Origin of the sequence: Aquirhabdus sp. (assembly GCF_046462495.1) — a bacterium.
Classification (GTDB): Bacteria; Pseudomonadota; Gammaproteobacteria; order Pseudomonadales; family Moraxellaceae; genus Aquirhabdus.
This window is the reverse complement of sequence record NZ_JBKGVE010000012.1, coordinates 1-57671: the sequence shown is the minus strand read 5'-3', so window position 1 is coordinate 57671 and position 57671 is coordinate 1. Positions and strand designations below refer to the sequence as shown.

Sequence of the window (57671 nt, the reverse complement as noted above, 5' to 3'; positions counted from 1 at the left end):
TTGTCATGGATTTTGTGAAAGGGAAGTTGCCAGGAATTGTTCCTGGTAGTTTTTCGATTGTTGACGCCCGGGATGTTGCTGCATTTCAGATTGCAGCCATTCAACATGGCCGAAGCGGTGAACGTTATCTTGCCGCGGGTCAGCACATGACCATGGCAACTCTTTTTCCTCTTGTTGCCGAAGCGAGTGGGGTGAAGGCACCTACCAAGCAAATCCCATTATTTCTACTCAAAATTATTGCGTTTTTTAATGAGCTTTACGCAAGTTTAACAGGCAAACCTGTTTTGTTGAGCCAAGCGACAGTTAAGCTTATTGTTCAGGAAGAAAATCGCACAAACTTTGATCATAAAAAAAGCTTTCAAGAGTTGGGTGTAAAGTTCCGCCCCATCATCGACACATTGTCGACCGTCGTTCAGTGGTATGAGACTCATGGTTTCTTGCCCGCAAGAAAGCAATAGGTTAGTAATTCTCATCAGAAGAATCGCGAAAACTTAGGTTAGTGCTGTTTCTTAATTCGATGCTTTTTTCGATATTCATGAAATGTTCGGGGGATCAGGAAATGTCACAAGACTGTCCAGATATGGGGTTTTTACACCGTTTTTTACACTTTTCAACACGATATCCTGATGCTGTTGCTATTCAGGATGTCGATTTTCAAGCCAGTTATACCTATGGGGAACTTCGGCAATACGCCGAATTCCTGAATACGCGATTGGGTCAGTTAGGGCTCAATCAAAAAGATCGTATTTTATTACTTTTGCCGAACTGCAGCACTTGGGCTGCGTTATATCTTGCTAGTGTTGGGCAGGGGGCTATCCCAGTATTAATCAATGATAAATTGACTGTTCATGAGTGTGCTGCCTTGATCAGAAAGTCAGCACCTACAATGATTATCAGTAAAGCAAAACTCATTGAGAAGCATAAAGCGATACTGGCTGAACTGTCAGAAACCACCAAAATTGTGAGTACCGATGGTTTGCCGACTACGGCATTGGGTTTTGACGTTGAGAGACTTGAGCATACTGATACGAGTGCAACACCTCTACATCTCCCTGAGGGAAATCCTGTTGTCGCGATCCAATTTACCTATAAAGGATTAGGGCGACCATTGATGGTTGCTCATCGTTATCTTTCTTTTGATATTAGCACCGTTGGAATAAATCGCTTAATTGGACGTCATACCGTGGGTTCTGTTTTTTTGGTCAGCCTCCCACTTTACGCAATCTTTGGTCTTACTGTTTTATTCTTATTACCTCTATCCGTAGGGGCAACTTTAATTCTTTATCCCTCTGTTGTTCGCCAAGACATCATCAATGCTTTGGCCGAACATCGTATCTCGTTTGTTTGTTTTGTTCCAGACATTTTGCGGATTTTACTGAAGCAGCTTAATGATCGTGACAGTTCTCTACCCACTTTAAACCCCGGCCTAAGGATTTACTCAGGAGGGAGTTACTTGTCTTCTGATCTTGTCGATCAGATTGCGGCACATATTGGTGTCCGTGTCCTGCAGGGCTACGGCCTGACAGAAACATTACCGATAGCCGCTCAAGACTCGTTCAAGCCTGAAATAGTTGGTTCGATTGGTGAGGTCATCCCAAACGTTGAGGCGCGTATTATCGGTGAGTCGGGGCAGGAGATCGCAGTTGGACAAACTGGTGAGCTGGTGGTTCGTGGGGTCAATGTTATTCCTGAATATGTAGATGATGTGCAAGCGAGTCAGCATTTTATAAAGTCGGGTTGGTTTTTTACTGGAGATCTGGTCAAAAAAGATATTGAGAACAATATCTTTTTCGTGGGCCGCCGACTACGCATCACCAAAGTTACTGCCCAGATGGTTGATTTAGGAGAAATTGAAGACTGTATCAGGCAATGCGCTGGCGTTTGTAGCGCGCGTGTTTATGTCAAACATGATGCCTATGGGCGCAATATTTTACATCTCAGCGTCAGAACCTCTTCAGAGGTTACTCAAGACATTCTATTGGCGCATCTGTCTTCGCATCTTTCACCTTTTAAAATTCCTCGAGAAATCGACGTACAAACAATTTCGGCAGAAGCATTATGAGTATGAATGATTTAAGCACTTCTAAAAATACAACTGTAGCCGTGTTTGATTTTGACGGGACGATTTCTGATCGCCACACATTTTGGCGTTATTTAAGATTTATTGCAAAACCCCATGTGTTCTGGCCGTCATTATTGCCCCTCGGTCTAACTATCACCAATGTGGTGCGTAAAAAAACAACCTTAATGGATGGACGAGTCGCATTCATTGAACGCTTTCTGGGGGGAATGCCAATTGAAACTGAGAAAAAATATGCTGCAGATTTCATTGCGGGCCCGTTGAAAGACTGGATACGACCTGAAGCTGTTCGACGTCTTAAGTGGCATCAAGCGAAGGGTCATAAGACGATTTTAGTGAGTAATGCACCAGAAAACTATCTTGTTCCATGGGGTCAATCCATGGGTTTTGATCATATTTGTGGTAGTCGCTTAGAAGTTGTCGATCAAAGGCTTACAGGACGTATCGATGGGAAAAACTGTGTAGACGATGAAAAAGTTCGTCGGTTACGTGAACATCTTGGTGATCTCAACGATTTTTTTATTTACGCCTATGGTGATAGTACGGGCGACCATGCCTTATTAGAGGTTGCTGATCGTCCATTTTATAAGAACTGGTATAAGTGAGGATCTGACATGAACCAAATGACGTTTTCGACTCCAAAACAACGCGTTCTTATAGTGGGTGCTGGCCCTGTTGGATTGACTCTGGCGATTCAATTGCATCGATATGGTATTCCTTATCGATTGATTGAAAAAAATGAGGGTCCATCGACTTATACCAAAGCGATGGCCGTTCACTCGCGCACTTTAGAAATCTTTGATGAGATCGGTATTGCCGATCAAGCCATCAATGCTGGTCATCAGCTCAATCGATTTCGAATCCAGTCTTATGGAAAAACGGTGCTCACCTATAACTTTTCATTATTGGATGCAAAATATCCTTTTTTACTTTGTTTGCCGCAGTCAAAGACTGAAGAAATTTTATTGAAGAAACTACAAAGTCTCGGCGGCAACGTTGAGTGGCAAACTGAACTTGCAAGCGTGGAGCAATCCGCTGAAGAGATTCAGGTGACGTTAAAGCATCCAGATGGTGAGAGCATCGTAAAAACGAACTGGCTAATGGCATGTGACGGTGGTCGAAGTGCCGTAAGACGACAATTAGGATTATCTTTTGAAGGGGCGCTCTATCATAGTCACTTTATGCTGGCTGATGTAGATATTGCTTGGGAAGGCGCAACTGATGAAGGGGTGTTTTTTCTAGGAGATCAGGCTGGGTATGTCGCAGTTGCCCCTCTGAATGAGCAAAATCGCTATCGCTTGTTTATCGAGATGCCTTATGACCTTCCTCCAGAAAGTGAGAGATTGCCATTAGACCTTGAGACCTTTCAACGCTTATGCGATGGGCGTGGTCAAACGATGAAGTTGAGCAATATCAGTTCAGAAACGACCGCCGCTTTTCAACAACGACGTGTGCCTCAGTTACAGATCGAGAATGTTTTCTTATTGGGCGATGCTGCACATATCGGTAGCCCTATCGGTGGGCAGTATATGAATATGGGCATTGCAGAGGCACATAACCTTGCTTGGAAACTTGCTTTTGTGGAGCAAGGTAGAGCGCACCCCTATTTATTGAATAGCTATGATGCTGAGCGACGTCCTGTTGCTATCGAGGTTGAACGAACAGCCAAGTCTCTTACCAAAATATTAACCATCAAACACAAACAGCTTGTGAAGTTGAGAGACAGCATTTTTCCAAAACTATCTGAGTTGACTCCAATACAGCGGAAATTACCTTGGATGATTTCAGGTCATCGCTACAATTATCACCAAAGTCCTATCGTGCAGGATCTACGCTTAGCAAAACCAAAGCGTATTAAATTTAGCGATGGAAAGTTCAATATCGAGGGATTATCTGATCCGAAAGCGGGGGATTTGGCGCCAGATATTGAGCTTTGGAGGCCGCGCGACAAACAGCCTTTACGTCTCATTGATTTATACAAGCAAAAGTTTGTCTTGTTGTTACTGACAGGCGGGGATGAGTTTTCCCCAGAATTAGAGGATTGGGCTAAAAAATCTCAAGTGATATCAAAATATTATTCTGTGATTCAGGGTTATCTCGTTCTTGACGCATTATCCCCCCCTGAAAATTTATCAACTGCTGGGGTAACTACTTTACTTGATCCAGATTGGCGGTTACATCGCCGCTATGGTTTGAGGAGTGGTGGTTTTGTATTGATCCGTCCCGATGGTTATATCGGTTTCTTAGGAGAGAGCGTAGAAGGATTGGAGCATTATCTCCAGCAATATTCTATGCTGTTTTCAGACATTGATATAGAAGAGTCGACCTCTTCTGATGTCGTCCCACCTACGTATGCTCATATATAGGTCAGTGGACATGATTAATATCGGGTCATATGGTATCGCTGTCTATGGTGCTTCTTCTAAAGAAGAGCTTCTGCATAAACTTACACAATCGACTTTGCCTCCTAGGGCAGCAACTGAACGTTTTTGGTTGGCGATCGTATTTACGCATACAGAAAAAATAGACCGATATCAGGGTGATCTTGCAGGCAAACGGGATATCGCATATCAACTGCTGTCAAGCCAGTCAGGGGATAGCTTGCAACGTATTCAGGATATTGATAACGGGATTTACTTTGAGCCCGAGCCTTACGGCATTGGAAGTTTAGCATTCGTTTTTCCGGGTCAAGGTTCGCAATATGTGGGCATGTTAAAAGGCTACTCGCAGTTGTCTGTTTTCAATGACGCTATTGCTACGCTGGATCGCCAAGGGATTGATATTTTTGAACGGTCTTTAAGCGATTGGGCATTTCCTGCCCAAGAGGACTCTGGCACGGAAATCAAGGGAACTTATGCTGCTCAAAGTTTGATTGGATTCGTCTCTGCAGCCATGGCGAAGTTGATAGACAGCTTTGGTGTGAAGGCCTCTATAGTTGCGGGTCATAGCTATGGTGAAATTCCTGCACTGTGGTATGCCGGTGCTTTGACGGACCGCACTTTTTTAAAGCTTACAGCATACCGTGGTCGGACCATGGAACAAGCCTCGACAAATATTGAGGGCGGTATGTCAGCAATCGCAGCAGGTCCAGACTTTGTACAAACATTGCTGCAAGACTTTCCCAAAATTGAAATTGCAAATCTGAATACACCCAAACAGACCGTGGTTGGTGGCCCTCGCCAAGATCTACTTGCATTGCAGCTTCAGTGTGAACAGCTCGGCGTTCGAGTTGCACCACTGAAAACGGCCTGTGCATTTCATACCTCCTATATGCATCAAGCGTTACAAAGTTGGACTGATCACTTATTCCGCATGGAGAGGTCGGGAGAGCTGCAGGAGTTACGCAAGATACCGGTCATCGCAAATGTGACAGCAAGAGCCTATCCGTCCGGCGGTGGACAGGCCATTCGAACGCTGTTGACTGAGCAAATGACAGAGCAGGTACGCTGGGTCGAGACATGTGAACAGCTTTATCGAGATGGAATTCGGATTTTTTTAGAAGTGGGTCCAGGCAGCACTTTAACGCGAATGTTTAAGCAGAATTTGGCAACACAACCACATTTAGCGCTGCACTGTGATCCTTTACAACAAGAGCCAAATGCTCACCTAGCACGCGTCATTGCACAGTTAGCAGCACACGGCTTAATCCATTCATCTATCGATGTAAAACATCAGGGGCTTATCATGGGAAATGAATTAACAGTTGATCATGCCGTCCAATCTTTTTTTAGCGAAAACAGTAAAATTATTGGGCGCTATTTTAATCTTGTTGAGAAAATGCTTGAGGATATTGATCCTCAATCTTCTGAGGCAATGCCCACATTGGTGCATTTCTTGAATCAAAGCACCCAGATCACGACGGACTATCTCGTTGCACATGAGCGTGGACTGGGTTTGATTTCAGATTTACCCACAAAAACACCAATTCACACAGCCTCAGCATTGAATACTCAAGATGCAAATCAATACGACAGAAATACCACTCAACCGATTGCGAGTGCTGAACATATTTCGTTGAATCGAGATCGTGGTGCCCATTTTAAAACTGCGCCGGAAGACTTATCCAATGTTTCGAATCTAGACAAACAATTCCTGAAGGAGTTGGAACCACGCCAAGCCCATGGTGATTTGGCGCAAAATTTAGAGATCTGGTTACGCCAACAGATATCCCAGATCACGGGGTTTCCAGCAGATGTGTTGGATATGGACAGTGAGTTTGGTGATTTGGGTATTGATTCTTTGGCATTTACAGGCTTATTTGAGCGGATGTCTCAGCAATATACGATCACCAATGAACAGGCCAAATTATTATTCTCTGCAACATCAATTCGTTCTGTACTGAAGGTTTTGCAGCCAAAAATGGCTTCATCTGTTGCTGTTCACTCTTCAAGCTCTGTTGAAGAGTGGCTGAAAACACAACTGGTACTCATCACAGGTTTCAGTCGTGATCATGTGGATATGAGTCTGACGTTTGATAACTTGGGTATTGATTCTTTGGCTCGCAGCCAGCTATTGGTTAACTTAGTAAAAGAGTTTCCAGAGTGTCAAGATAATGCGACTGAGACATTCACTGCAGTTACTCCCAATGACATTCTCAGTATTCTGGCCCCAAATTTGATCGCTCAGCAACCCGTTTCAGAAATTAAAGGTATTCAATCTGCTCAGTCGACACCCTTTAACGAGAATTCCTCTGATGCCTCCTCCAAATTAGATCTTAGACAAATACCCTGGTCGCCAAATTTAATTGCCATACGAGATCATATCTGTCAGTTGCTTACTGCGCTGGGATATAGAGTAGAAACCCATCAAGAGGTTAATTTTGATCAATTGGGTCTAAGTGGTTTTGATCGTGCTGCTCTTTGGGAGAAGACCGTTTTTCATGATTCTCAGTATGCTCTGGCGGGTGAGTCTTTAATGGCGTGCGCGACTTTATCTGAAGCATTATCTTTACTCAGTGGCTTTGAGGCTAAAGCTGTAGTCGTAGAATCAGTGGTCAAAACGGATCAACTTGGACGTTACACACTGAACAAAACCAAACGGTCTTTTCCTACTTCGGTGGGACTGCCTAAAGATTTATTGTTGATAGGATCTCCAAATGAAAACTATGACCGTTTTCAGCAAGAACTAACGCACGCCGGTGTAAATGTCAAAATACTACTCATTCATCAGGAGGTCTGGAGTATAGAAGGCTGTGATCCTTTTGCTATTGAAGATTATCAATTGCTTAAGAAGGTGCTTGAAGATTTTGATGATCAAGACTCACAACTACCGATCATTTTTCTGACACCAGATCAGCCGAGTCAAATGGCAGATGTAGAATCTTGGGTTAGCCGTTTGGATCAAAATGCGATTGCCTTATTTTCACTGGCCAAGGCTCTGGGGTTGTCCAAGGAAACGCTTGCTCATCATGGCCACCTAGGGGTCATTCTATCCTCAGGTAATGACCCCGCAGATGTTGTAGTACGAGGCATCGCCCGTTCTTTATCTCATGAATGGCGGCAATATGATATCAAGGTCAGTACGGTCAGTTTAAGTGAAGCGAATACGGTAGATGCAGTGATGGTTGTTCAAAGTTTACTCAATTCTAGCGATAGCCATGATCTTGAAATTCATGAGAAAGACCTTTACGAAACAATTTTTTCGCCTTGCGAAGAACTTTCAGATACCCATGCACTACCGTTGACTACGGACTCGGTTGTCTTATTGTTTGGAGGTGGTGTTGGGATTGCTGCTGAAGTTGGTATTGATCTGGCACAGCGCTACGGTTGTAAAGTCATTGCGCTTGGACGGACGGATTGGCATGGCGAAGACCCTTTTCCTCATGCCCGTGAATCCGAGTTATCTGGTTTGGTATATAAGCAGTTGCAGTCACAACAACCCACTAAAAAAATTGATTTACCAACGCTACAAACGGCTTTGCAACAGGCCAAACGACAAAGGGATCTTGCCGCGACTGCTCGCCGCGTACAGCAAGTTGGAGGGCGGTTTGAATATGTTTGTGCGGATGTCACCAATCCGCATGATGTTAACTATGCGATCAGCCATATACAAAAAACGTGGGGCGATATTGATGTCGTGATCCATGCGGCTGGGGTAGTGGAGGATAGTCTCATCATGGAAAAGTCAGCCGATTCATTCCGTCGTGTACTGCATACCAAAGCCCGTTCTGCCTTATATCTATATCGCGCTTTACAGGCCCATCCCCCTCGTTTGATTGCTTTTTTCAGTTCATTGGTCGCTCATACAGGCAATGCTGGGCAAACCGACTATTGTGCAGCGAACGAAGTATTAAGTGCTCTGGCTAAGGTATGGTCTGATCAAAGTGCTTCGGTTCGCGTCGTGACATATTTATGGTCAGTATGGACTGAAACTGGATTAGCAAGCCAAGCCGTGCAACGGTTATTAGAGAAGCATGAGTTGGCGGGAATAACGACATCTGCAGGAATACGATATTTTCATGCTGAGTTAGCTGATCCTTTAGGAGCCGATCAAGTATTAATTACTTCTCCTCGTACGCTCAATATTTTATCCGAAGGTCTGTGGGGCTGATCTGATATTTAGCATTAATCAGAATCTATCAATGCGTCAGGGGGATGTGATGAAAAAAAATCAATCAGAACTTTGCTTTAGTGCGATGGCGGGCGTTTTCCCAGGGGCGGACTCTGTTGAGGTGTTATGGCAGCGTATATTACATGCAGATATCGCACCGTTGACACCTTTGCCTGCACGCTGGCATATCTCTCGTGATGCAATCTATTCACCAATCCCAAAACAGCTGAATAAAATTTATCTGGATCAGGGGTATTGTCTGCCTATGGATAATGATCAGGTAATTGCTGCTGCTTGGGGACGACAGACACAAATCACTCAAAAAGTGATTAAGGATCTTATGCGAGATGCTTGCTCTCAAAGCAGTGCTGGCGAAATCTTTGATGGTGAAGCTACTGCTTTGGTGATGGGAACGTCCTGGAGTGATGAGAGTTATTTCATGGCTGGAGGAAAGAATCATCAATCTCAAGCCTGGTTTGATTTAACGGATTATCAAGTATTGGCGGAATCGCTCGGTATAAGAGGGCCTGTCATTGCGATCGACACCGCTTGTAGTTCATTTGCTTATGCGATTGACACGGCTCAAAAGCTGATTAAAACCGGACAAGCGCAAAGAGCGATTGTTGCAGGCATTAATGCTTTCTTACCCCCAGCTTTATTTTTAGGATTTTCACAATTAGGGGCTCTGTCGGTTTCTGGCAGGATTCGGTCGTTTGGACATGATGCCGATGGCATTGTGCCAGGAGAATGTGTTGCCGCTTTTCTTTTGGAACCCTTACAGGATGCACTTCAAGCCAATCGTAAACCTTTAGCTGTTTTAAAAGGGCTTGGGATTTCTTCGGATGGGGCTGAGGGATCTATTTTTTCTCCAGGAAAACTAGCACAAATAAAGGCTTATAAACGAGCTTATCAAGATGTTGATCCTGTTCAAATCGATTATATTGAAGCTCACGGCACGGGGACGCTGGTTGGCGATACGACTGAGCTTGAGTCGCTTGAGGCCTTTTTTAAGCCGCATCGGCATTCTGTAGAGACGCGCCTTCCGATTGGCTCTTTGAAAAGTATTATTGGTCATACTTTAGCGGCTTCTGGGGCAGCATCTTTAGCCAAAGTTTTATTGATGCTGCGTCATCGTATGATTCCACCTCATGTCTCAGTCCAGCCTCATAAATTGCTGGAAGATTCATGTCTGCAGCTACCCACACAGGGCAAGGCTTTTTCTCAACGCGATACCCCTCTGCGTATCGGTATTTCTAGTTTCGGTTTTGGGGGAGCGAATGCGCATTTAATCGTAGAGGAAGTACCTAAACATCAGGTAAAAAAATCAAAGTCTACGGTTAAGACTTCGCGACCTGCTGTTCAAATATTAGATTTAGCCATCACACATTTAGATGCTACTTTTGCCGTAGCTCCTAGCAATACTGCATGGCAGCAGGGGATCCTGACGGCTAAATTTGCTACCGAGCAATCATTTCCTGTGAGTCGCTTTGATACTGCTAGTGTTGCAATGCATGGCAGTGCGCCGCTTGTGGGGCACTTTTTTCACGATACCATGACCATTGATATTGCCAACTTTAGAATGGGGCCAAAGCAGCTTGCTTATGTAGATGCCTTTAAGCTTTTGGTGACATCTCGCTGTAAGACGATGCTCCGAGAAAATATTCTTGCAGGCAATTTGTCAGATACGGCGCTGGTCATGTGTGCAAACATGGGTGGTGAGCATTTTTTCGATTTATATAAAAAAATAGATAATTACTTTGGTGGTGATGAACACTCTGCACCAGATATTATCGTTGATGATGTGGGCACGATGTTGCCTACGATGGTTTCTGGCTACCCAACTCGGGTTCTTGATCTTCAAGGATTTCATCAAACACTCTCTGGCGCATCTGGGCTATTTTGGAATGCATTACGCAATGCACCTGCGTGGTTAGGGGATTGCCGTACCTTGGTTTTGGGTGCTGGTCATTATATCAATTGTTCTGCAGATGCCCTTCGTGCATCTTCTCATCCCATTACACATGGGGAGGGGGTCGGATTATTGGTGGCTAAACCGTATCAGAGTGCGCTCAATAATCAAGAAAAAATCTTGGCCAAGTTGACGTGTGTCGTTGATGCAGTAATCACAAAAAATATCGAAGAGGCATGCGTTTTAGCCAAAGCGTCATTGACGGGACTGGCGATAGAAATTTGTGAATTACAACCAGATACAATGCATCCGCTGCAAGGTGCTCAAAAATATACTGGCTTTTTGTCGGAAGCCACAGGCATTGAATCGTTAGCTGCTGCAGTATATGGACCAGATCTGAATGTGGCGATTGAAGTCAGACTCAAGGGGCAACCTCAGTTTTGGCTATTCCTAGAAAAAGAAAAGTTAGTTACGACAACTGAAGATATTCCTGTCACGTTACCACTTGAGATTCGGTTTTCACGTGCGATTGAAAGTGAATTGCTGGTAGAGCAGTCGATTCAGGCGCCGATCACTGCTGCAATACCGACAGTTGCACAGTTATCCGATCACGAGCTTTATCCAGCTCGGGATTTAGGATGGATGATCGATGCCAATAACGCCTTGGTTGAGTCGCTTCAAACCAGTCTTAGAGTCCGAGCTCAGCTTTTGCAGAGGCTGCATCAATCCTCTGTACTCAGCCCAGTGCAACGTCTAGAGCCATCACAGCCTCTTGCGCCGTTGCATCGCCTTATTGATCAACCCGTACACACCCCTTTTGGATCGAGTACGTTCTTACATGTTAATGAAAATCACCCTTATTTTTTTGATCATGCTTTAGATCATGTCCCTGGCATTTTACTTCTAGGGGGAATTTTACAGTTGGTTGATCAGTATAAAGCAGACAGTTTTGCGGGGGTAACCTTTGTAAAAAGCATTGATATCCAGTTCAAACGATATGCAGAAAAAACGCTACCGATTCAAATTACTCTGAAAAAAGTTACCGCGACGGCATATGAGGTCAGCGTCACACAAAATCAAAATTTATTATGTAGCTGCAATGTCGGAGTCGCTTTAGTGATGAGCCGTCTCAGCGCACATGGTATTAGCGCCAAGCCTTGTCAGCAACAACATCTACTCCACAAAGCACGGCCAGAAAATATTCTGGTTAGTGACATCTTGGAGTGCGATTCAGAAATTTCTGTAAAGACGTGTGCCTTACCCCCAGATCATTATCTTGCTCAGGGTGATTCCTCATCTTTGTCGATACTCTACTTTCTAGAGGTGGCGAGACAATGTTTTATGCTTGTTGCGCATGAAAAACTGGATATCCCTGTTGGTATGCCGATGAACTTGTTGCACTTGCGCTTTGAGCTCAATGCACCGATTCCTCGTCATTCAACTTTGGAGCTTATTCCTACTCATCAACTTGAACGATGGACTGGTTTACTACAAACCGGCCAAGTCAATATTAAGTTACGACATGCTTCTGAGGTGATCGGCAGTGCGGATATTACGTCGCAAGTGATCAATAAAGAAATATACGCGTTGCAGCGTAAACATACAGCCTAATCCACAGAAAAAGACTAAAAACGGTCTTCAATCCAAAAACGAGGTCAGATCATGAATCAAATATTAGATCTATCGCGATTTGAGGTGGAGTTATTCGATTCTGGAAGAGATCAAGAAGGATCCTCTTTAAAAAAAATTCGAATCTTTTTCTTTCATCACGCTGGAGGCTGTGCACAAAGCTATATTTCATGGCGGAATTGCTTCCCAGAACATTGGGATATCGTTGCTGTGGAATACCCTGGACGTGAACATGCTGATGCATTGCGCCATGATATGAATGATTTGGTTTCACATTTGATACAGGAACTTAGCCCTGCCCTTGACCAGACTTATGCGTTATTTGGACATAGCATGGGTAGTTTGGTTGCTTATGAATTTGCTCAGCAAGTTGCCCTGCGAGGTTTGCCTAAACCTATTTGGTTGGGGGTGTCAGGTCGGTATGCTCCCCATTTGCCTTCGCGAATAGGCTATGCAATGCATCAACTGTCTGATGCTGCATTGCTCAATCATATTCTGGCGATGGGAGGAACACCTTTGAGCGTCATACAAGACGTACGACAACGAGAGCATTTTTTAAAAGTCATGCGCGCAGATTTTAAGGTCTGCGAAACGTATCAGATTAGTCGAGACTATCGTATCGATATTCCTATTTCTGGATTTTATGGCAATCAGGACGCAATGGTGACGGAGGTTGAAATGAATGCTTGGCAAGCGTTAACCACTTCATCTTTTCGTAATCATGAATATCACGGAGGGCATTTCTATCTAAGTTTGTTAAAGAGAAACGTCGCTGAGCAAATTACTCGAGATATCGTGCGTTATAGCGACAAATCGGTTGTTCATACCAGCGATTTAAACGAATTCATCTAAAAGAGAGTTTTTTATGATTAGCACCAGTGTTATGACCAGCGCATCAGCTGCCGCAATCTGGCAGTTATGGACGGATGTGGAGAACTCTCCAGTTTGGGATACGGATGTTGCATGGAGCCGTTTAGAAGGGCCATTCATCATAGGCAGTCAGGGGGCATTTAAACTCAAAAATGGTCCTGAACTCTCTTTTGTACTCGAAGAAGTTGCTTATCAACAACATTATTCAAATACGGTCAAACTGCGCGGTTTAGCTTTAAACTTTAGTCATCGGATTGAGCCTGTTTCTACCAAAGAGATTCGCGTTACTCATGGTGCGACGATTAAAGGTCCTTTAGGCGTCATTTTGGCTCGTATTCTAAAGGGAAAGTTGCAAAAAGCGTTATCTGAAAGTTTACAAAGAATGGTTGTTTTAGCGGAGCGTAATCAAAGCTAAATCTTTTATAAAATCAGGGGGAACAAAATGTTATCAAAGATGTATTTTTCTAAGGCTTATTTTTTTGCCACATTGTTATGCCTACCTATGCTGGCTCATGCGGAAACAGGTGGGTATATAGGCATTATCGGGGGGCTGAATCATGAGTATAGTCAGCGGCTAAAGCAGAATGGCGATGCGTTTGTAAACATGAAATTTAAGAATGATCTACAGGATGCTTATGTTTATGGGCTTACTGCGGGTTGGAAAGATATCTCAGGATTTCGCCCAGAGCTAGAAATTTCAATGAGCACCAATGAGCTCGATAAGTTTAGCGATAGGGTTTACGATGGGAATGGCACCATACCTGCTAAAGGTCGTGAGAAATCAACGAATTATTTTGCCAATGTTTGGTATGACTTCCCTGGAGTAACCAACTCTTACAATATGCATCCCTATCTCGGTGTAGGAGCAGGGTTATCACATGTGAGGGGAGAGGATATTCAAACGCAGGATGGTAACTTCGGTAGCTTGACGGATAATGTCTTTGGCTATCAGGTCGGTGCAGGATTGAGATTTCCCATCGTATCAAATTTGATTACTTCATTTGATATTCGATATTTAAAAACCCAAAAGATTGATTTTGGTGATATTCCAGGTTTACCGCCAGGTCATGTCACCACTAAGTCTAGTTCTACGGTGTTTCAACTTGGCTTAAGTTACTTTTTTTGAATCGGCTGATTCTCGCCTATTTACAGAAAATAGTTTTGAAGGCCGAGTCTGGCCATAGAAATTCTTTTTCGTGTAGATAATGGCTAACAATGTAGCATGGTCGAAAATATTCATTTATTTTTGACTAAGCTGCACTAGTTCATGATTTTTTATGGCGACTAAAGCGGTTGAATAGCCTTCAACTATGGAAAGGTTTATTGCTTGGCTACAGATGTTTAGACATGAACAAATGGCATCGTTTTGAATGAAGCTTAATAAACAATATGACGACATCGGTTTGATCAAGCCGATGCCAATTGCTTTTAGATAGGCTTCTTTAAGACTCCACACGGCATAAAACAATTCTAGTTGCTGAAGGGGTGGGGTATTTTGCCAATACTCCCATTCACACGGACTAAACGATACTTTTGCCAATGATCGTAAATTGATGTTCTCGCGTTGATGTTCTATATCAATGCCTAAAGCGTAGGTACGACTAAATGCAATAGCAAGGTAGTCTGCAGAATGGGAGATATTAAATTCAATGGCAGGATATTGCCCTTGCCAGATCCATTTGCCATGGGTGGTTTTAATCAGTGATAAATCGGCTACAGGCGTTTGTTGATAGGTACTAAGTAGATTTCGTAGAAGAAGTTGACCGCATTCGAATGTGAGCTTACGGTGCGTTGAAACCATACAATTTGCTTGATGCTGAACCTCGAGTGGTAACGCGGCAAAATTGTTTTTTACAAGCGGTGAGATGTCAGAGATTTTCCAAAGCCATAGATGTATATGTTGATTTGGCAATGTAAAGAGCATTGTTTTATCAATATTTGAGAGGTCTATTCGCCGTTGCAAAATGGGTACGTTTTTATAATCGACTACCTCAAATTGATAGAGCTGAGTCGGTTGGACTTCATTCAGCAGTTGGCTGATGCTCATCTATACCTCTATGGGGTGGGTTACGTTAATTTTGATTATGCATGTTAATTTTTCAGCATGATAAAATTTTTTTATCTGGTTGAAATAGTAATTTTATTCAAGATACCGATTGGTATTTTTAGTTTTTAACCAACTGCATATACTGCAAGCACTGTACACATCATTAGTATTTTTGGGAGTTAGAGCTATGAATTCAACAGTAAATAATTTTATGAATAAATCACTTTCATCTGTTTTACATGAGTCAGTCGGAAGGGGCTTAGAGCTAGAAAATCAAAGTAAGACTCCGTTGAATGAGCCAACACTGACGCAGGTAATTTTAAAACCAGAAACAGAACAGTTCTTAAATAATCAATCGGCCACTTTGAAAATATCTAAACAAGATTTGATTAATCTTATCCTAGATTCTATCGCTGAAAATACGATAAAGCAGCAAGAAAAATTGCCTTCAAAATGGTCCGTTTTTTAATCCAATAAGTCGGATAATCAGTTTTTTCACACTTACATGACAGCACTTAATCATTCAGTGACGGTGCTGTTTTTTGTGGGAAGCATTTGGCTAGTTGAAATTCATGATTAACTGATTAGCATCATATAGTCATGCAACTTGTTAAGTTTTTCTAGCTTCGCTTTCTGAGTTATTTTTAGAATTGTGTTTAAAATTTAAGCGTTTTGTGAGAAAATAGTCGACTACTTGACGCTTATGTAAGTTCTACTTAACTCTGTTTTTATTGATCGTCTATTTTTTGAGTGTAACTTATACCTGTATGATTCTACCCGAGGTATTGGTAGCCTCATCGTTATAGTGTTTGCATAACCAGACTAGGGAACATTCTATTCTTTTCTGACGTTTTGAAGTTGTTGGTATGTTTAGTTAGATAGTTGTTTTATAAAAATAAAATTGTGCTTATGCCACTGACGGCTTGCACATCGCATCTATGAGTATCGTCTTTAAGATTCGTAGAATAATAAATAGTTATTTCAATTTTATGAATTTTGCTACTTGTACACAAGGATTCGTTCATGAACCATGCGATAGATTTTTCCAGTGAAAAAAAAGAAGTCAGTCTTAGGGTAACCAGTCAGCAAGAAACCCGTAAACGTTTGCTCGAAGCTGCACATCATGCTGTGGCTAATCGTGGCTACGAGGGGACAAGCATCAGTGATATCGTTAATCTTGCAGGCTTCACAAAAGGTGCGTTCTTTTCTAATTTTGAGAATAAAGAGTCCATCTTATTAGAATTGATGAGATTGCAAAAAGAGGAAGATATTAACTTGCTCGGTAAGCTGATTGCTGAAGCAAATGGCGATATCGCTATAGCATTAAATCACTATATTGCAAGTCTTGATGAGAGGCATGATTGTGCAATGCTTGATATTGAGTTGCAGTTATATGCACGTAGTAATCCCACTTTTGCAAAATCTTATCATGCACTTCAAGAAACGAATCGAGTCGCACTGGGCCAACTCCTTGAAACTATTTTTGCTATGAAAGGAAAACTTCCGCCCATTGATTCGGCCAAATTAGCTGATTTATTTGTGGGGCTGGTTCAAGGTTTAGCGCTTCAACATCAACCCAATGCGGGTCTATTCATTCACTTAGTGCTTGACTCGCTCATGGCCACTGCACCTGTGCTTGAGTAGTTCTTCTTAAAAGTACTAATTTCTAAAATATAGCGATCTTTAATCACTTTAAAAAATCCCGCTTCTCAGCGGGATTTTTTTCAAAAAAACATAGTGAGGATGGGTACCAATGGTATGTATCAGAAAAGATATCTTTTCATATCAGGTTTGCGACGGTACTGATCAAAATGGAGAGATCAATGGATATATGTATCATTCTTAGAGATCTATCGAGAGAGTCGATATCCTATTACGATTGAATCTACAGCTTTTTTTTAAGATCGTAATATCTTACAATCCGAGAGTTACTGCTTGATATTTGTTCGGATTTGCGCATCATTTTTATTGGAATCACTCACTAGAACAAACAAATCATATAGGATTTTTTTCAATGAAAACGGCCCTGTTCGAGCATCGTTATATTCTATTTTTTGCCGTGATCTTATCTTTCTTATTATCTTTACCGATGCTCAGTAGCGGTCTGATGATGGATGACTATCAGCAGCGACTAACGCTTCTGACAGGTAGTCATGATAATTTATTTGAGTTTTTTAGCCGCGGGAACCCCGTTACCGAAGCTCAAATCCAATCCGGTGTGCTTCCGTGGTGGACATTTCCAGATTATAAGGTCAGTTTTTTTAGACCTCTAGCAGCCTGGTTCATTCAGTTAGACTATAAATTTTGGCCCAATAATTTTCTGCTCATGCATCTGCATTCCATGCTGTGGTATGCGCTGCTAGTGTGGGTGGTTGGTTTAACTTATCGCTCGCTCATGCCTGCATGGGCGGCTGGACTGGCCGTCATTCTGTTTGCGATTGACCCACCACATGCCAATGCCGTTGCTTGGCTATGCAATCGTAATATCTTGATTTGTCTGATTTGTGGTTTGTTGTGCTTATGGTGTCATCGTCGTAGCAACTTGTTCTGGCGTGTGCCTGCTGCGCTGTTGTTTTTGGTCGGTTTGTCGAGTGGTGAGTCAGCGCTGGCGATTAGTGGTTATTTACTGGCATACGAGCTGTTTTTGTCTGGGCGTAAATGGTTTGTTTCGATTGTTCATTTATTGCCTTATGCAGCAATTGGTTTGGCGTGGTTGGGGTATTGGCATGTGGCGGGTTATGGCACCACGGGTCCCGGCTTTTATCTCGATCCTGGTCACCACCCGACGTTTTTCTTACAAGAAGTTTTGTATCGCCTCCCTGCTTATTTAATTAGTCAATTCTTTCCGCCGCCTGCTGAAGCTTTTTGGGTTTTTGAAACATTGCCGCAGCGTATGACTATGATGTTGCCGGCATTGGCCTATGCAGTGGTGATTCTGTCGATTCTCACGTGGTTTTTCTGGCCCTTGCTGCGCAGTTCACCTGTTGCACGCTTTTATGCTTTGGGGATGTTGATTGCAGCGATTCCGATTTGTGGCTCAACCCCTGTCAGCCGCGCTTTGCTGTATGTGAGTTTCGGCGCATCGGGTTTACTTGCGCTGTATATTCATCATTATCGTGAGGGAGGTTTAGATCTCCCAGTGAGGCGGACGGTTCGGATATTTATAGGCGTCATGTTGATTCTGCACTTGTATTTAAGTCCGCTGTTTTATTTAGCTATGGCGAAGTCTACCGATCTACTGGATCAAAAGATGGACACACAGGTAGTGGGGTTGCCCAACAGCAGTGGGGCTGATCGACGTATATTGTTGATTTCAAGCCGCAGCTATCCTTTTAATGTGACTTTTCCACTGCTCAAGGATCAGACCCTATCGCTCGGTACTGCACCGACACGACCTACGCCAACAATTACTAGAGTTCGTTCCTTGATCGCGGGGCCCGAACATTTTGAATTGGCACGACCTGAAGCCGATCGTTTGGTTCTGCGCGGCAAGAAGCCTTTTTATGGGCTGATTACGCCGCCATATCGTTTTACTGTGGGACAGACCGTTAATCTTGATGATATTGAGATTACTGTGCAGTCCGTATCTCATGTGGGCGCACCGATTGAACTGGCTTATCAGTTTAAAAAAGATGTCTTAAAAACGTATGAAATTATGAATTGGAGTGATGAGAAGGAGCGCTTTATCTCGGCAGAACTGCCTCCTGTGAATGGCGTCCTTCAGTTTTAGTAGGACTCTACTTCGGCTTGAGAGTTGAGTTGCTGCGATGAGGTATCTTTTTTGACACTGAGTAAGAAGATGCTCCCGATGCCAACCGCAAACCATAAGGTACATAAGCGGATTAATACCGTCGCTGCGATGGCATCAGCGTGAGGCATTCCTTTCCAGACCAATAATATGGTCATGGTGGCTTCAGCTCCACCCAGCCCACCGGGGATAAAAATCAGTGCACCGACCAGTATGGACAGGGCGTAGACAAAGCAGGCAAAGGACAGTGATACATCCATCCCCATCCATGTCAGTATCCAATAAAAACCAACAGCCTCTGCGCCCCATGCGCTAAGACTAACCAGAGTTGCAGCAATTAATGTTCCAAAGCGATGACAACGCCGAGCTTCGAGCATCACAGCCAGAACATGCCAAATGAATCCTAATATTTTTCCGCGCTGTTCTGGGATACGCTGCATGAACCACTCAATTAACCCCTTACGAGTCAGGGTCACCGTACATAAGATGATGAGTATTCCACCCACGACGATGACAGGGCTGGCATGTAGGGTCAAGCCAGACAATGCCAGTAAAACGATGGCAAACAAATCAGATAGACGCTCACTAAATAAAGCAGCGAAGCTGGTTGGGTAGGGTACGCCGCGGGCTTTGAGCAAAATACTGCGTAAGGCTTCGCCAACTTTTCCAGGAGTTGTGGTAAGTGCAAAGCCTGCTAAATAGATGCTTAAATTGGGGCGCCAAGGCACGGGGTGGCCGAGTATACGAAGGTATTGCTGCCAGCGTAGAAACCGTAGCCCATAGTTGAGTAAAGACAGGAGCAGCACAATGCTGAGGCCCAGCAGTCCAACTTTACCAACAGCAGTACTAACGGCTTGCCAGCCGCCCCACAGAGAAAAGACCAGATAGCCTACGGCCGCCAACACGACGGACATGATGACTGCTCCGTAACGCCAGCCTGAAAGATAAGACTCATTCATAGGTTCAGCCTTTTGAATATCGCATCGTGGGATAGCTGATCCTGACAGAGACCAACAACAGCGCTGTTTTAAGCTTAACCTGCTTTACTTCTTTAAGATATTCCCATTCAGCAGAATAAATGACTTTTTGAATTATTTTAATAACAATAACTTATGTTTTAATTTTTATTATTTTGTATGACTCGTCACAGTTTTTATGAATGTTTTTTAGCAGAAATTCGATATTGTCCGTAGTGCTGTTCGCGACTTTTATTTGGTTTAGGTTTGGAGGGGCTCAGATTTCTAAGTGCGGGCTACACGACTAAGCTCATAAATAGCATCCGACATATAGATCTGTTCCAAACCTACTTGTTTTGAAATCCGACACATGTTATATTTTTTAAATGCTACATGTGTCGGATTTTGAGTCGGCAGAATTAAGATCCCTAAGATCTATGACATGGAGGTATATCATTTAAGTATGGAAAGGCATATCGCTTTGTAAAATGAATAAATAAATGCATGGTCAGTTGCCATGCCTCTTTTTAGAAAAGTTTCATTGCGGTGACTTATGTGTACTTATTAACTGAAGTGGTGGTTGGTCTGACTCAAGGTGCGAGATCTACACCTTGAAGTCTGTAATATTAATCGAAGCTGACAATGGATGCAGAAGTCTGCTTGCTTAACAAAAAGAGTATGCTATGGAGCACGATACGGTTTCAATTTATTTTGTGAATACGGCATTACACGGTACTAAGCCACTGAATATGGATGTTGAAAGCTTAGTAAGCCGTGTAGTTATCAAGACTGACCCAGCACAATTACTGACTCAGTTTAAAAATATCACTCCGCTGACCTCACGTATTCGCGAGTTGTTAAAAGCCTATATCGCTATGGAAATGCCGACCTTAAAAGAAGTTGCTGAACAACTGCATCTCTCCCCAAAAACCTTACACAGACGACTTACTGACGAAGGCAGTAGTTATCAAAAGGTTAAAGATGACTTACGACGTGATATGGCGATTGATTTACTTGGCGTACAGCAATTGACCATTGTTGATATTGCTGAGCAAGTTGGATTTAGTGATACCTGTACTTTTCACCGTGCATTTAAAAAGTGGACCGGTGTTACCCCAGGGTTATATCGACAAACACATCATGGGCAATTAGATAGTTGAAGGAATAAATTATTTTAATCCTCCTCAAACCCACTATTCATCACGGCCTTACTACAGGTCTGCCCATCAAAGCCCCGATATTGTAAAAAACGCAGCTGACGGGCTTTTTCTTTGGGGTCGGTTGGGAGTTCTACGCCAAATTTTTTGATACGCAGTGCACGTGCCAAGGCTAGCCAATTGGTCTCTATTATATCCTCCGCCGCAAGCTCTGGATTGACGTGACGTTCACGCAGCGTTTGTTTAACGCGTGCAGGACCACGCCCTTTGCGGACATTGGCTCGTACGATCATCTCGGCCATGCGTTGATCGCTTTGATAATTGTAAGTTTTGAATTCTTGGACAAGCTCGGCCACTTCCTCAGGACTAGCTTCTAGCTCTAAGAGTTTGTTTCGAAACTCTTGCTCTGAATATTCGCGCCTTCCTAGCATGGCAAATGCAAGCCCGCGAAGTCGTGCGCCAGTTGGTGGCATTTTTTCAGGAGGTGTCTTGGGAAGCACCGTCGCCTCGACTACTTCAAAGTCATCATCTATAGTAGGCACCGTACTCGGTTGCTCTTTATCTATGCGAGTTCGTTTTTTAGGGTAGGGGTAAGGCATGATTTGAAGCCTCCTTGAGCCTATTCTACATGATTGATGGGATGGAATTGATCACCTTATCATGTGCAGATTCCAACAAAAAAGCGACCCGAAGGTCGCTTTAATCTGTCACTGATTAAGCATCCAACAGCTCTTCAGGTAGAGGCTCTGCTTCAATTTCAAGATGCTCTGGCTTTACTTTAGTCAGTAAACGTTTACGCAGTTCTTTGTCGATTTCTTCAGCCACAGCTGGATTTTCTTCAAAATAGCGCACTACGTTGTTTTTACCTTGACCAATCTTACCGCCGTTATAAGCGTACCATGCACCCGATTTTTGCACGATTTCTTCTTTAGCGGCTAAGTCTACTAGCTCGCCCAAGCGGTTCGTGCCTTGGCCATACATGATTTGGAACAACGCTTCGCGGAAGGGTGGAGCGACTTTGTTTTTGACTACTTTGACTTTGGTTTCAGAACCAACGATTTCATCGCCTTCTTTGATCTGACCAATACGGCGGATATCCAAACGCACGGATGCATAGAATTTCAGTGCATTACCACCTGTGGTGGTTTCTGGGCTACCAAACATGACACCAATTTTCATCCGGATCTGGTTGATGAAAATCACCATACAGTTTGAACGTTTCGCATTACCGGTAATTTTACGCAGTGCTTGGCTCATCAAACGGGCTTGCAGACCCATATGTGAGTCGCCCATTTCACCTTCAATTTCAGCTTTAGGCGTCAGAGCAGCGACAGAGTCAATGACAATGATATCGACAGCCCCAGAGCGTACTAGCATATCCGCGATTTCGAGTGCTTGTTCGCCATGATCGGGTTGGGAAATCAAGAGATTATCAACATCGACACCGAGTTTACGTGCGTATTCTGGATCGAGTGCATGTTCTGCGTCGATGAAAGCTGCAGTGCCTCCTGTTTTTTGGCATTCAGCAATGACTTGCAGGGTTAATGTGGTTTTACCAGAGCTTTCTGGGCCATAGATCTCAACGATACGACCTTTAGGGAGTCCACCGATACCGAGTGCGATATCCAAGCCTAATGAACCGGTTGATACGGCCTCAACCGCAGCAATCGCATTGCCATCGCCCAAACGCATGATGGTGTTTTTACCAAATTGTTTTTCAATCTGACCTAAGGCGGCATTTAGCGCCTTACTTTTGTTGTCGTCCATTCAAAGCCTCAATCAAGCGTTAGGTATAAATTTGTGTCGCTAATCATACTATAGTGAACGCAAAAAACATGTGTGAATCGCGTTTTGTGACACTTTTTTGCAGAAGATTTTAGTGGGCTTTTTGACGGTTGGAAAAAAGATTAGTGCATCTAATCTGAAGCCTGTGTTTTACTCTCTTTACGATACTGGCTGGGCGACATATCGTATTGACGTTTAAACGCTTGGCTGAATGCAGCTTCAGAGGCATAACCGACCCGTTCGCTAATCCGCGCAATGCTTTCATAGTTTTGGGTGAGGTGCCGTGCAGCAATGCGTAGACGATGTGCGGACAAATAGGAGAGGGGTGGCTGCCCGATCACATCGGCAAATCGTTCTGCAAAACTTGAGCGCGACATGCAGGCAATGCTGGCCAGATCGGCTACAGTCCAAGGGTGGGCGGGTTGGTTATGAATTGCCCCAAGCGCGGCCATGAGGGTCGGATCACGGAGTGCAGTGAGCCAGCTTTCTGTTTCTTCAGGGAGCTGTTCGACATAGTCGCGTACGCATTCGATAAAAAACATGTTCGCCAGTCGATTGAGTAAGGTGTCTCGACCTGGTCTGGTACGCTCTGTCTCTAGACCCAGAAATTGCAGACCCAGTTGCAACCATGGCGGTGCTGAGTTGTCCGCTTCGCCATGTAATAGAAAATAATTCGGTAGCGCTGAGAGTAAGGGTTTACTCATCTCGATATCAATCTGACAGCGTACGGCCAGGACTACAGCTTGAGTGTGCCCCACACCAACATGAATGAGTAAGTTGTCATTCCCTGAAAACAGTAAGGATTGAAGTGCTGTGCGTTTCGGCTGATCCGCATTGTGCTTTGGATCCGGGCTACCCAATTGATGCTCAATGCCTGATGGAATGAGTAAAATAGCCCCTGTTTCTAAGGTTAGGGTCTTATCGTTAAAATAGACACAGGCCTGACCTGCGGTGACAACATAGATGATGACTGCGGATTGTTGCGGGAGATCAACTAACCAATCCCCATGACCACTGACGTATAAATATTCGGCTTGGCTCAGGTGAATGTCTTCAAGAATATGACTAAGTGCGTCCATTGATCTTCTATATTACGTTATTCACAATTGATAAAGCATAGCGCTAGGTGGTGAAGAATATCCATAAAATAATGTAGTCGCTCAGTGTTTTAAAAGTTTTCGGGGTTTTAGTGATGTTTTTTGGACGATAACTATGCTTTATCTCAAATATGGGGGATAGCATAAAATTTACGGACGTTGACAACTAGTCTAGTCAATTCATGTGCCGGATAATTGCTGACACTTGATAAAGACAGGTTGAGGCTATCCATGAATGCTCAAACGATGATTGAACTGCTTGACGCAGATAATACAGAAACTCAAAACGCAAAATCAAATCAATGGGTTGATGCAAAGCGTTATCTGTGGGTGTTAAGTCCTGCTGTTCCTGTGATTGGTATCGGCGCATTTTTGATTTATCGTGTAGCACCGAAAAAAATGCGTGGATTAGCTTGGTTTGGTCCAATCATGATTCATGTGATTATTCCGATGTTTGATCGCATTATTGGCGATGACAAAAACAATCCGCCTGAAGAGGTTGTTGCTAAATTAGAAAACGACCCTTATTACGCAAAAGTAGTTAAGGCCTTTATTCCTTTACAATATATTGCATTATTTTTAGGTGCTTATTTATATACCCGTAAAGATACGCCAGCTATTGATAAGCTTGGCATTGCATTATCTATTGGTGCATTAAATGGTATTGCGATCAATACGGGTCATGAGCTCAGTCATAAGAGTGATAAATTCCATCAAATGTTGTCTCATTTAGCGCTTGCCCCAACCGCCTATGGACACTTCCGTGTTGAGCATCCTTATGGTCATCACAAGCGTGTTGCAACCCCAGAAGATCCAGCAAGTTCAAAAATGGGCGAGACATTCTGGCAGTTCTTCCCACGCTCAGTGATAGGCAGCTTTAAATCTGCAATCGAAATTGAAAAAACACGTTTAGCACGTCGTGGTAAAAAGTTCTGGTCTTTGGAAAATGAATTGATTCAAGGCTGGGCAATGACCACTGGTCTCTATGGCGCGATGATTGCAGTTTTTGGGCGTAAGGTCATTCCATTCTTAGGTATTCAGGCCGTCTATGGCTTCAGTCTGCTTGAAGTGATCAACTATGTTGAGCACTATGGTTTAATGCGTCAGAAGAAAGCCGATGGTAAGTATGAACGGACCATGCCCGAACATAGCTGGAACAGCAATAACATTGTGACCAACTTGTTCTTGTATCAATTACAACGTCACTCCGATCACCATGCGCATCCAACACGTAGTTTCCAAGCGCTGCGTCATTTTGAAAAAGCACCACAATTACCATCAGGCTACGCATCCATGCTGCTGCCTGCGTATATCCCATCAATCTGGTTCAAGATGATGGATAAACGTGTGGTAGAGCACTATAAAGGTGATTTAACCAAGGCGAATATCTTGCCTGCGAAACGTAAAGCACTGATGAAGAAATATGGCATCGTTGAGTCTGCACCTGTTCAGTCTCTTGAAGATAGTTCAAGTAAAGAGCCTGTAGAAGCTTAAGCGAGAACGAAGCCATTTTAAGAAGCCTCACCGTTATAGTGGGGCTTTTTTTATGTGAATGATGGTATCGATGCGACATCCAAGTGCTTTAGTGTGAGATAGTAAGTCTTATTATTTGAATATCGACTTTCATATATTGATGAAAGTTTTGGAGCGTTTGGACATGAAGCTAAACCTTATTTTTCGTCGTAAATTGATTCCGCTGGTATGTGGGTTAGGTCTGGGTGTATTGGGGCTTGCTGCTCAAGCCGAAACAACGTTATCAGATTTAAAGCCTAAGACCTTAGTCAACAGCAATGCGGACACGGCAAAAGGTGAGTGGGTCGGTACTAAAGCGCCCGATTTCCGCCTGCAAGATCAGAATCAACAGTGGCATAGCCTAAAAGATTATCAAGGCAAGTGGCTAGTGCTCTATTTCTATCCTTTGGATGATTCTCCGGGTTGTACCGAGGAGGCTCGGCAGTTTCGTGATCTTTACCCGACTTACGTGAAGCAGAATATTACGGTACTCGGCGTGAGTTTAAATGATGTGAGCTCGCATAAAGCCTTTGCTGATAAATTAGGTTTGCCATTTCCACTGCTTGCCGATACTCAGCATGATCTGGCAAAGTCATTTAAGGTGTTACGCGGTTTTGGTCCACTGTCTTATTCCAAGCGCGAGACCTTTTTGATCGATCCGCAAGGCGTGATTGTTTATCACTATGCGAGTGTGAATACCGAGTCGCATGCAGGGCAGGTTTTGAAGGATATTGCGAAGTTGTCTAGCAAATAAATCTTGTATACATGACGTCATAAAAAAGCCCCATCATTTGATAGGGCTTAATGTTTTCAATACATCTTAACCATTACTTCAATTCAGAAGATGATTTACCAAGTACGCGACGTGCAACGATCAATTGCTGGATCTGCTGTGTGCCTTCAAAGATATCCAGAATCTTCGAGTCACGGCTCCATTTCTCCAGCAATTCCACTTCGCTATAACCGACCGAACCACACAGCTCGACACATTTCAGCGTGATCTCATTACACACGCGACCCGCCTTGGCTTTGGCAATCGAAGCTTCTTTTGAGTTTGGCTGTCTGTTGTCGGCCATCCATGCTGCTTTTAGGGTCAGTAAGCGAGAAGCTTCCCAGTCTGCTTCCAAACGATCAAGGGTTGCCTCGATGTAGGATGCATTGATTGGCAGGGTCGCATAGTCTTTAGACAGGTGATCTTTAAGCAATTCGCGAGTCAGATCTAAAGCCGCTTTACTGACGCCAACTGCCATCGCCGCAACCAGAGGACGGGTATTGTCAAAAGTCTGCATGACGCCGGCAAAGCCTTTTTGCACATCGACTTCTGGTGAGCCGAGCAGGTTAGCAGCAGGTACACGGCAATCGACAAAGTTGATCGCTGCAGTGTCTGATGACTTGATACCAAGCTTATGTTCCAAACGGGCTACTTCCATACCCGGTGTGCCGTGTTCAACGACAAAGGATTTGATCGCAGCACGACCAACATTCTTGTCCAATGTTGCCCAGACCACAACCGCATCAGCACGTTGACCACTGGTAACGAAAATCTTTTCACCGTTTAGGATGTAGTCATCACCGTCTTTAACCGCTGTTGTACGAATTGCGGCTGAGTCAGAACCTGTACCTGGTTCAGTGATAGCCATCGCTGCCCAGACACCTTGAAAGCGTTTGAGTTGTTCTTCGTTAGCCACAGCACCGATCGCCGCATTGCCGAGACCTTGGCGTGGGAGTGCAAGCATAAAGCCAGCATCACCCCAGCACAGCTCCATCGCACCCAGTGCTGTAGACATGTTTGAACCGTTTTTGACGATGCCGTCGCTACCGCCTGAAGGATTGCCTGTTGCACTGACTGCACCCGCAGCATTTTCACCGCCTTCATTCATGCCATCGAGTAGGGATGCCAGCATATCCAGTTCTTTTGGATAGTCATGTTCACCTTTATCGTATTTACGTGAAATTGGACGAAACACGTTTGCAGCGACTTGATGGGCTTGTTCAACCAGCATCGAAAACTTTTTAGGGACTTCAAGATTCATTTGATTTTCTCCTTACAGGCTGATGGCGTTTTGGGTGATTGCGACGCTGCGCAGATCACGATACCAACGCTCGACGGGATGTTCTTTAGTGAAGCCATGACCACCCAACAATTGCACACCATCGGTACCAATTTTCATGGCTTTTTCACTGCAGAGAATACGCGCAAGGTGTGCTTCACGGTGGAAGGGTTTACCCGCTTCTGCAAGAGAGCATGCACTCCATGTAAGCAAACGCATGGCATCCACTTCAATCGCCATATCTGCAATCATGAATGCGACACTTTGACGATGGCTGATTGGCTCACCGAAGGCCTCACGTTCATTGGCATAGACCGCCACATAATCCAGAACCGCTTGCGCTGTACCGACAGCGACAGCGCAGGATGCCAGTGCACCTAAGTCCAGAAACTCACGATAATTAGCTTCAGTCAGTAAATTGACTTTTGGCGTACGCACATTTTTCAGATGTAAACGTGCAGTTTTAGCGGCTTTAAGACCCATCGCTGGTTCTTCAGACAGGGTTAGGCCAGTGAGGCCACTTTCTACGATGAAGAGCGCAGGTTGACCATCTAGTTGTGCAGAGATGATGAATAACTCACTGTCGGCAGCAAGTAATACCAGAGATTTCTCACCGTTTAATACATAGCTGTCACCCTCTGCACGGGCAGTCGTTTGTAGTTTGTAAGGGTCAAACACGACACTAGGTTCATTACATGCCAGTGCTGCGATTGCAGGCTTAGTTTCATCAATGAATGCAGGGAGGTACTGCTGTTGCTGTGCATCAGTACCATAGCGGGTCAGTACGTTGGCCACGCTAACCGGCGCGTAAATGGCAGCAGCGAGAGAGAAGTCACCATGACCTAAGTCTTCAAGCGCGAGCATTTGAGTGACGAGGCTGTCTTCAGTAGCTGCTCCACCTAAGCTTTCTGGTACTGCGTAATACATCAAACCCAACTCACTGGCTTGAGTTTGTACTTCAGCAGAAATGCCATGTGCTTCATCTGCCGCATGTGCAGCAGGGCGAATCACTTCTTTAGCGAAACGTGACAATGAGTCACGTGTCATTTGCTGCTCATCGGTCAGCGTCAGATCAAACAGGTTATTGCGTTTTTGGCTTGGTAAGCGCGTTGCTTTGCCAGAAGACTTTGCCGGCGTAAAAATACGCGCTGCTTGAGTTGCAATTTGAAAGCCAGTTTTTGAGCCCTGATAAAGCAGCCCCTCAATGGGCTTGCGTATTTTTAAACGGTCAGCGATATCGCTAGACGCGAATTGGGTCAGCATGTATAGGCCTAGACCTTGTGCCTTGCCCATAAAAGTATCTTGTGTGTGCATCAGTGTAATTCCATGTGATGGCGGGAGAACGGGTAGATGCTGTCATGAAAGAGCAATCTTCCCTATGGTCACACTAAAATCAATTTTTGTCAGAAAAGTCAATCGTGATATAAAAAGTCTGTAAGCCTTACTATGCTTTATTTTGACTGAGTCAGACTTCAAAGTCTGTGGCACTTTAGCTTTAAAATAGTACAAAACATTGAGTGAAGTGGTCAGGCAAATTGCGTGGAATAGACGTCAAATGAGTGCAAATAGTATTCGGTATCATCCTTGCATATCAGGTAGAATACCGCGCGCGAATTTACGTGATTAAATAACTTTAGTTGTAGTGGGTTCGAGTAGACTTTTGGCGTAATGGTTGGGGAGTAGGTAATGGGTAGTTTAAGTGGGCAAGCCTTGGGCAACGTAAGTGTCGGCATGGATGCCTCTGTGATCATTGTGGGTGCTGGATTTAGCGGCATGGCGATGGCGATTGAATTACAAAAAGCAGGTATCGACTTCCTGATCTTGGAAAAAGGGAATGAGTTCGGCGGGACATGGCGAGATAACGTCTATCCGGGTGCGGCTTGTGATGTCCCTTCACACATGTATTGTTTCTCGTTTGAGCCGTATCGTTGGTCGCGCTCATATGCCATGCAGCCTGAGATCCTTGATTATCAGAAGCATGTCGCGAAGAAGTATAACCTCTATCGCGATACGCGCTTTAATGCGGGTGTTCAAAGCAGTGAATACCATGAAGCAGAGAATTCTTGGTCTGTCACCACGACGACAGGTCAGGTTTATCGCGCTCGCGTTGTGGTATCCGCACGGGGTGCCATTCATATCCCAACCTACCCAAATCTTCCAGGCCTACATGATTTCAAAGGCATCAAAATGCACTCGGCAGAATGGGATCATAGCGTTGATTTGAAAGGCAAGCGTATTGCACTCGTCGGGACTGGCGCCAGTGCGATTCAGGTTGTGCCAGAGCTGGCAAAAGTTGCAGGTCAGCTTACTGTATTTCAGCGCACCCCAGCTTGGGTATTGCCGAAACTAGACTATGCCTATAAAGAAAAAACGCTGGATAAGTTAGAGCAAAAGCCATTGTCACGTTGGCTCTATCGCAAGCAGATCTACTGGACATTAGAAGCTTCTGCAGCAGGTTTTGTTATTGATCCTCGGGTGATGAAAGTCGGTCAGTTGATGGCGTATAAGCATTTACGTGTTGTCAAAAACAAGCAAACACGTGCTGCATTGACACCGAATTACACGATGGGTTGTAAACGTATTCTGATGTCAAACAGCTACTTGCAAGCGTTCAACTTGCCGCAAGTCAAGCTGGTTGGTGCAGTTGATGCCATCACTGAAAACAGTGTAGTGTCTGCAGGCCAAGCGCATGAAGTCGATGTCATTATTTTCTGTACAGGCTTTGACATCACGGGTGATGCTGCACAGTTTGCGATGAAAGGAAAAAATGGTCTTAGCATTAGCGAACATTGGGCACAAGGCATGCATGCGTACTTGGGCATTACCACTCATAACTTCCCGAATGCATACTTCATGGCTGGACCCAATACGGGCCTTGGACATAACTCCATTATTTTGATGATTGAAGCGCAAGCCCGTTATATCGGTCAAGCACTCACATACATGAAAAAACAGGGTTATCAAAGTCTTGAAGTCAAAGCTGATGATGAAAATCGCTTTACCGATGAAGTTCATGCACAAATGAGTAAATCAGTCTGGAGTTCAGGTTGTGCAAGCTGGTATCTCGATGCCAGTGGTAAGAATACGACCCTCTGGCCAAGTTTTACGTTTAACTACATCTTAAAAACGCGTAAATTCAACCCAGATGTCTATGATGGTCAAGGTGGCACTCCAGAAAGCAAAAATATCGTCAAACGTTTGTTGGCACGTATCTAAGATCTGACCCTGATTAGGATCAGATCCCTTATTAGCATTCGGCCTTGAGAATGGGCTGAGTGCTATATCGCAAGACCCACAGTCAGTGTTGAGACATAGCCTGCTGACATGCTGCCCGTAACTGTCGCAATTTGATTGCTCACCCCATCACTAAAAACCATATCTGTCGCATAGCTGATCTGAGCCAGATTGGTGACGCTTTTGCTATACGCAGCGTTGGTATAGGCCTCATTCAATGTGGCAACTGGGAAGCCAAACTGGGAGGTTTTGATGGCGTTGACCGCCGAGGTTGCCTGTACCAAATTGGGATAGATCTCGAAATGTACATGGGGCATACGCCCACTGTAGCAGCCAGGAAAAATTGTCTTAAAAGTCACATAGCCATCTGCATCGGCAACTTGCACACCGCGAAGAAAGCTATCGGAAGTCACCCCAGCAGAATACAGCGAATATAAACCGTCAGATGTGCAATGCCATAAATAAACCACATAGCCAGCCAGCGATGCACAACTTGAATTGGTGTTGACGAGTTTGAGCTTAATGGTCAACGGGATGCCTGTGGCAGTATTGGTGGTGGTGAGACTCGGTTTAATATCACTGCGCACGATGCCCGAAAGAACTAATGCATTGACGATACGACCATTGACTGAGTTGGTGCCATCGCCGGGGTAGGGTCCCCCTGTTTCAGTTGGAATGACGGTACATGCGGATGACGACGAAGTGGTTGTGCTGGATGTAGTTGTATCAGCTGTGCTTGTCGTAGACGAGGTCAACGTCGTTGATCCATCACCATTGCCACATCCCATCAGAACCATAGGCGCAACGCTGACACCGGCAATAAGTTTCAACGCCTGACGTCGGCTCGCATTCCGTTGGAACAAATTTTCTAAATCGTATTGCAATCCATGCTCATGTTTCATATCCATTTAATTTCACCTCATCTATTGGTGATGGTATTTTTGGAGGAAAACATGGATGAAAGTTGAATCAAATGTAAAGACGATAAATATTTTTAAAGTACTATGGCGTTGATGAGTAAATCGAGGGGGAAGGCTTGAGAGGGGATAAGCAGTATCGGTTGATGATCAGCATGCGTATTACCATCAACCGATATGAAGCAGATATTTTTAAGATTTATTCCATTTCGTTGAGAATAATACGTCCTTCACCGATCCAGTCAGTGAGGAATTCATAGTTATCAATAGTGACACTGGATTGATCAAGGACTAGGCCATCTGCAAATTTTTGGGCAATGCTTTGCTGTGCGGTTGGAACCTCAATCTCTTCACCATTCCACCAGAATTCAAGGGAGGCGCTTTGCTGTAGATAAATCAAACGTCCTGCAGGTTCGCGTTGCAGGGTTGCACCGCTTTGCAATGCTTGTTTTAACTCACTCTTTGCAATGCCAAAACCTTCTGGAAGGTTGTCAGGATCACGTGATTCGCTTAGCAACGGTAATATTGCTTGTGTGAATGAATCTGAGTCTTGCAGTGTTTCTTTCAAAGACTCAATGAGTTTTAAACGTAATGCTTCGAGTTCGTCAGTACTGATTAAACCTGCGCTGTAAGTTTTTGTACGGTAATCTTGAAGTGGGGCTTGGAGTTCAGAGTCACCAATAACGTGGTCAACCACGCGTTCAAGAAGTTGTGCAGCATTTGGCATGCGGAAACCGAAGGAGTAGGTTAGGCATTCACCGACTGCGACGCCATAGTGAGCTAGTTTGGGTGGAACATAGAGCACATCACCGACTTCAAGCACTTCATCAAAGAATATATCTTGCATCTCAGGAAGCAGACGCAGTGGCTGGTCAGGTACTAGCGCGGTTTGATTATCGCACCATTGACCCAGTTGCCAGCGACGGCTGCCATACCCTTGCACTAAAAACACATCGTATTGATCAAAATGACGTCCCACAGAGCCACCTGCTGGTGCATAGGACACCATGACATCATCACGACGCCACTGAGGAATAAAATCAAAAGCTTGCCATAGATTTGCAACATCAAGAGACCAGTGATCTACAGCTTGCACCAATAGTGTGTGTAGGGGCGGGAGTTTCTTGAGATCGTTTGCAACAAAGGGAGATTTTTTGACGCGCCATTGTTCAGCATTTTTTGGGTTTTGCATCAACAAGCGTGCTTGAATGTCTTCTTCAAGGGCCAGTTCTTTTATATCGTCGGGTTCCAACAGCCCTGCTATTTGCGGCATCCCATTTTTAATCAGCAATGGTTTTTTTTGCCAATATTCAGTCAGAAAGGTGTCGATGGAGATGTTGCCAAGTATATGTGTCATGTCGTGATGGAGTCTTTATAAAAGTCATGGAAAATCGAATGGACGCATTATATACCAAGGCATCATGTCGATAGGCATGCTTTTTTTGGATTCAATCAGAGGCTTTCTAGAAAAGGGCGGGTTGCTTATTGAAAGGAGTTGTCGATCAGAATACCAGTTCTGATCGACAATCAAAAAAAGAAGGTCTCACATAAGCTGAATGATTTTATTGAGCAGCAGAATCGCCGGATGCAGCTTTGTGCTTAGGTGCAGGGTAGTGCAGAACATCTAAGCAGACATCGCGATTATCTTCAGTTTTTTCAGCAAGCGTACGTGTGCGTGCACTGGCGAGAATCTTCATGTAATCGGGATCGGTATGCATTGAAGCCACGGCAAGAACTGGATCTTGAATGGATGGCAGTAATTCGGTCAGTAAGTTGGTATAGCCCTTATGAAAGTTCTTATTGTTATTGGTGCCGAGGATTTGAGGGCAAATTTCATTGAGTACATCAATGGTCGCAATTTCTTCTTGAGATGCACCAGATCCTCCTTCGACCTCAACTTGTGATTTTGCTGCTGTTTTAGCAGCCGTTGATTTACTGGTCGCTGTTTTGGCCACAGTTGCTTTACTACTCGAATCCGCAGCAAAACTGCTTGTTGCGATAAAGCATGTAGAGAGTAATGCAGCGACTAGGGTGTTGGTTGCGAGATGAATACGATTCATATAAAGACTCTATAATAGACTATGCTTGAATAACGCGTATTATGCCGTGTTGTAGGCTATTGCTTTTAGGTGATTTTACGGCGAGTTTGCATCAATTTTGTAGACGCTGGGATGATGATGGTTACAAAATAAGATAAAACCATAAGTTCTGTTGAAAAAATTGACGTGTTTAATGATATTTATGGTTGATTGAGAGTGTGAATTGAGAATTTTACTAAGTAATGATGATGGGGTACTTGCACCGGGACTTTTGGCACTCACAGAGGCATTATCCGCAATTGCTGAGGTGGTTGTCGTCGCACCAGAGTCCGAACGAAGCGGTTCCTCCAGTGCATTGACTTTGGATAGACCTTTGCACCCCGTCCAACTTCCTAATGGTTTCTGGGCGGTGAATGGTTTTCCTGCTGATTGTGTTTATGTGGGGCTAAATGGTTTATTTAATGAACCTTTTGACTTGGTCATTAGTGGCATCAATTCTGGTGCGAATATGGGGGATGATGTCTTATATTCGGGAACGGTCGGTGCTGCATTTGAAGGACGAGGGTTGGCTCTGCCCGCACTTGCGGTATCGTTAGTCGGTGTACATGCCAAGCAATATCGAGATGCTTTGCATTTTAAAGTAGCAGCAGAGTGGGTTCGAGATTTTGTTCAGCAAGGCGTCCCCACATTGCCAGCAGGGCATATTTTTAATATTAATATTCCTGATGTGGCAGTATTAACCACCGTTGAAGTCACGCGAATGGGTGTCAGAGATGTATCGCAGCCTGTGCATAGTGAGATTGATCCCAGAGGACGCAAGATGTATTGGGTAGGCAAGTCAGGCGATCCGCTAGGGCAGGATCACGTATTGCACCAACCTGTGGCTCAAACCTTTACTAATCAATATGGCATTGAATCAGTAGAACACTTTCGTACAGATTTTGCTGCATTGAATGATGGTTTTGTGAGTATTACACCGATTCGGCTGGATTCTACTGGTTATTCAACGCTAGTCAGTTTAAAACAAACATTGGGTCAGAACCGTATCGTTCCAACATAATTCGCATTGCCAGACGTTTTGGCGGGTTTATTCATCATTAGACGTACTGATGACAATGATTATCGATAGAGGGTTAATAGATTGCTGCATTTTAATATTCAAGTTTCCGCTTTGGAAGTCACGCCGCGCCGTCCATGGGCATCTTTGATGAGCAAGGTGATCTTGGCTGCCGTTGTTACGTCATTGGTCGGCTGTGCTTCAGCGCCGAGCACGACCAGATCGACGCGTGCGGTGTTGCCTGCACCTACTTTCTATACCGTGCAATCCGGAGATACGATTAGTAAGATTGCGATGCGCTATGGACTTGATTATCAAAATGTTGCACGCATGAATCAGATAGGCAGTGATTATGTGATTTATGTTGGACAGCGTTTGCGTTTGGTGGATTCGGGTAACAGACCACAAGTTGCGCCGATAGCTCCAGATCGACCATTAACAGCGCAGCCGTTATCTACTGGACCGATCACGACGAGCCCGGCACCTACAACCTATACGTCACCACAAGTCGTCTCACAGTCTGGCTCTACCGCTGCTTATGGTGCGATTGCATGGCGCTGGCCTACGGATAATCCTGTGACGCAGAGTTTCAACGTGTCACAACAAGTTAAAGGACTACGTTTTTCAGGCAATGCCGGTGATCCAGTGCGAGCCGCGGCTGAAGGAACAGTGATTTATGCCAGTAATGGCTTGCCAGAATATGGCAATTTAGTACTCATCCAGCATGCAAATGGTTATATTACAGCGTATGCTCATAATCAACGCTTGTTAGTACAAGAAAAAACCAAAGTGAGTGCAGGGCAACAAGTTGCAGAAATGGGGTCTTCAGGGACAAATCGCGTCATGCTTGAGTTTCAAGTCCGGTTAAATGGAAAACCGATGGATCCAGCACTTGTGCTGCCAAAGCGATAATTTATTCCCGAATTCTGAGCTTTGCCCTGCGTAATTTTTACGTTGGATATTCATAAATATGTTAGATAATTTACGCAGCATGGCGATCTTTGTCAGCGTGGTTGACCGCGGTTCTTTTAGCGGTGCCGCGCGTGAACTGGGAATTACTACCAGTGCAGTGAGTCAGCAGATTAGGCTTTTAGAGCAAGAGATGGGTACTGTACTCTTACATCGCTCAACTCGAAAGTTAAGCCTGACTGAAGCGGGTGGTGTTTTTTACCAAAGCTGTAATGAGATGGTACTTGCAGCTAAGCAAGGTCGAGTCCGTATTAATGAGCTGCGTAATGAGCTTGTGGGTGATTTACGGATTGCGACCTCGCCGGAACTGGGTGTTAATCATGTCTTACCTGCGCTATCCAGCTGGTTGCAGGGTCATCCACAGCTCAATGTGCACTTCGAGGCTGATAATCGCTATATTGATTTGATTGAAGAGCGTATAGATATTGCGGTGCGACTTAGCCCAAGCCTTGCAGATTCTAGCCTCATTGCCAGACCTATGGCGCAAACGCGTTTAATCCTCTGTGCCTCACCAGAATATCTCAGCAGCCATCCACCAATACAAACGCCTGCTGACTTGGTTCATCATGAGCATATTGGACTGACTTTGGTCAAAGGGCATCATGACCGACATTTTCGTCATCGTATTACGGGTGAAGAGCAGGTCGTTCGTTTTACATCAAGAGTTAGCACTAACAATGTCTTTTTGATGCGCTCTTTGGTTGAGCAAGGCCATGGACTGACTATGCTGCTCTCTGTCGATATGCCTGAGTCGTATGCAACAGGGGGATTGGTTGAGGTGTTGCCAGAGTGGGAGTTACAGCCCAACTATACGGTTTATGCAATTACACTGCGCCGTGAACAACCCCTTAAAGTGGTACGATGTATAGAGACCTTGACTCAGTATTTTAGCCAGATGCAGGCGATTTGAGGATGGCCAATAAAAAAGGGCACATCATGTGCCCTTTTTCTATTACTCAAATCACGATTAAGCTGCTAGGAAATCTTTAACGAGAGTCACCACACGCGTAATGATTTTATCTGCGTCTGCTTGACTTAAGTTCAACGCTGGCAATAGACGAATCACATTGTCCGCAGTGACGTTCAGAATCAAATGCTGCTCATCTCGTGCTTTGGCTACTAGCTCACCACAAGGGCGGGGCAATTCAATCCCAAGCATCATACCGAAGCCACGGACAATGACGCCTAGCCCTGACAACTCTTCCGTAAAGCGATCTTTTAAATATTGACCAACTGTTGCTGCGTTCTCAGTCGCTTTTTCTTTCTGAATACTCTCAATGACTGCATACACTGTACGGCAGGCGAGTGGTGTGCCTCCAAAAGTTGAGCCATGGTTGCCTGCGCTAAATAAATCAGCAGCTTTATCACGGACCAGACATGCACCCACAGGGAAGCCATTGCCTAAGCCTTTAGCCGTTGTTAATACATCCGGTTTGATTGCAGTATGTTGGTACGCAAAATATTGACCCGTACGACCATTACCTGTTTGGATCTCGTCCAGCATTAGTAACCAGTCATGCTGGTCACAGATTGCACGCAGCTCTTCAAGATAAACAAAACCTTGGGGCGCTGTGTTGACACCCCCTTCGCCTTGAATTGGTTCAACAAGAATAGCGACGATGTCATCATGGTCTTTAGTCAATGCTTCAATCGCGGCGACATCACCAAAAGGGACACGCAAAAAGCCTTCTACTAATGGATAAAAGCCTTTTTGGACTTTTTCATTTCCTGTTGCGGATAGGGTTGCTAGGGTACGTCCATGGAAGGATTTTTCCATTACGATAATTTTTGGTGTGGTGATGCCTTTTTTATAAGCACTCATCCGTGCAAGTTTAATGGCAGCCTCATTGGCTTCAGCACCACTATTGGAGAAGAAACAGCGCTCCATGCCGCCAACCTGACAGAGCAAACGCCCAGCATCTTCCTGCCAAGGAATTTGAAATAGATTACTGGTGTGGACGAGAGTTTCTGCTTGTTCAACCAGCGCAGTAGTGACCGCTGGATGTACATGCCCAAGACCACAGACCGCAATCCCAGTTAATGCATCAAGGTATTCAGTGCCATCTGCTGTATAAAGATATGAACCTCGTCCTCGTACAAATGCGATCGGTTGGCGCGCATAAGTAGGCATCAAATGACTTGTTTGAGCAGAAGTCTCAATGACGGCATGAGGATTTAGAGGTGAGTTCATGATCGTTTCTCAGGTTGCACAAAATATAGGTCAACATGTTAGCAAATTATGATAGAAATGATGTGAATTCCATGCAGATTTTACAGATGGAATGTTATAAAAAAAGTAAATACATTTTGACGCGTAAAAGCTACGCTTTCATTACGCTTTTTGGCAGATCGGCGTTATAATTGTGCAATACTTTTGAATCAGGTCTAACCGTTATGTCAGATGTTCAATCAACCCCAGATAGCGCTAATGCAACAGAAACGCTTATTCGCGAACAAATTGCGAAGCACCCCGTTCTTTTGTACATGAAAGGCACCCCGCAATTTCCACAGTGTGGTTTTTCTGCACGTGCGATTGAAGCATTAAGCCAGATTGGTCGTCCATTTGCGTATGTCAATATTCTGGAAAACCCTGAAATTCGTGCAACGTTGCCACGTATTGCTAATTGGCCTACTTTCCCTCAGCTGTGGGTTAATGGCGAATTGATCGGTGGTTCGGATATCGTTTTGGACATGTTTCAAAAAGGTGAATTGAAACCGTTGATTGAAGAGCACTCACCTGCTCAACAAGCTTAATCAGACACTGTATGCTGAATAGAAAAGAGTCCATATAAAGGCTCTTTTTTGTTTGCATTAATCGTTGTTAGATTTGTTAAAAAATGTCGATAAAATGAGAAAAAAGCATTGGTATTTCTAAGTCGCATTATGGTAGTTTGAGCACGTGGCTTTATAAAAATAACTATAAAAAATTAGATGGTAAATCAGGAAGATTTGACCCCTATTACAATTATCAAGGAATCAGGTATACGCGCGATGAATAATGACATTGTTTCTGGTGATATTGATTCTACTGACATTAATTCAATGCCTTTACGTTCAATGGGGGTGTTGAATCTTGGTGATCGCGTTGAGGAAAATGATCACTCAGAAGAAGAGATTAGGGCCGTACTCAATTCAAAGTTTTGGTCACTGCGTTTCCCAAAAGCACTAGAAACAAAATATCGGACTTACTACCGTCCACGAGCTCTCAAAAGTTTTCATTTTCGAGCACCGATTATTCTCTTGCTTTATGTCATCTTGATCTCAGGGATTATCAAATTATTACCTGATAATAGCTTTGTCCGCTGGATTAATATCTATGGTTGGGTGGCTGTTGTTGTCGCGGGTGCTTGGGTTATTTCGTATTTTTCGATATTTGATCGATGGTTTGAATGGTATGTCACGATTGGTTGTCTGATTTGTGTGGGTTTATCTGTTGCGGTTGCTAACGTTATTGCCCCAGGTGTGAGTACGATCTTGTCGCATGCGGGGATCATGTATGCGATGATTTTAATCTATAGTTTTGTGGGGTTACGTTTCCCATTGGCTGTATTTGCGGGTTGGGCAGGGGGTATTCTTGGTTTTATTTTGACGCATCAATTGCATGCGGAGATGGATTGGCAGTTGCTCCATCGTACTTATACCGGAACAAGTATTTTAGGAATGTGCATGGCTTATGCACTTGATCGCCAAGAGCGCACTAATTTCTTACAAGCCTGTTTATTACAGCAGGCTGTAATCAATGGTGAGCGTTTAGCCAATCAGTTGGATGGACTCTCGCGCCAAGATGCACTGACTGGACTTGCGAATCGTCGTCATTTGGATGAAATGATGAATCATGAATGGAATCGTGCACTGCGTCAGCAGCAATCCCTCGTGTTGATGATCATTGATGTGGACTACTTTAAGCATTACAACGATAAGCTGGGTCACGTGGCTGGTGATGAATGTTTGCGCAAAGTGGGGCAATTGATCCATAGCTTAGCCAAACGTAGTGGTGAGCTTGCAGCGCGCTACGGCGGGGAGGAGTTCGTATTATTGTTTCCTAGTATGGAAGGGGATGTGGCCGAGCAGCAAGCACAGCGGCTAATCGAACGGATGACTGCGCTTAGTATCCCTCACCCTGATGGTGAAAACCAATATGTGACTTTTAGTATAGGCGTCTCTGTCGCAGTGCCTACTCCAGAAACCAGTATTGATCAATTACTAAGACAGGCGGATGCAGCACTGTATAAAGCTAAAGCGAATGGTCGCAATCGCTATGAGTTTTTTAGTGAATCTATGCGGAAAGCAGCCGCTGTTGAAGAGTGTTGATTTTTTAGTTTTAGATGAATCATCATTTAAAATGAAGAATAAAAAAAGCCGATACCTTGAAATCAAGGTATCGGCTTTTTTGGGCTTAAAGCGATATGGTTTTAGCCACCCGCCCATTCAATGGTGGGTTCAATGTCATGATCAGCTTCAGGCTGTTTTTTCTTAAGTTTTTCTGGAGTGAGTTTCTCAGGCTTTTTCTTTGCCTTCGATTTATCTTTTTCCACAGTTTTACTGTTGTCTGTATCTTTGGTCTGCGGATCCGTTTTTTTGGACTTATCCTCTTTTTTGTTTTCGGTTTCTGCGTCTTTTTTGGCTTTTCCTTTATTGTCACCGTCTTCAAGGCGTTGCCATAATTTTAATTGACGCATTACCTCACCAAAGATCGTTTCTTTACCATAACGTCCTTTATCATCCATCACACCAGCAGGACGCTTCATGAGAATGGAGAGCGCCTCTTCAACAGTACGTACGGCATTGATATGGAACTTACCCGCCGCAACGGCATCAATAACGTCTTGACGGAGCATCAGATGCTGTACGTTCTGGACAGGCAGGATCACGCCTTGTTGACCATTCAAGCCTTGTAATTGGCAAGCATCAAAAAAGCCTTCAATCTTGGGGTTAATTCCGCCGATGGGTTGCACCACACCGAGTTGATTCATTGAACCGGTGATCGCCCAAGATTGATCGATGGGAATCTGGCTGATTGATGAAATCAGGGCACAAAGCTCAGCGAGTGTCGCGCTATCACCATCAATTTCACCATAGCTTTGTTCGAAAGCCAGTGCGGCAGAGAAGTGGAGGGGTTGTGTGCGTCCGAAGTGTGCACGCAGGAAGCTCGACATGATCAAGATCCCTTTGGCATGAAGCGCTCCGCCCAGTTCGACACTGCGCTCAATATCGAGGATCTCACCACCGCCTTGATAGACGGTCGCGGTTAAACGTGCAGGTAAGCCAAATTCGCTGTCTGCATAATGCACCACGGTCAATGCATTGATTTGTCCGATTCTAAGCCCTTCAGTCTCGATCAACTGCGTACCACGGGATAAGTCTTCCCAGTACAGCTCACGGAGATGTCCAAGACGGTATAGACGTGCTTGCAACGTGGCATCAATATGCTTGGCAGTGACTTGACGATCACCATGCTCAATAGCCAGCGTGCTGGCCTCGCGAAGCAAATCACCCAAGGTTGCGGCATGGAGTGATAGGGATGATTGATCTTCTGCCTGACGGCTAGAGTCTGTGAGCAGTGACGCTAATGCTGAGCGATCAAAGGGTAACAGTTTATCTTTATTCACATAATCGGCAATTAAGCGGACATAGGCTTCTTCGTTTTCATCGGTACGATTGAGTGTATTGGTAAAATCCGCACGAATTTTAAATAACGCATTGAGCTCAGGTTCAAACTCAAGCAATTCATAATAGATATAGGGTTCACCCAGCAAAATCACTTTTACCGATAGCGGCAGCGCATCGGGCTCCAATGAAATGCTTCCTGTCAGAGTCAGCATGTGCTCAAGTGAAGAGAGTTTCAGTTGACCCGAACGAAGCGCGCGTTTTAGTCCTTGCCATGCATAAGGTTGTTCAAGGAGTTGATCGGCCTCAAGCATCAAGAAGCCACCATTTGCACGATGCAGCGCACCGGGACGAATCAATGTGAAGTCAGTGGTAATGGTCCCCATTTGGGTGAGCTGTTCGACATGACCCAATAGGTTGTAATGGGTTGGCAAATCTTCAAAGATAACAGGAGCACCCGAATTCGGTTTGTGGGTGACGACCACGTTGACTTGATAGCGAGGTGGGACACGATCAAATACACCTGGCAAGAAGTCATCTTCTTCTTGCTCGAGAATCAACTCGACATGCTCGATGATGTCAGTCGCATAGTCTTTTAGATATTCCGTGATGCCATTGACGTGTTCAAAGCGCTGTCCCACTTGAGTGACGCGCGGAATGACAATATCGCTGGCTAGCTGCGCATTTAGACGTGCAACTTGGTGACGTGTTTGTTCTTCGATGCGTCCTAGACGGGCACCGAGACGATGGAGTTTTTTGTCCATCTGACGGACGTTTTGATTGATCTTTGCGCGTTCAGCAGGAGCCAGTGCCGCCAGTTCATTTTCATCAAGTTCTTTGCTGAGGCCACTATTTTCAGCTTCTAAGGTTTTCACCGGCACAAAACGGTGCTGCTCATTACGAGAAACAAGCTTCAGTGCTAAGGCTTCACCTTCTTGAGTCAACGCTTGCAGGGCTTGCTGTTGTGCATTACCTGCACTTTGTCGAATCGTTTCGATTCGAGTGTGATAGCTATCCGCTGCAAATGATTTCTCTAAATGATCAAACAAGGTGCTCCACAACTGATGCATATGCTTTTTGAGCTTGGGTGCATCGCCGGGCGGCAGCTCCAGTGCAATGGGTTGGCGAGGATTGATAAAATTATTGACATAGACCCAGTCGCTTGGCGTTGGCATCTGAGCGGCTTGAACGGCAAGCATGCGTTTGAGCATGGTGCGCTTGCCAAGGCCACTGGTGCCGACTGCAAAAATATTATAGCCATCAAACGGTAAGGATAAGGCAGTTTCTACTGCAGCCCGTGCACGATGCTGACCCAAGAAATCATTGAGTGGTTTGATACGGCGTGTGCTGGGTGGAAGACTTGATAAATTTGGCTCACGCATGAGCTGATCGGGCGTCAAGAAACCACTTTTAGGCAGTACGGCTTTATTCGTCAGAGTGTTTCTGGGTGTTAAAATCGGCATTGGTTTCGCTGGATTGGTTTTTGTGGTGACTTCTAATTTAGAGTCCGCGACTTTGGCTTCTACAGAATCTAGAACTTGTTTGGCACGTTGTGGTTTTGGTGTTGGCAGCTTGGTGCGTGCGATTTCATCCAACAGATGCTTCAGGTCATCATGGGTTTCATGGCGTTCTGAAGTCTTTTCGCTATTGTTGTTTAAGGTGTCTAAGTTTTTACTGCTGTTGCTTTGACTTTCCATAGCGAGTTCCGTCGTCATTGGTTCTGGTATTTCGGATATATTTTGTATTGTGGCAGTTTGTGCGCCAGTTTCAAGTGTATTCGATGATGCATTTAATAGTGTGTTGTCAATGATGTGATGTGTAGGGGCATCAATAGTTATGGATGCTCTTCTTACAGCAGGTTTTGTATCATTTGGTTTGGAAACGGTTGATTCAGTCACAAGTGGATCAGGTGTCGGGTGTTCTAAAGTTGGCAATATTTGGCTCATTCAAAAAATATTTACTGTACAGATTCGGCAATGAATCAGTGTAGCAGATTCATTGGGATGTGGAATAAATCTTCCAGCTATTCCCGAATGAAGTCATGCTAAATCAAAGAGGGTGTCTGCTTAACCGGTGGAGTAAACCACATCAAACTTATCGTTTATTCCGTCAATGCCGGATCGTCAAATTGTCCCGCATTCATCTGTTCAATGAGCTCAGACATATACTCTACGGGCTCCTTGAGTGCTAAGAAGCGTACACGACCTTGCTCAAAAATCTGCATGCCGTAGCGACAAGCTTGGATGACATAGGACTGCTGACCATATTTGGCCAAGATCACATTTAATGCCTCGCGTTGCTGCGGCATAAGTTCAAAAAGGTCTGGTTTAACCGCATCAATCCAATTCACGCGCTCAATACCAGAGATCAGCCGAAAGCGAACAGGTTCCAGTACCCAAAAATGAAAATCAAGGGTTTGATCAAAGTCTTTCAGCTCAGGATGGAGCAGATAAAATGAATGTCGCGTGGTTTCTAATTCTGCGCCTGACATTTGCAGTGGGCGTAAATAACCCAAAACCGAAAGTCGAGTCGCCGCTTGCCAGTTTTCCTCAATGTCATCATGCATCAACATGGAAATGCGTGGGTCGATCATGACATTTCTGGTGTGTTGGGCATTTTCATTTAAGAGCGCGATGATCTGACCGCTCGGCGTAATGCTGACTGGGATGACTGTGGTAAATGGAAAGCCTGGCACACTGGCGGATTGGCTGGCCATAACCGCTTGACGGCAGGAGAGTAGGGCTCGGGTTGCAAGTGCATTAACCGGCATGGGGCTACTCCAAAAACATGGGTTTCAAAAAGCATTAGTACAAACTTAAGTGCGAGTATTCTGGCAAAAATATCGTGATACAGCTACTCTTGTGATCTAAAGTTTATGGGTATTAAGCGCTATTGCTTAATTTTCCACAATCATTCTATACAGATAAAGCAGCCAGCGATTTTATTATGTCCATGACCGAACCAACATTGTCCAGTACCGAGTCACCGCAGTCTGGTTTTTGGAAAAGAATTTTAATTTGTATTGTGATTGGTTTTTCGTCAGGTTTGCCCTTATTTGTTTTTTTGAATCTGATTCCGGCATGGGCTGATGCTTATCATCTGAATATTAAAACCATAGGTTTACTGACGCTGCTGCAACTGCCGTATGTGTTTAAACCGTTATGGGCACCTTTTTTAGACTTTTTTCAATTCAGGCAGTTTGGTCGTCGTAGAACGTGGTTGGTTATTTTGCCGTTACTGTTGGTCATCGCATTAGGAACCTTAGGGACGTTACATCCTGATAGTCAACTTGCACTGATCAGTGGATTGGGTATTTTTATTAGTTTTTTAAGTGCATCCTTGGACATCGTGATTGATGCATATCGCCGGGAAATTTTGCCTGATCGTGAGCTCGGCTTAGGGAATACGGTCTATGTCAATGCTTACAAACTTGCCGGTTTGGTTCCTGGGGGTCTGGCGTTGATTCTTGCCGATCAGTTGCCATGGGATATGGTCTTTTTGATCGTGGCTTTGTTTATGTTGCCCTGTACGCTTTTGGCGATTTTTGTGCATGAGCCTGAGTTAAGACAAGCGCCTCCTCGCACATTGGTAGGGGCTTTTATTGAGCCGTTGCAGGAGTTCTTCTCACGTAAAGGTGTGAAAGCAGGGGTTGCTTTAATTGTCTTCATTTTTCTGTATAAGTTGGGCGATGCGCTAGCGACCTCACTCGCAACAAAGTTTTATCTCGATATGGGTTATACCAAAACGCAAATTGGCTCAGTGGCTAAAGTTGCTGTGCTGTGGGGCGGATTGATCGGTGGTTTCGTAGGTGGTTTTGCCATGCTTAAACTTTCTATCAATCGAGCAATATGGATCTTTGGTTTCGCGCAAATGGCAGTCATCCCATTATTTGCATGGCTTTCGATGCAAACAGGGCAGAGCTTAATCGCACTGGGCTCAGTTGTCGGTACTGAGGCCTTTGCAGTTGGGCTGGGAACTGCTGCTTTTGTTGCTTTTATTGCTAAAAGTACAAATCCCGCCTATACCGCATTTCAACTGGCACTATTATCAACACTGGCTTCCTTACCACGTACGGTTGTGAGTAGCTATGCGGGTTATATGATTGATTTTATGGGCGGCTACACCAATTTCTTTTGGCTATGTACGCTGCTCGCCATTCCCGGCATGCTAATGCTGCCTTGGGTTGCACCATGGTATGAAAAGAAAGTTTTGCAAGATTAAATAAGTGAGAGTGTAAAATGAGAATGTTACATGTAATGCTGCGAGTCGGTAATCTAGAACGGTCGCTTGCGTTCTATACCGAAGTGCTCGGTATGCGTTTATTGCGTCAACAGGCCTACCCTGAGGGTCGCTTTACATTGGCATTTATTGGCTATGGTGATGAAGATGCCAATACCGTATTGGAGCTGACGCATAACTGGGATACTGCGAGCTATGACTTGGGCACAGGTTATGGTCACATTGCCCTTGCTGTCCCCGATGCTTATGCCGCCTGTACGGAGATTAAATCCCGTGGCGGACGAGTCGTCCGTGAAGCCGGACCGATGAAGCATGGTACGACTGTGATCGCCTTCGTTGAAGATCCCGATGGCTATAAGATTGAGTTGATAGAGCGAGCATAATTTTAGAAATAAGACGCTATTGAAAATCCTCGTCATGAGCATTGATAGCGTCTTCTAGTGAATCAAACCACTCACTTTCGGATGTTGATTCTTCTATAAATAATTCAATAAATTGTCTCTCATGATAGTCTGCTTGAGCTTTATCAAAAGGAAGATGGAAGCAATCTCTACTTTGCACGATATATTTCTTGTTTTTGAGATCGTGAAGACAAGTATATCGAGCAGCAGATTTTTGATTTAGACGTTTCCAAATCATGATTTCTTGATAGAGCTTCATGCATTTTTGCTCTTTTCAAAAAAGGGTTGCTCTTTCAACCAGAGCCCAAACTCCTTCATCACCGCAACGATTTTTTGTAATCGTTGCCCATCTAAGGTCAAGCAATATTCAACTCTAACGGGAACTTCTGGGTAGATCGTGCGTTCGATCAGTCTTGCTTCTTCTAGCGCACGCAAATCCAGTGTCAACATGCGCTGAGAAATATTCGGAATATCTCGACGTAACGCATTGAATCGCTTAGGACCATCTAACAGATAAGAGACGATAAGCAGTCGCCAGCGTCCTCCGAGTAAAGACATTGCCGCTTCAACAGAGCAGCCTGATATGTTTTCTTTCATAGTGGTTCTTAAGTATATTTTATGTAGCTAGATAACAAAAAACTGCCTTCTTTACAATAGTAACTGCTCTATCTACACTCATTTTTCATTTATGGAATAAGAGTGTAGTGATGAAGTTGTATTTTGCACCAGAGACCTGTTCTTTATCACCGCACATTGTTTTGCGTGAATTAGGACTTCCTTTTGAGTTAATCAAGGTAAATAACAAAACGAAGATCACCGCTACGGGGGAGGATTTCTGGCAGATCAATCCTAAAGGCTATGTGGCAGCATTGCAGTTAGATAATGGGCAAGTACTCACGGAAGGCACGGCTATTGTGCAATATCTGGCAGACTTAAAACCTGAGGCGACTCTAGCTCCACTCAATGGGACGTGGGAACGGGTGAGATTACAGGAGTGGTTAAGTTTTATCAGCAGTGAAATTCATTCTGGAATGAGTCCACTGTTTAACCGTGATATTCCTGAGGACGTGAAAGATATTTTTAAAACTAAGCTTTATAAACGCTTTGATTTCATTGAACAGACTTTGGCGGAGCATGATTATCTGCTGGGGGGCTCTTTTAGTATCGCAGATGCGTATTTATTTACGGTGTTGCGCTGGGTCAAGTTTTTTGCAATCGATTTAAGCCCGTGGATTTCCATCGTGAAATATTGTGATCGTATTCAGCGCCGTCCATCCGTTGTTGCGGCTTTGCAAGCAGAGGCGCTTGTTTAAGCGACAGCGTTATCCACCCATTTCTAACGGTCTTTCTCGGAAGTGTAATTTATGGCGGACTTCCATCAGGCGATCATTAATTTTTTTCGCATCGCTGAGTGAAGAGGTCATACGCAAGCGGCGATTCAGATATTGTTCGCATAGTTGTAATGCTAGTTCCTGACAAAGACCTTCTAAATGGACGGGTTCAGCATTTAGGCTTTGGATATTGACGCGATCCAGCAAGTGACATAACCATGAGCGTTCACGATCGTCCGGCCATGCACCCAGCAGAAAGTACAGTGCTTGTTCAGCATCATCGGGTAAGTCGGTGCGGAATTGTGCAATGAGTCGTAAGGCACGACCAAGAGGCTGGTTGATATCAGCAAGTTCGTGCAGCTCTTCTAATGCTTCTGCTTGCATTGGATAATGCAGTAGAAGAAGTAAGGCTTGTTCTTCTAACGAATGCTGCTCAAAATTGAGAGAGTGCTGTACCAGCTGTGCGGTCTTACCTTTCCATCCCAGACCTAGACGCTCACGCAAGGATTGGAAGAGTAACCTGCGATAACTGCCATTTTGCGGTAAGAGATTAATCATCTCCTGCGCGTCACGCATGAGACGGCTTTTGCCTTCGGGATGGGCCAGATTGTGCTGTACGGCAAGAGTTTCGTAGAGAAAGTCGGATAATGGAGGAGCATTTTGAATTCGGCGCTTTAAGCCAGCGGCACCTTCGATTCGTACCAGAGAGTCGGGGTCGTGATCTTGTGGCAACACGAGGAAACGTAGTTCTCGACCATCATCGAGTACGGGCAATGATAGTTCTAAGGTCCGCCAAGCTGCACGTTGACCCGCATTGTCGCCGTCAAAAGCTAAAGTCACGCGTGGATTTTGCTTAAATAAGGTGAGTAGATGATCGACGTTGGTTGCCGTTCCCAGAGCAGCAACAGCACCCGGTAGTCCTGCCTGATGCAGCGCAATAACATCCATATAGCCTTCAACAATCAACCACTCTTCAGCCCGCGCTTTACGGCTCTCATAGAGACCATACAGAATTTGGTTTTTATAAAAAATCTCAGATTCAGGCGAGTTGATATATTTAGGCTTGATGTCATCGCGCATAGCACGTCCACCAAAGCCCACCACACGCCCTTTAGGGTCACGGATAGGAAAGATGACACGGTCACGTAACAGCACGTAGTCACGACCCTGTTCGGTGGTCCGGATGAGTCCAAGTTTCTTGAGACCTTCAATATCATGAGGAAAACGCTGTGCGAGATGATTGGCGTGATCGGGCGCATAGCCTAGGCGCCAAGATTGAATCGCTGCATCATCTAAACCACGACGATCAAAATAAGCGCGTGCGGGTGGATTTTGTGTCAGTTGTTGTTCGTAGAACTGTGCAACTTGCTCAACCAAATCATAGAGAGTTGCTTCTAAAGGCTCATCGGGTGCTAGGGGCTGGAGTGGAAAATCATACTCATAATAATCGAGACTATCATCACTACTCGGTGCCGAGTTTAAGTAGGAATCCTCATCTAGCCCGGAAAAGTCCGCAGCAGGCGCTTCAGAGTTTGACGTCACTGGGGTAGTCAACTGAGTGGATGATTTGATTTCGGTCGGTTTTTTCTGTGCGACGGGTGTTGCTTGCCGTGTATAGCTCAAGCGAGCCTTTGCTTCACGTACTGCTTGAGGATTCCGTTCAGGCAGTTCTACGCCAGCACGTTGCGCAAGATCTTTGAGGACATCGATAAAGTCTCGGTTCTCATAGTTCATGAGAAAACTTATGGCGTTGCCATTGGCGTTACAACCAAAGCAATGGTAATAGCCTTTGTCACGGTGAACGTGAAATGATGGGGTACTTTCTTGATGGAAAGGGCAGCAAGCGGTATAGCTTTTGCCAGATTTTTTGAGCGGAACGTGGCTGTGAATGAGTTCGACCAAGTCTGTACGATCAATAATTTGATCGACAATTGCGCGTGGAATACTCATGTCAAACAACCTCCATCAGATGCGATATCGAACATCGCTGATGGAGGATGATAACATGCCAAGCTTAGTTATGGCTTGGTTGCGGCTGCAGGTGACGCAGAAGAAATTTGAGATGGTGAGGTTGCTCTAGACGCTGGCGCGTTATTGCTTTCCCCCATTTCGCTGTTATCCCCACCTGAGAAGAGTGTGCCGAACCAACGCGTTACGCCATGCCCAACTTTACTGAGCACTTGTCCAGTTTTCTGTAAGGTCGTCGGCTGGGCTGGGGCATTGACATCACTACTTGGGATCGGTGCTTTTGCCGGTTGATCGGTAGGTCCATTGGGGATAATGGTGGCAGCCGGTTTACCCAATATCCCTAAAGTCATTTTATTGACCCAAGACGCTTCACCGCGTGCTTCAGCCAGATTCACTGTGTCGCCATGAACCAGTTTTGGGTAGTTTGTTTTTAGCAAATCTAAATATTGATTTGCAAGGTCATTCATACCGAGTTGTTGATAGCTATAAACCAGAGTCGCTAGTGCTTCAGGTACTTGAGGGGTTTCTTGGTAATACTCTACAACCCAGCGTGCGCGTTGAACCGCAGCGACATAGGCTTTACGTTTCACATTATAGCGAGCAACGTTCATTTCACCTTCGGCGAATTGATTGGTGATAAAGCGCATACGCTGTGCAGCATCAGGTGCATAGCCACTTTGCGGGAACTTGGTGACTAAGTCACGGAAGTTGTCGTATGCCGCGCGCAGGTAGCCCGTATCACGATGTGCTGAATTCAGGTTGGTATAACGGAGTAAAACGTCAGAGCCAGTTTCCATATTGGCAACACCACGCAGATAATACGCATAGTCGACTTGCGGGTTTTGTGGATACAGTTTGATAAAACGATCCGCAGCGGTGATTGCACCGGGGTAATCGCTATTACGGAAACGTGCATACATCAAATCAAGTTGACTTTGTTCGGTATAGGCGCCGACTGGGTAATACGTTTCAAGGGCTTCAAGGTCTTTGGTCGCATCACTAAAGCGTGCGTCTCCTAAATACCGTTGAGCGGATTGATAATAACCCTGTTCAGTTTGGGTGGGACCAGCGTCTTTTTTCCGATCTGCATCTTTGCTGAATAAGCTGCTACAAGCGGACAGCAATAACGATCCTGACAGTACAACTGGCACTACAAGACCCGTCAAACGCGGCAGCGACATAAAAACTCCTGAGAAACATGCCCATCTGGGCTACAATGCCGGGTATTAAAGCATTTTTGCGCTGTTTCGCAAATGATAAAATCCATGACCAACACACAAAGCCTACAGATGACGACGCAAACAATGAGCGAAAACCCAGAGAAAGATTCGATAACCGATTTAGACGCCATTGATGGATGGTCTGAAGATGAAGCTGCGCCTGAGGATGATCTTGAAAGTCTGATCGATGACGATGCCATAGATACCCCAAATGAGCAGTTGCCGGATGATTTTGGCTTACAGGCACATCCCGCTACACATATTGAGAAAACAGCAGTTATTGATGAAAGTTTAGCCGGTTTACGCTTTGATCAGGCTGCTGCTTCTTTATTTTCAGAATACTCGCGTGAAAAGTTAAAAGAGTGGATGCTGGGTGGTCAGCTCACTTTTGATGGGAAAGTTGTTAAACCGAAATCCCGTGCTTTGGGTGGAGAGACCATCACCCTTGATGTAAAACTGGAAGCGCAAACACGTAGCTTGCCCGAAGATATTCCGCTGAATATTGTGTTTGAAGATGATCAGATCATTGTTTTGAATAAGCCAGCAGGACTTGTCGTTCATCCCGGTGTCGGGAATTGGTCTGGGACACTAGTCAATGGTTTATTGCACCATGACTCACGCTTAGCCGAACTTCCACGGGCGGGATTGGTTCATCGGATTGACAAAGAAACTAGCGGTCTATTGGTTATTGCCAAAACATTGGTTGCACAGCATAGCTTGTCACAGCAACTGGCTGAGAAATCGGTGTTTAGGATTTATGACGCCGTAGCCGTGGGGCATGTGATCGCGGGGGGGACGATTGATGAACCTATCCGTCGTCACTCTGTCGATCGTTTGAAAATGAGTGTGCAGCATGGCGGACGTCCATCTGTGACACATTATCGCGTGACTGAACGTTTTGGTTCGCACAGTTTGCTTCGGGTTCAATTAGAAACAGGTCGCACACATCAAATTCGTGTACATATGGCTCATATCGGTTTTCCATTGGTTGGCGATGCGACTTATGGTGGTCGTGCGCGTTTGCCAAGAGGCATTAGCGCTGACCTGATTCAAACCTTGCAAGGGTTTAAACGTCAAGCACTGCATGCACGCGAGTTGGGTTTGATTCATCCGGTAACTGGCGAAGAAATGCACTTTGAAGCGCCTTGGCCTGATGACTTTACCCATTTAGTCAAAATGTTGCGCCGTGAGGCACAACCTGATCTGAGTCAGTTCCGCTAGGTTTTAATGGGCTTGATTGCTGTCATATCAGTTTAAGGGGCCTATTCTAAAATAGATCACTGGGCGAATATCGTTGGAGATGATTTTGAGTATTGATTTACAAGAGAGCTCCCTAAATTGGCTAGCCGCAACGGGATTACCGCCCTCAGTTTTGGCAGGTCAGACGTTACGTCATGGAGCAGGTCATAGCCTTGCACCCTTTGACACGTTTAATCTTGCACTGCATGTTGGTGATGACCCAGCGACGGTACAAGCCAATCGTATGGCGCTACTTCAGCAGCTTGCTCCTTACGGTTGTGAACGTTTGGTGTGGCTCAATCAAGTTCATGGCACTGAAGTTTATCGAGCGACTGCCGACGTGCAGATTCAAGTGCCAACTGCTGATGCCGTGGTCACGGATCAGATCGGTGTTGGTTGTGTCATCATGACGGCCGACTGTTTACCAGTAGTGTTGTCTAGTGCGGATGGTCGTGAAGTTGCATGCTCGCACGCGGGCTGGCGTGGTCTGCTTTCTGGCGTCATTGAAGCGGCTGCGCACGCCATGAAAGAACCACCGGTTTATGCATGGCTAGGTGCTGCGATTGGTGCTGAGTCCTTTGAGGTCGGTCCCGAAGTTCGAGATCAGTTTGTTCAGGATGACCCTGCCAGTGCTGACGCATTTACGGCGTTACCCAATGGTAAGGACAAAGCGGATCTCTATCAATTGGCACGTTTACGTTTAATGGGATTGGGTATCGAGCGTGTCAGCGGTGGTGAACATTGCACGGTGCTGAATCAAGACCAGTTTTTTTCATACCGTCGTGATCAGCAAACTGGACGTATGGCCACAGTGGTCATGATTCGACCATAATGCATGATGATTGATAAAACTGTAGTTTAGCCTCGTATGGGGTAAGATGCGTTGATAGATATCACGCATTATATTGGTCAGAATTACTGGAAATTTTACTTTGTCTACACAGCCTTTACAGTCTAATCCTGCAATTGCCCAACGAGTAAAGCGACTTTGTGTCGTGTATCACAGCGCCTATGGTCATACCGCACGCGTGGCTCAAGCCATTGTCGATGGTGCTAATGAAGTCGCCGATGTGGATGCCTCTCTCGTATCGGTTGAGCATATGGACCACTATAAATGGGAACTTTTGGACCAAGCGGATCTACTGGTTTTTGGTTCCCCGACCTATATGGGGAGTGTGACAGGTCAATTTAAGCTATTTATGGATGCGACCTCGAGTCGTTGGATGGCCCGAGCATGGTCCGGTAAGCTTGCTGCAGGGTTTGCCAACTCTGGCGGGCTGAGTGGAGACAAATTATCAGTGCTCCAGCAAATTAATCTGTTTGCCATGCAGCATGGCATGCTATGGAGTGGTCTGCCGCTGATGTCACAAGGACATGCGCCAAACGACCTAAATCGCTTAGCCAGTTTCTTAGGTTTGATGACCCAGTCTGATAATTTACCTGTTGCCCAAACACCACCCGATGGCGATATGGCGACGGCGCGCTGGTTTGGTCAGCATCTTGCACAGCTTATGCATCGTTTTAATTGATGGATCAAAGATTTAAATATGAGTTCTTCTAATAAAGTTGTCGATGTTGCTGTCGGTTTGATTGTTAAAAATGGACAGGCACTGCTGGCTAAGCGCGCTCTGCATCAGCATCAAGGTGGGCGTTTCGAGTTTCCTGGGGGCAAAGTCGAAGCTGGAGAGTTAGTAACCACAGCACTGACGCGTGAGCTGCATGAAGAGCTTGGCATTGATATTCATGATCCTCAATTTGTTCAGCGCCTCACGTATAGATATCCCGAAAAGACGGTTTGTCTGCATGTCTACCGTATTGAGTCTTTTACTGGAGAGCCGATCGGGCGAGAAGGGCAGCCACTGACTTGGGTGGATTTAGATGCCTTGTTTGAGCTCAATTTCCCCGATGCGAATCGTCCAATTGTGCGTGCTGCTCAGTTACCAACCCGCTATTCGATTACATCTGATCTTTATGAGCCGAGCGAAGTCGCCATTGCGCCTTGGCTAGCTGAGATTGCCATTGAGAAAGAAACGGACGCTTGGGTGTATGTACGATTACCCACTGTTTCCTCAGAACTTTATGCTATGACAGTCCAGCGCCTTTCTATGCTGCGTCCTGATTTGAATCTGATTGCAGTATGGGATGCACCAGAAGCCTTAAATGAATTTATCGTTGGTCGTCACCTTACCCAAACCGCTTTATTGGCGAAAAATCATCTAGAGCGTCGTTCTGAACGAGAGTTCTGGTTCGCGGCTTGTCACGATGAGGCTTCGGTTGTCCATGCTCAGAAGTTGGGTGTTGATGCGATCATGGTTGGTGCGGTTTTACCGACACCAACCCATCCTAACGGTGACGTTCTGGGATGGGATGGCTTTGCAAGGTTAGCTAGTTTGAGTGATATACCCGTTTATGCGCTAGGGGGCATGCAACCCAGTGACATTGATCAAGTCAAAGGGCTGGGTGGTTTTGGTGTAGCGGGTGTGAGGTTTATTTAAAAAGCTACTGCCCCTGCAAATGCCCCTTCGCTTCATTCACCACATCCGGTTTATTTTGCAAGGCACCAGCCAAAGCAATGAGTTGCCAGAAGCCACTTTTTTGTTGAGGCGATTTAGCGAGAACGAGCCCGCGACGCGCCATTCCTTCAGCTGTTGCACCATCTTTCTTTTTTAAAGCCACTTCACTTAATCGTGCGTAGACACTCGAGAATTGCGGAGCAATGCGCTGCACGCGATCGAAAGTTTCTTCAGCATTATCCAATTGGCCCAGCTGTAATTGCTGCTGGCCTTGCGTCATCAGACTTTGTACTAACGGAATATCATGACCATCACGGAGGGCAACCTGAGGCTGCGCAGGTGCGGGAGGTAGAGGCGTACTCGGTAAGGTCTGCGACTGAAGCGGTGGGTATCCGAATTCAGGCTGAGCGGTTGTTGGGCTTGGTGGCTTCGGCTTTTGAATCTGAGGCTTTGGAGGATGAACTTTAGGTGGAACCACGACTGGTGGTGCAGATTGGCAGCCGACTAGGCCTAAAACCAAACCCATAATGATCAGCTTTTCGGTTCTCAATTTCATCGGCTGTACTTTATCCATAACCTGATTCATATCTATTCTCATCATTAGAAACTTTCCATCGCGCGATCAATAGCCGAAGTTTGACGCGGTGGTGTACGTGGAGCTGGAGCGGATGGCGTTACTGGTGTCGATGCAGTAGGTGCAGCCGTTGTATTTTGGGCGCCGTTGTTGCTAGGCATGACTGGTGTGCTATACATGTCCGTATTATTTTGTGATTGTTGCAATTGATCAATCTTCTCTTGTCCACACGGAGAGATTTGAGAAGGGAGCGTGGTGCGGAGCATCGGAATATACGTTGCACCAGGGCAACCCTCTGCTGATACTTGACCACTCGCAGCATCTACCCACTGCCAAACAACGCCATCTGGTTGAGCAAGCTCAACCGGTGTTAGTTTCAGGCGACTCATGAGGTTAATCCAAATGGGTAAAGCACCTGATGCACCGCTCAATCCAGTTGGGCGGTTATCGTCCTGACCAACCCAGACCACAGACACATAGTTACCGCTATAACCCGCAAACCAAGAGTCACGCAAGTCATTGGTTGTACCCGTTTTACCCGCGAGATTGAGCGCTGGAGACAGTGTACGGTTAGCAGCTTGTGCAGTCCCTGATTTTACGACTTGTTGCATTGCATAGTTCAGTAAATATGTCGGTGCAGGATCTACACTTTGACGCATAGACAAGCCATACCGTTGTAGTGGTTCACCCGTGGCTTTTATGACGGAAATAATGGCTCGAGGTGGATGTTGAAACCCATCAGAGGCAATCGTGCCATACATATTCAGGATATCAAGCGGAGCAAGATTTGCTGCACCGAGCAACACTGAAGGGTAGGTGGGTAATGTGGCGTTGATGCCTAAATCTTTTAAGGTTCCAACAACTTGTGGAACACCTAATTGCATACCTAAGTTAACAGTGGCCTGATTATAAGAATGGGCTAATGCATCGGTGAGAGAGACAACGCCATGATCTTGTAGATCATAGTTTTTCGGTTGCCAATTGGACATGCCAGCACCAGTGATATTCACAGGACCATCATCTACGAGTGAGGCAAGGTTATATCGACCTGAGGCTAGTGCTGTGAGATAAACCGCAGGCTTAAATAGTGATCCGACTTGTCTGCGGGCATCTAAAGCACGGTTATATCCAGTAAATAAGCCTGAACCACCAACGACTGCTAAAATTTCGCCGTTTTGTGGATTCCCAACAAGGACAGCACCTTGTAATCCTGTTAATCGTTTAGGGTTGGATTTCACGATTTTATTCAAAGTTTCTGCAAATGCGGCATCTGCTGCATTTTGTACGCGAGGATCTAGCGTCGTAAAAATCTGCAAGCCATCACTGGTTAGATCGGTCTCTTGATATTCCAGACGCAGTTGGCGACGAACCATATCTAAAAAGTCTGGATATAAGCTTTGTCCTGCTGTTGGCTTCTCCACGATGCCTAGGGGCATATCGTGTGCAGCTTGATACTGTTCTTGAGTAATTTTGCCTTGGTCCAGCATATTTTGCAGAACGACATTTCGACGTGCGAGCGAAGCTTCAGGATGACGCCAAGGATTGTATTCGCTTGGTCCTTTAACTAGACCGACGAGCAGGGCGACTTGATTCAGCTTCAACTCTTGAATCGGTTGGCCAAAATAAAACTGTGAGGCTAAGCCGAAACCATTAATAGAGCGGTTGCCGTTTTGGCCGAGATTAATCTCGTTTAAATAAGTTTCTAAAATTTCATTCTTTGAGTAATGTGATTCAAGGAGCAGAGCCATTACGGCTTCTGTTGCTTTGCGCTTTAAAGTACGTTCACTGGTGAGATAGAAGTTTTTCACCAACTGTTGAGTGAGTGTTGATCCACCCTGACGAGCTCCGCCCGTTGCATTGGATAACAAGGCACGTCCCAGCCCACGAATCGATACGCCATGATGCTGATAGAATGAGCGATCTTCAGTCGCAATCAGCGCATCAACAAGAGATTGTGGCGTTTCACTCAGTTTGATTAGTACACGGTCTTCATTAATGCGCGGATAGATACCCCCAATTAAAACGGGCTCTAAACGTGCAACACCCGTGGTGTTGGGCTGGGTACTTTGAATATCTGCAATGCCATTATTCGCTGATGTTGTTGTGAATTGAACTTTGAGAACTTGCTCGGGTTCTTTGGATGTCCCAAAGTTAAAGCCGCGGGTATGAATAAATAAGGTATTTGCAGAGTCGGTATAGGTGCCAGATGTCTGATAGCTATCACTGCTTTTATAACCCAGGAGTTCAAGTTCGTCTTTTATGCCTTTCTTATCGACAGTTGCGCCCACATAGAGTTCTAGAGGACGGGCATAAACTTTCGCAGGAATTTCCCAGCGTTGACCTTCAAATTTGGTTCTAACCACACTATCAAGTCGGGCAACGTAAATGCCGAGCCCGATTAAGACAACTGCGATAACGACAAGGATAACAAGTCCGATAATGACAAATCCATTATTTTGGCTTGGCATTCCAGTGCCATGACGCATGATGCGACGTACTAACTGAGAAGAATTTTTAGAAAGATTAGGAGCAGACAAGATAATACGCCGTACTTAATTAAGAAAACTTTTTAAATGATGCGACAGTAGATTGCGGGATGCAATGGTTTCTTCGTGAAGAATCAGTGATGGCTGCGTGGAACTTTAGTGAAAAGTGCTGAATGTCTCGCACTTTATAAGATATTGAGGTAGAAGATACGTGGGATACTTTAAGTTCAGTACAGGGAAAGAGTGTTATTCGTCGTATAGGTGAACAGTCATGAAATAAAGGGCGTATATTAAAGATTAGGAATTTGGGTAAGTTTTGTTCAAAAATGGCATAAACCGCCAAATATCGCCTACAAACTGACCACTTGATTAAATAAGAGAAGAAAGGGTTTGACAGTTGATGTGGAATGTATAGAATGCACCCCACAGCGACGGTGACTGGCTTAGAAATAAGTAAGTAAAACAGTAGCTTAAGTGTTTTAGGGAG

The 57671-nt window shown here is 44.9% G+C and carries 46 protein-coding genes and 1 pseudogene (1 of these 47 running past the window's edge); 28 read left to right on the top strand and 19 right to left on the bottom strand.

Annotated elements, in window-relative coordinates; genetic code table 11:
* From ACLHG7_RS14660 to ACLHG7_RS14620, 9 genes are all read left to right on the top strand, one after another.
* Nucleotides 1-458 carry the end of an SDR family oxidoreductase gene (locus tag ACLHG7_RS14660; protein ID WP_410211735.1) on the top strand. 565 nt of this gene lie to the left of the window's left edge, so the window shows 458 of its 1023 coding nt (coding positions 566-1023); its start codon lies beyond the left edge, outside the window; the stop codon is at nucleotides 456-458.
* Between the two features lie 101 nt (nucleotides 459-559).
* Nucleotides 560-2062, top strand: coding sequence for a class I adenylate-forming enzyme family protein (locus tag ACLHG7_RS14655; protein ID WP_410211734.1), 1503 nt, complete (start codon nucleotides 560-562; stop codon nucleotides 2060-2062).
* The gene (locus ACLHG7_RS14650; protein ID WP_410211733.1) at nucleotides 2059-2685 is read left to right on the top strand and encodes an HAD family hydrolase; all 627 of its coding nucleotides are present in this window, start codon (nucleotides 2059-2061) and stop codon (nucleotides 2683-2685) included. The genes ACLHG7_RS14655 and ACLHG7_RS14650 overlap by 4 nt, the downstream gene beginning before the upstream one ends.
* Nucleotides 2686-2694: 9 nt before the next feature.
* Entirely contained in the window at nucleotides 2695-4446 is a 1752-nt protein-coding gene (locus ACLHG7_RS14645) for an FAD-dependent monooxygenase (protein ID WP_410211732.1), read from the top strand.
* 10 nt (nucleotides 4447-4456) lie between these two features.
* Complete coding sequence (locus ACLHG7_RS14640) at nucleotides 4457-8629, top strand: SDR family NAD(P)-dependent oxidoreductase (protein WP_410211731.1); 4173 nt, start codon at nucleotides 4457-4459, stop codon at nucleotides 8627-8629.
* Between the two features lie 49 nt (nucleotides 8630-8678).
* Nucleotides 8679-12149 (top strand): beta-ketoacyl synthase N-terminal-like domain-containing protein, encoded by a 3471-nt coding sequence (locus tag ACLHG7_RS14635; protein ID WP_410211730.1) that lies wholly within the window; start codon nucleotides 8679-8681, stop codon nucleotides 12147-12149.
* A 51-nt stretch (nucleotides 12150-12200) separates the two neighbouring features.
* Nucleotides 12201-13019, top strand: coding sequence for a thioesterase II family protein (locus ACLHG7_RS14630; RefSeq protein ID WP_410211729.1), 819 nt, complete (start codon nucleotides 12201-12203; stop codon nucleotides 13017-13019).
* A gap of 13 nt (nucleotides 13020-13032) precedes the next feature.
* The gene (locus ACLHG7_RS14625) at nucleotides 13033-13452 is read left to right on the top strand and encodes a hypothetical protein (RefSeq protein ID WP_410211728.1); all 420 of its coding nucleotides are present in this window, start codon (nucleotides 13033-13035) and stop codon (nucleotides 13450-13452) included.
* A 27-nt stretch (nucleotides 13453-13479) separates the two neighbouring features.
* Complete coding sequence (locus ACLHG7_RS14620) at nucleotides 13480-14163, top strand: outer membrane protein (protein WP_410211727.1); 684 nt, start codon at nucleotides 13480-13482, stop codon at nucleotides 14161-14163.
* A 114-nt stretch (nucleotides 14164-14277) separates the two neighbouring features.
* Here ACLHG7_RS14620 and ACLHG7_RS14615 read toward each other — a convergent pair whose 3' ends face one another.
* Nucleotides 14278-15084 (bottom strand): 4'-phosphopantetheinyl transferase family protein, encoded by an 807-nt coding sequence (locus tag ACLHG7_RS14615; protein ID WP_410211726.1) that lies wholly within the window; start codon nucleotides 15082-15084, stop codon nucleotides 14278-14280.
* A 187-nt stretch (nucleotides 15085-15271) separates the two neighbouring features.
* Between ACLHG7_RS14615 and ACLHG7_RS14610 the strand changes: the two genes are divergently transcribed.
* From ACLHG7_RS14610 to ACLHG7_RS14600, 3 genes are all read left to right on the top strand, one after another.
* Nucleotides 15272-15553: a hypothetical protein gene (locus ACLHG7_RS14610; protein WP_410211725.1), complete on the top strand. Its 282-nt coding sequence runs from the start codon at nucleotides 15272-15274 to the stop codon at nucleotides 15551-15553.
* Nucleotides 15554-16107: 554 nt separating this feature from the next.
* Nucleotides 16108-16728 carry a TetR/AcrR family transcriptional regulator gene (locus ACLHG7_RS14605; RefSeq protein ID WP_410211724.1) on the top strand — a complete coding sequence of 207 codons (621 nt, stop codon included), beginning with the start codon at nucleotides 16108-16110 and terminating at the stop codon, nucleotides 16726-16728.
* A gap of 370 nt (nucleotides 16729-17098) precedes the next feature.
* Nucleotides 17099-18814: a hypothetical protein gene (locus tag ACLHG7_RS14600; protein WP_410211723.1), complete on the top strand. Its 1716-nt coding sequence runs from the start codon at nucleotides 17099-17101 to the stop codon at nucleotides 18812-18814.
* Here the strand turns inward: ACLHG7_RS14600 and ACLHG7_RS14595 are convergent.
* Nucleotides 18811-19791 (bottom strand): YbhN family protein, encoded by a 981-nt coding sequence (locus ACLHG7_RS14595; protein ID WP_410211722.1) that lies wholly within the window; start codon nucleotides 19789-19791, stop codon nucleotides 18811-18813. The genes ACLHG7_RS14600 and ACLHG7_RS14595 overlap by 4 nt on opposite strands.
* 782 nt (nucleotides 19792-20573) lie before the next feature.
* On the opposite strand from ACLHG7_RS14595, the pseudogene ACLHG7_RS14590 reads away from it, so the two are divergent.
* Nucleotides 20574-20948: pseudogene (locus ACLHG7_RS14590) on the top strand (helix-turn-helix domain-containing protein); the annotation flags it as partial.
* A 14-nt stretch (nucleotides 20949-20962) separates the two neighbouring features.
* On the opposite strand, the gene ACLHG7_RS14585 reads toward ACLHG7_RS14590, so the two are convergent.
* The 3 genes from ACLHG7_RS14585 to ACLHG7_RS14575 form a co-directional block, all read right to left on the bottom strand.
* The gene (locus ACLHG7_RS14585; protein WP_410211721.1) at nucleotides 20963-21544 is read right to left on the bottom strand and encodes a regulatory protein RecX; all 582 of its coding nucleotides are present in this window, start codon (nucleotides 21542-21544) and stop codon (nucleotides 20963-20965) included.
* Nucleotides 21545-21659: 115 nt separating this feature from the next.
* Nucleotides 21660-22712, bottom strand: coding sequence for a recombinase RecA (gene recA / locus ACLHG7_RS14580; RefSeq protein WP_114898306.1), 1053 nt, complete (start codon nucleotides 22710-22712; stop codon nucleotides 21660-21662).
* Between the two features lie 149 nt (nucleotides 22713-22861).
* Nucleotides 22862-23809, bottom strand: a complete 948-nt coding sequence (locus ACLHG7_RS14575; RefSeq protein WP_410211720.1) for a cupin domain-containing protein — start codon at nucleotides 23807-23809, stop codon at nucleotides 22862-22864.
* 249 nt (nucleotides 23810-24058) lie between these two features.
* Here ACLHG7_RS14575 and ACLHG7_RS14570 point away from each other — a divergent pair, with 249 nt between their 5' ends.
* Together ACLHG7_RS14570 and ACLHG7_RS14565 are read left to right on the top strand one after the other, a co-directional pair.
* Nucleotides 24059-25321 carry an alkane 1-monooxygenase gene (locus tag ACLHG7_RS14570; protein ID WP_410211719.1) on the top strand — a complete coding sequence of 421 codons (1263 nt, stop codon included), beginning with the start codon at nucleotides 24059-24061 and terminating at the stop codon, nucleotides 25319-25321.
* A gap of 163 nt (nucleotides 25322-25484) precedes the next feature.
* Nucleotides 25485-26093 carry a peroxiredoxin gene (locus ACLHG7_RS14565; RefSeq protein WP_410211718.1) on the top strand — a complete coding sequence of 203 codons (609 nt, stop codon included), beginning with the start codon at nucleotides 25485-25487 and terminating at the stop codon, nucleotides 26091-26093.
* 73 nt (nucleotides 26094-26166) lie between these two features.
* On the opposite strand, the gene ACLHG7_RS14560 is transcribed toward ACLHG7_RS14565, so the two are convergent.
* Nucleotides 26167-27372 carry an acyl-CoA dehydrogenase family protein gene (locus ACLHG7_RS14560; protein ID WP_410211717.1) on the bottom strand — a complete coding sequence of 402 codons (1206 nt, stop codon included), beginning with the start codon at nucleotides 27370-27372 and terminating at the stop codon, nucleotides 26167-26169.
* A gap of 12 nt (nucleotides 27373-27384) precedes the next feature.
* The gene (locus tag ACLHG7_RS14555; RefSeq protein WP_410211716.1) at nucleotides 27385-28704 is read right to left on the bottom strand and encodes an acyl-CoA dehydrogenase family protein; all 1320 of its coding nucleotides are present in this window, start codon (nucleotides 28702-28704) and stop codon (nucleotides 27385-27387) included.
* A gap of 372 nt (nucleotides 28705-29076) precedes the next feature.
* Here ACLHG7_RS14555 and ACLHG7_RS14550 point away from each other — a divergent pair, with 372 nt between their 5' ends.
* On the top strand, nucleotides 29077-30606 hold the full coding sequence (locus ACLHG7_RS14550; RefSeq protein WP_410211715.1) for a flavin-containing monooxygenase: 1530 nt from the start codon (nucleotides 29077-29079) through the stop codon (nucleotides 30604-30606).
* Between the two features lie 62 nt (nucleotides 30607-30668).
* Here ACLHG7_RS14550 and ACLHG7_RS14545 read toward each other — a convergent pair whose 3' ends face one another.
* From ACLHG7_RS14545 to ACLHG7_RS14535, 3 genes are all read right to left on the bottom strand, one after another.
* A complete protein-coding gene (locus tag ACLHG7_RS14545; protein WP_410211714.1) occupies nucleotides 30669-31532 on the bottom strand; it encodes a hypothetical protein in 864 nt (287 codons plus the stop codon).
* Between the two features lie 208 nt (nucleotides 31533-31740).
* Nucleotides 31741-32898: a JmjC domain-containing protein gene (locus ACLHG7_RS14540; RefSeq protein WP_410211713.1), complete on the bottom strand. Its 1158-nt coding sequence runs from the start codon at nucleotides 32896-32898 to the stop codon at nucleotides 31741-31743.
* A gap of 205 nt (nucleotides 32899-33103) precedes the next feature.
* Nucleotides 33104-33601 carry an MCR_0457 family protein gene (locus tag ACLHG7_RS14535; RefSeq protein WP_410211712.1) on the bottom strand — a complete coding sequence of 166 codons (498 nt, stop codon included), beginning with the start codon at nucleotides 33599-33601 and terminating at the stop codon, nucleotides 33104-33106.
* Nucleotides 33602-33803: 202 nt separating this feature from the next.
* On the opposite strand from ACLHG7_RS14535, the gene surE reads away from it, so the two are divergent.
* From surE to ACLHG7_RS14520, 3 genes are all read left to right on the top strand, one after another.
* Nucleotides 33804-34640: a 5'/3'-nucleotidase SurE gene (gene surE, locus ACLHG7_RS14530; protein ID WP_410211711.1), complete on the top strand. Its 837-nt coding sequence runs from the start codon at nucleotides 33804-33806 to the stop codon at nucleotides 34638-34640.
* A gap of 81 nt (nucleotides 34641-34721) precedes the next feature.
* Nucleotides 34722-35549, top strand: coding sequence for a peptidoglycan DD-metalloendopeptidase family protein (locus ACLHG7_RS14525; RefSeq protein WP_410211710.1), 828 nt, complete (start codon nucleotides 34722-34724; stop codon nucleotides 35547-35549).
* 58 nt (nucleotides 35550-35607) lie between these two features.
* Entirely contained in the window at nucleotides 35608-36516 is a 909-nt protein-coding gene (locus ACLHG7_RS14520; RefSeq protein ID WP_114898313.1) for a LysR family transcriptional regulator, read from the top strand.
* 57 nt (nucleotides 36517-36573) lie between these two features.
* Here the strand turns inward: ACLHG7_RS14520 and ACLHG7_RS14515 are convergent, their stop codons facing one another.
* A complete protein-coding gene (locus tag ACLHG7_RS14515; RefSeq protein ID WP_410211709.1) occupies nucleotides 36574-37797 on the bottom strand; it encodes an aspartate aminotransferase family protein in 1224 nt (407 codons plus the stop codon).
* Between the two features lie 203 nt (nucleotides 37798-38000).
* Between ACLHG7_RS14515 and grxD the strand changes: the two genes are divergently transcribed.
* Together grxD and ACLHG7_RS14505 are read left to right on the top strand one after the other, a co-directional pair.
* Nucleotides 38001-38360, top strand: coding sequence for a Grx4 family monothiol glutaredoxin (gene grxD / locus ACLHG7_RS14510; RefSeq protein WP_114898315.1), 360 nt, complete (start codon nucleotides 38001-38003; stop codon nucleotides 38358-38360).
* A gap of 237 nt (nucleotides 38361-38597) precedes the next feature.
* Nucleotides 38598-39917: a GGDEF domain-containing protein gene (locus tag ACLHG7_RS14505; protein WP_410211708.1), complete on the top strand. Its 1320-nt coding sequence runs from the start codon at nucleotides 38598-38600 to the stop codon at nucleotides 39915-39917.
* A gap of 101 nt (nucleotides 39918-40018) precedes the next feature.
* On the opposite strand, the gene ACLHG7_RS14500 is transcribed toward ACLHG7_RS14505, so the two are convergent.
* Nucleotides 40019-42676 (bottom strand): Lon protease family protein, encoded by a 2658-nt coding sequence (locus tag ACLHG7_RS14500; RefSeq protein ID WP_410212038.1) that lies wholly within the window; start codon nucleotides 42674-42676, stop codon nucleotides 40019-40021.
* A gap of 638 nt (nucleotides 42677-43314) precedes the next feature.
* On the bottom strand, nucleotides 43315-43983 hold the full coding sequence (locus ACLHG7_RS14495) for a hypothetical protein (protein ID WP_410211707.1): 669 nt from the start codon (nucleotides 43981-43983) through the stop codon (nucleotides 43315-43317).
* A 176-nt stretch (nucleotides 43984-44159) separates the two neighbouring features.
* Between ACLHG7_RS14495 and ACLHG7_RS14490 the strand changes: the two genes are divergently transcribed.
* Nucleotides 44160-45434 carry an AmpG family muropeptide MFS transporter gene (locus ACLHG7_RS14490; RefSeq protein WP_410211706.1) on the top strand — a complete coding sequence of 425 codons (1275 nt, stop codon included), beginning with the start codon at nucleotides 44160-44162 and terminating at the stop codon, nucleotides 45432-45434.
* A 17-nt stretch (nucleotides 45435-45451) separates the two neighbouring features.
* A complete protein-coding gene (gloA, locus tag ACLHG7_RS14485; RefSeq protein ID WP_410211705.1) occupies nucleotides 45452-45835 on the top strand; it encodes a lactoylglutathione lyase in 384 nt (127 codons plus the stop codon).
* Between the two features lie 16 nt (nucleotides 45836-45851).
* On the opposite strand, the gene ACLHG7_RS14480 is transcribed toward gloA, so the two are convergent.
* Together ACLHG7_RS14480 and ACLHG7_RS14475 are read right to left on the bottom strand one after the other, a co-directional pair.
* The gene (locus ACLHG7_RS14480; RefSeq protein ID WP_410211704.1) at nucleotides 45852-46112 is read right to left on the bottom strand and encodes a hypothetical protein; all 261 of its coding nucleotides are present in this window, start codon (nucleotides 46110-46112) and stop codon (nucleotides 45852-45854) included.
* Nucleotides 46109-46450 (bottom strand): winged helix-turn-helix transcriptional regulator, encoded by a 342-nt coding sequence (locus tag ACLHG7_RS14475; protein WP_410211703.1) that lies wholly within the window; start codon nucleotides 46448-46450, stop codon nucleotides 46109-46111. Before ACLHG7_RS14475 ends, ACLHG7_RS14480 begins: the two co-directional genes overlap by 4 nt.
* 110 nt (nucleotides 46451-46560) lie before the next feature.
* Here ACLHG7_RS14475 and gstA point away from each other — a divergent pair, with 110 nt between their 5' ends.
* Nucleotides 46561-47166, top strand: a complete 606-nt coding sequence (gstA, locus tag ACLHG7_RS14470; protein WP_410211702.1) for a glutathione transferase GstA — start codon at nucleotides 46561-46563, stop codon at nucleotides 47164-47166.
* Between the two features lie 9 nt (nucleotides 47167-47175).
* Here the strand turns inward: gstA and ACLHG7_RS14465 are convergent, their stop codons facing one another.
* Together ACLHG7_RS14465 and ACLHG7_RS14460 are read right to left on the bottom strand one after the other, a co-directional pair.
* Nucleotides 47176-49134, bottom strand: coding sequence for a DNA primase (locus ACLHG7_RS14465; RefSeq protein ID WP_410211701.1), 1959 nt, complete (start codon nucleotides 49132-49134; stop codon nucleotides 47176-47178).
* 68 nt (nucleotides 49135-49202) lie between these two features.
* Nucleotides 49203-50333 carry an outer membrane protein assembly factor BamD gene (locus ACLHG7_RS14460; protein WP_410211700.1) on the bottom strand — a complete coding sequence of 377 codons (1131 nt, stop codon included), beginning with the start codon at nucleotides 50331-50333 and terminating at the stop codon, nucleotides 49203-49205.
* Between the two features lie 123 nt (nucleotides 50334-50456).
* Here ACLHG7_RS14460 and rluD point away from each other — a divergent pair, with 123 nt between their 5' ends.
* From rluD to ACLHG7_RS14440, 4 genes are all read left to right on the top strand, one after another.
* A complete protein-coding gene (gene rluD, locus ACLHG7_RS14455; RefSeq protein WP_410212037.1) occupies nucleotides 50457-51593 on the top strand; it encodes a 23S rRNA pseudouridine(1911/1915/1917) synthase RluD in 1137 nt (378 codons plus the stop codon).
* Between the two features lie 85 nt (nucleotides 51594-51678).
* Nucleotides 51679-52443: a peptidoglycan editing factor PgeF gene (gene pgeF / locus ACLHG7_RS14450; RefSeq protein ID WP_410211699.1), complete on the top strand. Its 765-nt coding sequence runs from the start codon at nucleotides 51679-51681 to the stop codon at nucleotides 52441-52443.
* 133 nt (nucleotides 52444-52576) lie between these two features.
* Nucleotides 52577-53140, top strand: a complete 564-nt coding sequence (locus ACLHG7_RS14445; protein WP_410212036.1) for a flavodoxin family protein — start codon at nucleotides 52577-52579, stop codon at nucleotides 53138-53140.
* Nucleotides 53141-53158: 18 nt separating this feature from the next.
* The gene (locus ACLHG7_RS14440) at nucleotides 53159-54106 is read left to right on the top strand and encodes a Nudix family hydrolase (RefSeq protein WP_410211698.1); all 948 of its coding nucleotides are present in this window, start codon (nucleotides 53159-53161) and stop codon (nucleotides 54104-54106) included.
* A gap of 4 nt (nucleotides 54107-54110) precedes the next feature.
* Here ACLHG7_RS14440 and ACLHG7_RS14435 read toward each other — a convergent pair whose 3' ends face one another.
* Together ACLHG7_RS14435 and mrcB are read right to left on the bottom strand one after the other, a co-directional pair.
* Nucleotides 54111-54710: a hypothetical protein gene (locus tag ACLHG7_RS14435; protein WP_410211697.1), complete on the bottom strand. Its 600-nt coding sequence runs from the start codon at nucleotides 54708-54710 to the stop codon at nucleotides 54111-54113.
* A gap of 14 nt (nucleotides 54711-54724) precedes the next feature.
* Entirely contained in the window at nucleotides 54725-57235 is a 2511-nt protein-coding gene (gene mrcB, locus ACLHG7_RS14430) for a penicillin-binding protein 1B (protein ID WP_410211696.1), read from the bottom strand.
* Nucleotides 57236-57671: the final 436 nt, after the last annotated feature.

Excerpts from the sequence above, each read along its gene's own strand:
- ACLHG7_RS14655 (WP_410211734.1), top strand. The coding sequence starts at position 560 with ATGTCACAAGACTGTCCAGATATGGGGTTTTTACACCGTTTTTTACAC.
- ACLHG7_RS14650 (WP_410211733.1), top strand. The coding sequence starts at position 2,059 with ATGAGTATGAATGATTTAAGCACTTCTAAAAATACAACTGTAGCCGTG.
- ACLHG7_RS14645 (WP_410211732.1), top strand. The coding sequence starts at position 2,695 with ATGAACCAAATGACGTTTTCGACTCCAAAACAACGCGTTCTTATAGTG.
- ACLHG7_RS14640 (WP_410211731.1), top strand. The coding sequence starts at position 4,457 with ATGATTAATATCGGGTCATATGGTATCGCTGTCTATGGTGCTTCTTCT.
- ACLHG7_RS14635 (WP_410211730.1), top strand. The coding sequence starts at position 8,679 with ATGAAAAAAAATCAATCAGAACTTTGCTTTAGTGCGATGGCGGGCGTT.
- ACLHG7_RS14630 (WP_410211729.1), top strand. The coding sequence starts at position 12,201 with ATGAATCAAATATTAGATCTATCGCGATTTGAGGTGGAGTTATTCGAT.
- ACLHG7_RS14625 (WP_410211728.1), top strand. The coding sequence starts at position 13,033 with ATGATTAGCACCAGTGTTATGACCAGCGCATCAGCTGCCGCAATCTGG.
- ACLHG7_RS14620 (WP_410211727.1), top strand. The coding sequence starts at position 13,480 with ATGTTATCAAAGATGTATTTTTCTAAGGCTTATTTTTTTGCCACATTG.
- ACLHG7_RS14615 (WP_410211726.1), bottom strand. The coding sequence starts at position 15,084 with ATGAGCATCAGCCAACTGCTGAATGAAGTCCAACCGACTCAGCTCTAT.
- ACLHG7_RS14610 (WP_410211725.1), top strand. The coding sequence starts at position 15,272 with ATGAATTCAACAGTAAATAATTTTATGAATAAATCACTTTCATCTGTT.
- ACLHG7_RS14605 (WP_410211724.1), top strand. The coding sequence starts at position 16,108 with ATGAACCATGCGATAGATTTTTCCAGTGAAAAAAAAGAAGTCAGTCTT.
- ACLHG7_RS14600 (WP_410211723.1), top strand. The coding sequence starts at position 17,099 with ATGAAAACGGCCCTGTTCGAGCATCGTTATATTCTATTTTTTGCCGTG.
- ACLHG7_RS14595 (WP_410211722.1), bottom strand. The coding sequence starts at position 19,791 with ATGAATGAGTCTTATCTTTCAGGCTGGCGTTACGGAGCAGTCATCATG.
- ACLHG7_RS14585 (WP_410211721.1), bottom strand. The coding sequence starts at position 21,544 with ATGCCTTACCCCTACCCTAAAAAACGAACTCGCATAGATAAAGAGCAA.
- recA (WP_114898306.1), bottom strand. The coding sequence starts at position 22,712 with ATGGACGACAACAAAAGTAAGGCGCTAAATGCCGCCTTAGGTCAGATT.
- ACLHG7_RS14575 (WP_410211720.1), bottom strand. The coding sequence starts at position 23,809 with ATGGACGCACTTAGTCATATTCTTGAAGACATTCACCTGAGCCAAGCC.
- ACLHG7_RS14570 (WP_410211719.1), top strand. The coding sequence starts at position 24,059 with ATGAATGCTCAAACGATGATTGAACTGCTTGACGCAGATAATACAGAA.
- ACLHG7_RS14565 (WP_410211718.1), top strand. The coding sequence starts at position 25,485 with ATGAAGCTAAACCTTATTTTTCGTCGTAAATTGATTCCGCTGGTATGT.
- ACLHG7_RS14560 (WP_410211717.1), bottom strand. The coding sequence starts at position 27,372 with ATGAATCTTGAAGTCCCTAAAAAGTTTTCGATGCTGGTTGAACAAGCC.
- ACLHG7_RS14555 (WP_410211716.1), bottom strand. The coding sequence starts at position 28,704 with ATGCACACACAAGATACTTTTATGGGCAAGGCACAAGGTCTAGGCCTA.
- ACLHG7_RS14550 (WP_410211715.1), top strand. The coding sequence starts at position 29,077 with ATGGGTAGTTTAAGTGGGCAAGCCTTGGGCAACGTAAGTGTCGGCATG.
- ACLHG7_RS14545 (WP_410211714.1), bottom strand. The coding sequence starts at position 31,532 with ATGGATATGAAACATGAGCATGGATTGCAATACGATTTAGAAAATTTG.
- ACLHG7_RS14540 (WP_410211713.1), bottom strand. The coding sequence starts at position 32,898 with ATGACACATATACTTGGCAACATCTCCATCGACACCTTTCTGACTGAA.
- ACLHG7_RS14535 (WP_410211712.1), bottom strand. The coding sequence starts at position 33,601 with ATGAATCGTATTCATCTCGCAACCAACACCCTAGTCGCTGCATTACTC.
- ACLHG7_RS14520 (WP_114898313.1), top strand. The coding sequence starts at position 35,608 with ATGTTAGATAATTTACGCAGCATGGCGATCTTTGTCAGCGTGGTTGAC.
- ACLHG7_RS14515 (WP_410211709.1), bottom strand. The coding sequence starts at position 37,797 with ATGAACTCACCTCTAAATCCTCATGCCGTCATTGAGACTTCTGCTCAA.
- grxD (WP_114898315.1), top strand. The coding sequence starts at position 38,001 with ATGTCAGATGTTCAATCAACCCCAGATAGCGCTAATGCAACAGAAACG.
- ACLHG7_RS14505 (WP_410211708.1), top strand. The coding sequence starts at position 38,598 with ATGAATAATGACATTGTTTCTGGTGATATTGATTCTACTGACATTAAT.
- ACLHG7_RS14500 (WP_410212038.1), bottom strand. The coding sequence starts at position 42,676 with ATGCCGATTTTAACACCCAGAAACACTCTGACGAATAAAGCCGTACTG.
- ACLHG7_RS14495 (WP_410211707.1), bottom strand. The coding sequence starts at position 43,983 with ATGCCGGTTAATGCACTTGCAACCCGAGCCCTACTCTCCTGCCGTCAA.
- ACLHG7_RS14490 (WP_410211706.1), top strand. The coding sequence starts at position 44,160 with ATGTCCATGACCGAACCAACATTGTCCAGTACCGAGTCACCGCAGTCT.
- gloA (WP_410211705.1), top strand. The coding sequence starts at position 45,452 with ATGAGAATGTTACATGTAATGCTGCGAGTCGGTAATCTAGAACGGTCG.
- ACLHG7_RS14480 (WP_410211704.1), bottom strand. The coding sequence starts at position 46,112 with ATGAAGCTCTATCAAGAAATCATGATTTGGAAACGTCTAAATCAAAAA.
- ACLHG7_RS14475 (WP_410211703.1), bottom strand. The coding sequence starts at position 46,450 with ATGAAAGAAAACATATCAGGCTGCTCTGTTGAAGCGGCAATGTCTTTA.
- gstA (WP_410211702.1), top strand. The coding sequence starts at position 46,561 with ATGAAGTTGTATTTTGCACCAGAGACCTGTTCTTTATCACCGCACATT.
- ACLHG7_RS14465 (WP_410211701.1), bottom strand. The coding sequence starts at position 49,134 with ATGAGTATTCCACGCGCAATTGTCGATCAAATTATTGATCGTACAGAC.
- ACLHG7_RS14460 (WP_410211700.1), bottom strand. The coding sequence starts at position 50,333 with ATGTCGCTGCCGCGTTTGACGGGTCTTGTAGTGCCAGTTGTACTGTCA.
- rluD (WP_410212037.1), top strand. The coding sequence starts at position 50,457 with ATGAGCGAAAACCCAGAGAAAGATTCGATAACCGATTTAGACGCCATT.
- ACLHG7_RS14440 (WP_410211698.1), top strand. The coding sequence starts at position 53,159 with ATGAGTTCTTCTAATAAAGTTGTCGATGTTGCTGTCGGTTTGATTGTT.
- ACLHG7_RS14435 (WP_410211697.1), bottom strand. The coding sequence starts at position 54,710 with ATGAATCAGGTTATGGATAAAGTACAGCCGATGAAATTGAGAACCGAA.